General features: G+C 42.6%; 54 protein-coding genes, 3 pseudogenes and 1 other annotated feature (1 of these 58 running past the window's edge). Of the genes and pseudogenes, 17 read left to right on the forward strand and 40 right to left on the reverse strand.

All coding sequences use genetic code 11. The features are described 5' to 3' along the window. Window positions 1–532: 532 nt before the first annotated feature. Both AC2JF7_RS05720 and AC2JF7_RS05725 read left to right on the forward strand, forming a co-directional pair. Window positions 533–1,015 carry a hypothetical protein gene (locus AC2JF7_RS05720; protein ID WP_500727736.1) on the forward strand — a complete coding sequence of 161 codons (483 nt, stop codon included), beginning with the start codon at window positions 533–535 and terminating at the stop codon, window positions 1,013–1,015. Further along, window positions 1,012–2,272 (forward strand): annotated as a pseudogene (locus tag AC2JF7_RS05725) (glycosyltransferase family 2 protein). The gene AC2JF7_RS05720 and the pseudogene AC2JF7_RS05725 overlap by 4 nt, the downstream one beginning before the upstream one ends. A 615-nt stretch (window positions 2,273–2,887) precedes the next feature. Here the strand turns inward: AC2JF7_RS05725 and AC2JF7_RS05730 are convergent. The 10 genes from AC2JF7_RS05730 to helD all read right to left on the reverse strand — a co-directional run bounded on the left by AC2JF7_RS05730 (window position 2,888) and on the right by helD (window position 11,817). Continuing rightward, window positions 2,888–3,199: a DUF2178 domain-containing protein gene (locus AC2JF7_RS05730; protein ID WP_500727737.1), complete on the reverse strand. Its 312-nt coding sequence runs from the start codon at window positions 3,197–3,199 to the stop codon at window positions 2,888–2,890. A gap of 32 nt (window positions 3,200–3,231) precedes the next feature. Then, window positions 3,232–3,429, reverse strand: coding sequence for a helix-turn-helix transcriptional regulator (locus tag AC2JF7_RS05735; RefSeq protein WP_500727738.1), 198 nt, complete (start codon window positions 3,427–3,429; stop codon window positions 3,232–3,234). 181 nt (window positions 3,430–3,610) lie between these two features. Then, the gene (locus AC2JF7_RS05740; RefSeq protein ID WP_500727739.1) at window positions 3,611–4,375 is read right to left on the reverse strand and encodes a ChbG/HpnK family deacetylase; all 765 of its coding nucleotides are present in this window, start codon (window positions 4,373–4,375) and stop codon (window positions 3,611–3,613) included. Beyond that, window positions 4,368–5,813, reverse strand: coding sequence for a PTS transporter subunit EIIC (locus AC2JF7_RS05745; RefSeq protein WP_500727740.1), 1,446 nt, complete (start codon window positions 5,811–5,813; stop codon window positions 4,368–4,370). The genes AC2JF7_RS05740 and AC2JF7_RS05745 overlap by 8 nt, the downstream gene beginning before the upstream one ends. Then, the gene (locus AC2JF7_RS05750) at window positions 5,806–6,660 is read right to left on the reverse strand and encodes a PRD domain-containing protein (protein ID WP_500727741.1); all 855 of its coding nucleotides are present in this window, start codon (window positions 6,658–6,660) and stop codon (window positions 5,806–5,808) included. Before AC2JF7_RS05750 ends, AC2JF7_RS05745 begins: the two co-directional genes overlap by 8 nt. A 20-nt stretch (window positions 6,661–6,680) precedes the next feature. Continuing rightward, complete coding sequence (locus AC2JF7_RS05755) at window positions 6,681–7,181, reverse strand: PTS sugar transporter subunit IIA (protein WP_500727742.1); 501 nt, start codon at window positions 7,179–7,181, stop codon at window positions 6,681–6,683. Between the two features lie 159 nt (window positions 7,182–7,340). Continuing rightward, window positions 7,341–7,913, reverse strand: coding sequence for an elongation factor P (gene efp / locus AC2JF7_RS05760; protein ID WP_500727743.1), 573 nt, complete (start codon window positions 7,911–7,913; stop codon window positions 7,341–7,343). 120 nt (window positions 7,914–8,033) lie between these two features. Further along, window positions 8,034–8,948: a type I pantothenate kinase gene (coaA, locus tag AC2JF7_RS05765; RefSeq protein WP_500727744.1), complete on the reverse strand. Its 915-nt coding sequence runs from the start codon at window positions 8,946–8,948 to the stop codon at window positions 8,034–8,036. A 105-nt stretch (window positions 8,949–9,053) separates the two neighbouring features. Beyond that, entirely contained in the window at window positions 9,054–9,467 is a 414-nt protein-coding gene (locus AC2JF7_RS05770) for a GNAT family N-acetyltransferase (RefSeq protein ID WP_500727840.1), read from the reverse strand. A 55-nt stretch (window positions 9,468–9,522) separates the two neighbouring features. Continuing rightward, window positions 9,523–11,817 carry an RNA polymerase recycling motor HelD gene (helD, locus tag AC2JF7_RS05775; protein WP_500727745.1) on the reverse strand — a complete coding sequence of 765 codons (2,295 nt, stop codon included), beginning with the start codon at window positions 11,815–11,817 and terminating at the stop codon, window positions 9,523–9,525. 183 nt (window positions 11,818–12,000) lie between these two features. On the opposite strand from helD, the gene AC2JF7_RS05780 reads away from it, so the two are divergent. Both AC2JF7_RS05780 and AC2JF7_RS05785 read left to right on the forward strand, forming a co-directional pair. Beyond that, window positions 12,001–12,612, forward strand: coding sequence for a matrixin family metalloprotease (locus AC2JF7_RS05780; RefSeq protein ID WP_500727746.1), 612 nt, complete (start codon window positions 12,001–12,003; stop codon window positions 12,610–12,612). 38 nt (window positions 12,613–12,650) lie between these two features. Beyond that, window positions 12,651–13,295: a histidine phosphatase family protein gene (locus tag AC2JF7_RS05785; protein ID WP_500727747.1), complete on the forward strand. Its 645-nt coding sequence runs from the start codon at window positions 12,651–12,653 to the stop codon at window positions 13,293–13,295. 480 nt (window positions 13,296–13,775) lie between these two features. Here the strand turns inward: AC2JF7_RS05785 and AC2JF7_RS05790 are convergent, their stop codons facing one another. The 5 genes from AC2JF7_RS05790 to AC2JF7_RS05810 are packed head-to-tail and all read right to left on the reverse strand — an operon-like array spanning window position 13,776 to window position 18,338. Then, window positions 13,776–14,486: an ABC transporter ATP-binding protein gene (locus tag AC2JF7_RS05790; protein ID WP_500727748.1), complete on the reverse strand. Its 711-nt coding sequence runs from the start codon at window positions 14,484–14,486 to the stop codon at window positions 13,776–13,778. Continuing rightward, a complete protein-coding gene (locus tag AC2JF7_RS05795; RefSeq protein ID WP_500727749.1) occupies window positions 14,486–15,271 on the reverse strand; it encodes an ABC transporter ATP-binding protein in 786 nt (261 codons plus the stop codon). Before AC2JF7_RS05795 ends, AC2JF7_RS05790 begins: the two co-directional genes overlap by 1 nt. A 3-nt stretch (window positions 15,272–15,274) precedes the next feature. Beyond that, entirely contained in the window at window positions 15,275–16,228 is a 954-nt protein-coding gene (locus AC2JF7_RS05800) for a branched-chain amino acid ABC transporter permease (RefSeq protein WP_500727750.1), read from the reverse strand. A gap of 8 nt (window positions 16,229–16,236) precedes the next feature. After that, the gene (locus tag AC2JF7_RS05805; protein ID WP_500727751.1) at window positions 16,237–17,115 is read right to left on the reverse strand and encodes a branched-chain amino acid ABC transporter permease; all 879 of its coding nucleotides are present in this window, start codon (window positions 17,113–17,115) and stop codon (window positions 16,237–16,239) included. A gap of 32 nt (window positions 17,116–17,147) precedes the next feature. Continuing rightward, window positions 17,148–18,338: an ABC transporter substrate-binding protein gene (locus AC2JF7_RS05810; protein WP_500727752.1), complete on the reverse strand. Its 1,191-nt coding sequence runs from the start codon at window positions 18,336–18,338 to the stop codon at window positions 17,148–17,150. 515 nt (window positions 18,339–18,853) lie between these two features. On the opposite strand from AC2JF7_RS05810, the gene AC2JF7_RS05815 reads away from it, so the two are divergent. Continuing rightward, window positions 18,854–19,168 (forward strand): hypothetical protein, encoded by a 315-nt coding sequence (locus AC2JF7_RS05815; protein WP_500727753.1) that lies wholly within the window; start codon window positions 18,854–18,856, stop codon window positions 19,166–19,168. A gap of 91 nt (window positions 19,169–19,259) precedes the next feature. Here AC2JF7_RS05815 and AC2JF7_RS05820 read toward each other — a convergent pair whose 3' ends face one another. The 4 genes from AC2JF7_RS05820 to AC2JF7_RS05835 all read right to left on the reverse strand — a co-directional run bounded on the left by AC2JF7_RS05820 (window position 19,260) and on the right by AC2JF7_RS05835 (window position 23,134). Continuing rightward, complete coding sequence (locus AC2JF7_RS05820; RefSeq protein ID WP_500727754.1) at window positions 19,260–20,219, reverse strand: polyprenyl synthetase family protein; 960 nt, start codon at window positions 20,217–20,219, stop codon at window positions 19,260–19,262. Window position 20,220: 1 nt separating this feature from the next. Beyond that, entirely contained in the window at window positions 20,221–20,766 is a 546-nt protein-coding gene (locus AC2JF7_RS05825; RefSeq protein WP_500727755.1) for a Gx transporter family protein, read from the reverse strand. A gap of 14 nt (window positions 20,767–20,780) precedes the next feature. Continuing rightward, window positions 20,781–21,161, reverse strand: coding sequence for a NusG domain II-containing protein (locus tag AC2JF7_RS05830; protein WP_500727756.1), 381 nt, complete (start codon window positions 21,159–21,161; stop codon window positions 20,781–20,783). A 77-nt stretch (window positions 21,162–21,238) separates the two neighbouring features. Beyond that, window positions 21,239–23,134, reverse strand: coding sequence for an FAD-dependent oxidoreductase (locus AC2JF7_RS05835; RefSeq protein ID WP_500727757.1), 1,896 nt, complete (start codon window positions 23,132–23,134; stop codon window positions 21,239–21,241). A 256-nt stretch (window positions 23,135–23,390) separates the two neighbouring features. Here AC2JF7_RS05835 and pplA point away from each other — a divergent pair, with 256 nt between their 5' ends. The 3 genes from pplA (at window position 23,391) to AC2JF7_RS05850 (ending at window position 26,537) form a co-directional block, all read left to right on the forward strand. After that, the gene (pplA, locus tag AC2JF7_RS05840) at window positions 23,391–24,311 is read left to right on the forward strand and encodes an extracellular electron transfer flavoprotein PplA (protein ID WP_500727758.1); all 921 of its coding nucleotides are present in this window, start codon (window positions 23,391–23,393) and stop codon (window positions 24,309–24,311) included. 67 nt (window positions 24,312–24,378) lie between these two features. Beyond that, window positions 24,379–25,470, forward strand: a complete 1,092-nt coding sequence (locus tag AC2JF7_RS05845; RefSeq protein WP_500727759.1) for an FAD:protein FMN transferase — start codon at window positions 24,379–24,381, stop codon at window positions 25,468–25,470. 23 nt (window positions 25,471–25,493) lie between these two features. Beyond that, window positions 25,494–26,537, forward strand: coding sequence for a UbiA family prenyltransferase (locus AC2JF7_RS05850; RefSeq protein ID WP_500727760.1), 1,044 nt, complete (start codon window positions 25,494–25,496; stop codon window positions 26,535–26,537). Window positions 26,538–26,604: 67 nt separating this feature from the next. On the opposite strand, the pseudogene AC2JF7_RS05855 reads toward AC2JF7_RS05850, so the two are convergent. The 5 genes and pseudogenes from AC2JF7_RS05855 to AC2JF7_RS05875 form a co-directional block, all read right to left on the reverse strand. After that, window positions 26,605–28,422: pseudogene (locus AC2JF7_RS05855) on the reverse strand (FtsX-like permease family protein). 43 nt (window positions 28,423–28,465) lie between these two features. Continuing rightward, window positions 28,466–30,268, reverse strand: coding sequence for an FtsX-like permease family protein (locus tag AC2JF7_RS05860; protein WP_500727761.1), 1,803 nt, complete (start codon window positions 30,266–30,268; stop codon window positions 28,466–28,468). 11 nt (window positions 30,269–30,279) lie between these two features. Further along, a complete protein-coding gene (locus tag AC2JF7_RS05865) occupies window positions 30,280–31,029 on the reverse strand; it encodes an ABC transporter ATP-binding protein (RefSeq protein WP_500727762.1) in 750 nt (249 codons plus the stop codon). Between the two features lie 182 nt (window positions 31,030–31,211). Further along, the gene (locus tag AC2JF7_RS05870) at window positions 31,212–31,826 is read right to left on the reverse strand and encodes an ECF transporter S component (RefSeq protein WP_500727763.1); all 615 of its coding nucleotides are present in this window, start codon (window positions 31,824–31,826) and stop codon (window positions 31,212–31,214) included. Window positions 31,827–31,960: 134 nt separating this feature from the next. Next, on the reverse strand, window positions 31,961–32,749 hold the full coding sequence (locus AC2JF7_RS05875; protein ID WP_500727841.1) for a DUF4931 domain-containing protein: 789 nt from the start codon (window positions 32,747–32,749) through the stop codon (window positions 31,961–31,963). Window positions 32,750–32,859: 110 nt separating this feature from the next. Between AC2JF7_RS05875 and AC2JF7_RS05880 the strand changes: the two genes are divergently transcribed. Next, window positions 32,860–34,071 (forward strand): L,D-transpeptidase family protein, encoded by a 1,212-nt coding sequence (locus AC2JF7_RS05880; RefSeq protein ID WP_500727764.1) that lies wholly within the window; start codon window positions 32,860–32,862, stop codon window positions 34,069–34,071. Between the two features lie 72 nt (window positions 34,072–34,143). Here AC2JF7_RS05880 and AC2JF7_RS05885 read toward each other — a convergent pair whose 3' ends face one another. Further along, complete coding sequence (locus tag AC2JF7_RS05885; protein ID WP_500727765.1) at window positions 34,144–36,681, reverse strand: M1 family metallopeptidase; 2,538 nt, start codon at window positions 36,679–36,681, stop codon at window positions 34,144–34,146. A 167-nt stretch (window positions 36,682–36,848) separates the two neighbouring features. Between AC2JF7_RS05885 and AC2JF7_RS05890 the strand changes: the two genes are divergently transcribed. Next, window positions 36,849–37,202 (forward strand): aggregation-promoting factor C-terminal-like domain-containing protein, encoded by a 354-nt coding sequence (locus AC2JF7_RS05890; protein WP_500727766.1) that lies wholly within the window; start codon window positions 36,849–36,851, stop codon window positions 37,200–37,202. A gap of 255 nt (window positions 37,203–37,457) precedes the next feature. Here the strand turns inward: AC2JF7_RS05890 and AC2JF7_RS05895 are convergent, their stop codons facing one another. Then, window positions 37,458–37,982, reverse strand: coding sequence for a DJ-1/PfpI family protein (locus AC2JF7_RS05895; RefSeq protein WP_500727767.1), 525 nt, complete (start codon window positions 37,980–37,982; stop codon window positions 37,458–37,460). A 262-nt stretch (window positions 37,983–38,244) separates the two neighbouring features. Continuing rightward, complete coding sequence (locus AC2JF7_RS05900; protein WP_500727768.1) at window positions 38,245–38,502, reverse strand: hypothetical protein; 258 nt, start codon at window positions 38,500–38,502, stop codon at window positions 38,245–38,247. 362 nt (window positions 38,503–38,864) lie between these two features. After that, window positions 38,865–39,094: a binding site (T-box leader), on the forward strand. Between the two features lie 43 nt (window positions 39,095–39,137). On the opposite strand from AC2JF7_RS05900, the gene AC2JF7_RS05905 reads away from it, so the two are divergent. From AC2JF7_RS05905 to AC2JF7_RS05915, 3 genes are read left to right on the forward strand one after another with little or no spacing between them, the layout of a single operon-like run. Continuing rightward, on the forward strand, window positions 39,138–39,779 hold the full coding sequence (locus AC2JF7_RS05905) for an amino acid ABC transporter permease (protein WP_500727769.1): 642 nt from the start codon (window positions 39,138–39,140) through the stop codon (window positions 39,777–39,779). 10 nt (window positions 39,780–39,789) lie between these two features. After that, window positions 39,790–40,422 (forward strand): amino acid ABC transporter ATP-binding protein, encoded by a 633-nt coding sequence (locus tag AC2JF7_RS05910; protein WP_500727770.1) that lies wholly within the window; start codon window positions 39,790–39,792, stop codon window positions 40,420–40,422. Window positions 40,423–40,433: 11 nt separating this feature from the next. Beyond that, window positions 40,434–41,249, forward strand: a complete 816-nt coding sequence (locus tag AC2JF7_RS05915; RefSeq protein ID WP_500727771.1) for an amino acid ABC transporter substrate-binding protein — start codon at window positions 40,434–40,436, stop codon at window positions 41,247–41,249. Window positions 41,250–41,353: 104 nt separating this feature from the next. On the opposite strand, the gene AC2JF7_RS05920 is transcribed toward AC2JF7_RS05915, so the two are convergent. The 5 genes from AC2JF7_RS05920 to AC2JF7_RS05940 form a co-directional block, all read right to left on the reverse strand. Next, window positions 41,354–42,172: an alpha/beta hydrolase gene (locus AC2JF7_RS05920; RefSeq protein ID WP_500727772.1), complete on the reverse strand. Its 819-nt coding sequence runs from the start codon at window positions 42,170–42,172 to the stop codon at window positions 41,354–41,356. Further along, complete coding sequence (locus AC2JF7_RS05925) at window positions 42,169–42,930, reverse strand: YibE/F family protein (protein ID WP_500727773.1); 762 nt, start codon at window positions 42,928–42,930, stop codon at window positions 42,169–42,171. The genes AC2JF7_RS05920 and AC2JF7_RS05925 overlap by 4 nt, the downstream gene beginning before the upstream one ends. Before the next feature lie 2 nt (window positions 42,931–42,932). After that, complete coding sequence (locus AC2JF7_RS05930; protein ID WP_500727774.1) at window positions 42,933–44,042, reverse strand: YibE/F family protein; 1,110 nt, start codon at window positions 44,040–44,042, stop codon at window positions 42,933–42,935. Window positions 44,043–44,168: 126 nt separating this feature from the next. Next, window positions 44,169–44,942: a transcriptional regulator gene (locus AC2JF7_RS05935; protein ID WP_500727775.1), complete on the reverse strand. Its 774-nt coding sequence runs from the start codon at window positions 44,940–44,942 to the stop codon at window positions 44,169–44,171. A 27-nt stretch (window positions 44,943–44,969) separates the two neighbouring features. Continuing rightward, the gene (locus tag AC2JF7_RS05940) at window positions 44,970–46,055 is read right to left on the reverse strand and encodes a D-alanine--D-alanine ligase family protein (RefSeq protein WP_500727776.1); all 1,086 of its coding nucleotides are present in this window, start codon (window positions 46,053–46,055) and stop codon (window positions 44,970–44,972) included. 369 nt (window positions 46,056–46,424) lie between these two features. On the opposite strand from AC2JF7_RS05940, the gene AC2JF7_RS05945 reads away from it, so the two are divergent. Both AC2JF7_RS05945 and AC2JF7_RS05950 read left to right on the forward strand, forming a co-directional pair. Then, window positions 46,425–48,305, forward strand: coding sequence for a flavocytochrome c (locus AC2JF7_RS05945; protein WP_500727842.1), 1,881 nt, complete (start codon window positions 46,425–46,427; stop codon window positions 48,303–48,305). A 119-nt stretch (window positions 48,306–48,424) separates the two neighbouring features. Next, window positions 48,425–49,350: pseudogene (locus tag AC2JF7_RS05950) on the forward strand (LysR family transcriptional regulator). Between the two features lie 75 nt (window positions 49,351–49,425). On the opposite strand, the gene AC2JF7_RS05955 reads toward AC2JF7_RS05950, so the two are convergent. The 7 genes from AC2JF7_RS05955 to AC2JF7_RS05985 all read right to left on the reverse strand — a co-directional run bounded on the left by AC2JF7_RS05955 (window position 49,426) and on the right by AC2JF7_RS05985 (window position 55,410). Beyond that, on the reverse strand, window positions 49,426–50,451 hold the full coding sequence (locus tag AC2JF7_RS05955; RefSeq protein WP_500727777.1) for a helveticin J family class III bacteriocin: 1,026 nt from the start codon (window positions 50,449–50,451) through the stop codon (window positions 49,426–49,428). A gap of 140 nt (window positions 50,452–50,591) precedes the next feature. Next, window positions 50,592–51,071, reverse strand: a complete 480-nt coding sequence (locus AC2JF7_RS05960) for a nucleoside 2-deoxyribosyltransferase (RefSeq protein WP_500727843.1) — start codon at window positions 51,069–51,071, stop codon at window positions 50,592–50,594. Between the two features lie 40 nt (window positions 51,072–51,111). After that, window positions 51,112–51,939 (reverse strand): hypothetical protein, encoded by an 828-nt coding sequence (locus AC2JF7_RS05965; protein WP_500727778.1) that lies wholly within the window; start codon window positions 51,937–51,939, stop codon window positions 51,112–51,114. Window positions 51,940–51,950: 11 nt separating this feature from the next. Further along, window positions 51,951–52,634, reverse strand: coding sequence for a TetR/AcrR family transcriptional regulator (locus tag AC2JF7_RS05970; protein WP_500727779.1), 684 nt, complete (start codon window positions 52,632–52,634; stop codon window positions 51,951–51,953). Window positions 52,635–52,770: 136 nt separating this feature from the next. Further along, the gene (locus tag AC2JF7_RS05975) at window positions 52,771–53,751 is read right to left on the reverse strand and encodes a ribose-phosphate diphosphokinase (RefSeq protein ID WP_500727780.1); all 981 of its coding nucleotides are present in this window, start codon (window positions 53,749–53,751) and stop codon (window positions 52,771–52,773) included. A gap of 161 nt (window positions 53,752–53,912) precedes the next feature. After that, window positions 53,913–54,569 (reverse strand): alpha/beta fold hydrolase, encoded by a 657-nt coding sequence (locus AC2JF7_RS05980; RefSeq protein ID WP_500727781.1) that lies wholly within the window; start codon window positions 54,567–54,569, stop codon window positions 53,913–53,915. Continuing rightward, on the reverse strand, window positions 54,553–55,410 hold the full coding sequence (locus tag AC2JF7_RS05985; protein ID WP_500727782.1) for a glycosyltransferase family A protein: 858 nt from the start codon (window positions 55,408–55,410) through the stop codon (window positions 54,553–54,555). Before AC2JF7_RS05985 ends, AC2JF7_RS05980 begins: the two co-directional genes overlap by 17 nt. A 140-nt stretch (window positions 55,411–55,550) precedes the next feature. Here AC2JF7_RS05985 and AC2JF7_RS05990 point away from each other — a divergent pair, with 140 nt between their 5' ends. Beyond that, on the forward strand, window positions 55,551–56,519 hold the full coding sequence (locus AC2JF7_RS05990) for a DUF1002 domain-containing protein (protein ID WP_500727783.1): 969 nt from the start codon (window positions 55,551–55,553) through the stop codon (window positions 56,517–56,519). Here AC2JF7_RS05990 and AC2JF7_RS05995 read toward each other — a convergent pair whose 3' ends face one another. After that, on the reverse strand, window positions 56,520–57,305 hold the full coding sequence (locus AC2JF7_RS05995; RefSeq protein ID WP_500727784.1) for a ribonuclease H family protein: 786 nt from the start codon (window positions 57,303–57,305) through the stop codon (window positions 56,520–56,522). Window positions 57,306–57,375: 70 nt separating this feature from the next. Between AC2JF7_RS05995 and AC2JF7_RS06000 the strand changes: the two genes are divergently transcribed. Beyond that, window positions 57,376–57,671, forward strand: partial view of an alpha/beta hydrolase gene (locus AC2JF7_RS06000; RefSeq protein WP_500727844.1) — the beginning only. Its footprint extends 637 nt past the window's final position; 296 of the gene's 933 nt are visible here — the first part of the coding sequence; it begins with the start codon at window positions 57,376–57,378; its stop codon lies beyond the right edge, outside the window.

A 57,671-nucleotide genomic window follows, 5' to 3' on the forward strand; every position in this document is an offset into this window, starting at 1 on the left:
TAAGCGAGTTCATTGGAGACTTCTTTCTAGAATTAGGTTGGTAATTACATTCTATCAGAGAAGTCCAATGGACTTTTTTCATTTTCTAATCAGCGCAAGTGTTCAACTTCATTTTACAATTTACCTTCTTATTTTTTTGCAGATTTTTCCCAAATATGCCCTGGCCTTTTTCAAATAACCAGCAATTTGAACAAGCACCAAGTAAGGAATAAAAAATTAAGATCATACTGGCATTACCCTAAATTAAATAATTTCATTAGTGCAACTTGCCAAAGCTACAGCCCTAATTTAAAATATTTTTACAATAATTAAATAACATTAATAGAATAATGGTAGAATTGCCTTTGTCTTAACGTAATTGCAATTGTTTATTTAGATTAGTCGGCGTTTTTGGTTCTTACGATGACAAAATTGCCAGCACTAACATTTTTTATGTTAAAAAGGCCTAGCAAGCAATCTTGCTTGAGCCATTATATATTGAAGAAGCTTCTTTAAAAGACCGTTTATCTAAAGGAGAAAAACGAAACAAAACATGCATACACAATTAACTTCAGATAAATATTTTCAAAAGGGGCATTGGCCACTGAAAATTTGGCAAACCGCTCTTGCTTTAATTGCTTGGGCCATTATTCTCTTTCCCCTTTGTTGGATCCTGTTGCCTTTATGCGCCCCTCAAGCAGCAACTGCTATCGGCATTCCTCACTACCAAGACGAACTAGATTTATTAAAATTTTTAGGAAAATTCTTTGGCGGCGGAATCATTCTTATTACTGTTTGCAACATTGCCATGACTCTTTGGAATAACCGTCATTTTCCACGCAACTTGTCTACTAGCAATGACACTAAAACCGCATTGCGCCGGGCTCATGCGCAGATAATTGAGCGTGACTGGGAGGAACGATTCGGATCTTGTGATCACCGCCAGCAAGTTCGCTTTTATCAAGTAAGCACACAACAAAATCTTGATAATAGCCTTATCAAAAAGTTATTTAAAGAAGACGAGGGCAGAAAATGAATACACTAGCGCAAATAGGGGTCACCATTTTAACCACTCTTTATTGGATACTGGTTTCCTACCCGATTATAGGAGCAATTGCTTGGCTGGGTGGCGTACTATGCTACCAGTTCCTTTTTAAGCACCGCCTGCATGATTTTGCTGATATTCCAGTAGAAGAAGAGCCACTTATTTCCATTTTGATACCTGCCCATAATGAAGAAGTCAGCATCCAAAATACCATTTCCTATAATGACCCAACTCAATTACCACAATTATGAAGTTATGGTAATTGATGATTGCTCAACAGATAAGACACCCGAAATTTTACAGTCTATGCAGAAGCAATACGCTAGTTTACGGGTTATTAGGATCGGAAACAATCAAGGCAAAGCGCATGCATTGAATACAGGATTAGCCTTTGCACGAGGAGAGTTGATTTTGTGCAACGATGCCGATACAGTCCCTGAAAAAGATGCTTTAAATAAATACGTTAATTACTTTATTCAGCAAGATGCTGACAATCTTGCTGCCGTTACAGCCAACTTAAATGTACAAAATCGGACTAAGTTGATTGCCAAGTCCCAAACAGTTGAATTTTCAAGTATTGTTGGCGTTATCAGACGGGCAGAAATTGGAGTTTTAGGTGGCGTTTACGCATACAGCGGGGCTAACACTATGTACCGCAAAAGTGCAATATTAGATATTGGCTTATTTCGGCAAAATAGAACTACTGAAGACATTAGTGCTGCTTGGGACCAACAACTAAACGGCTGGGTGGCTGAATTCGCTCCTGATATTAACTTCTATGCATCTGTTCCTGGAAATACCGGTGGTCTTTATGCTCAGCGCAAGCGTTGGGCTAAAGGTGGCAACGAGGTATGGCTAACCAATTTTAGTCATCCTCTGGCTAATTATGGACAAACAATGATGTTTCTTGACCAAACCTTGAGCATTTTGTGGTCATTCTTCTTCTGGTTTTCATTAATCAGCGCCCTTGTTTTACTAACAATGAACTTTCCAGCTGCTACGTTGATTCATTTTATAACGAAATCTATGGTCTTATTGCTCTTTGGCATAGTGGCGGCAATAATCCAATTGTCCATTGCTCTAATTATCGACAGTCATGCAAGCAAGTTGCACTACCTACTATTTGCACCCTTTTATATTATTTGGTGGTGGTTTATATCTTCTCTAACAATTATTACTTTTGTTCCGGCGATTTATGCAATTAAACGCGAACGTACGGTAACCTGGACCAGTCCTCAGCGTAAGTGATTCTAACCAATAAATGTTGAACAAGATAAAAATATTGATCCCTATTATTTAAATATTAGCCCACTGCTTTGTCTATAATGATATATTTTTCTATACAGAATATTAAAATTGTAGTAGAAGTTGTTTACAATTGCATATAAATATAGGAAGGAATATCATAATGCATACTAAAAAAACACAATTTCAAAAATGGCTGCTGGGCTTAATTACTCTAATTATTCTTACAGTTAGTGGGCAAGCCATACCCCTTGCAGGAGGCAATCCAACAAACAATTCACACATCACAAGCGTGGTACAAGGTGCCGTTATCAGACGTCACAGCAAAAAACATGCTAGTCATCGACGTTACAGCCAAATCGTTTATATTGCACCCAGGTCTAGGAAAAAATATCATTTCAGCAGAACTTGTCGCGGCCTTCGTAGAGCACGGGGCAGAATCACTAAAATGACTCGTCAAATTGCCATTAGCAGAGGCTATAAACTTTGCAAATGGGAAGATTAATTCAGGCAATAAGTCAAAAGAGTAGTATTTGTTTTAAAACAAATACTACTCTTTTGAAATTCTTTAGTACATTCAACTTTAGCTAATAATCGTTTTTAATTCATGCTTCAAAGTTAAACCAAATGTTCATAAACTTTTAGTGCAATAATCTTAATCAGGCAGATGCTTAATGGCAAGGCAAGGCAGAAGGCAACAATTTGACTGCTCAAGCTTTGCTTTGTGAGTTGAAAGTTTAAGGCAAGAAAGGCTAGTACAACCGCAACGGGTAAAGTCAATTTCAATGTGATGCTGTCGGACTTGGCATCAATCAACTGCCAGCGTTCGTCGTTTTTCTCCTTTCTGCCCTTTCTTGCCACGTAAGCCCAGTAGCAAACAAAAATCAGGTAGAAGCTAAATAGCAAGGCATTCTTAATCATTAAATTCATTTTCTTTTCTCCTTGATAAACACCGCGGCAGGTCATTCCTCCTGGTAGAATACATCGGTAACGGTCAATCCAAAGGCCTTGGCTAAGTTAAAAGCTAACTCTAAAGATGGCATATACTTATACCGTTCAATCGAAATGACCGCCTGACGGGAAATTCCCACTCGGTCCGCCAACTGCTCCTGGGTCCAATTATTCTGTGTGCGCAGCACTTTGAGTTTATTCTTGATCAAAGTAATAACTCCTCAATAAAATGTAATCACATGATTACATTTTATTTTAGCTTATTTTATTTAAATGTCAATAAGTGATTACATTTATTAAAAACAAAAATCGCAGCTTTGTAATATGCACCATATAGTTATCAGTAATTTTGAGGTTCACATTATTGTTCTGCGATTTTTAAGTTTTTAATTAAACTAATTCAGAATAACGGACTAGATGAATTCTATTGTCGGCAATTTTGGTGCGGATTTGAGGATCACACAAAAAATCAACTTCTTGTGTACGTGGGATTGTCAGACTAGACTGTTTCATAATACTTTGATCCAAAAAGCCTGGATGACATACCATCATTGGCACATTGTCATTTGAATGATTAATAGCAAAATTCACAGTATCATCAAAAGTCTTATACGGATTATAATGCTCTCCCATGCTGTCCATAAAGGTGGTAATCGTTATATTGGTTTTAAATTGTACCGGGCTCAACGCCAAGTCAAATGGCAATAAAGGTAAATCATACTTATCTGCAACAATTTCCAAGCCTTTAAGGAGATTATCACTGTATACAGCATGTGCTTCAAAGTAATCTGGCTTTTTGCCTACAATTTTTAAAAAATAATGATACTGCGCTTCAATTTCTGTTACTACTTCATCTAATTTAACTAAATCGTGACTTGCCTGACGGTATTCTTTCGATGACTTAAAGTGGCCATCTTTGGTTACTAAACTAGGAATTAACTCTGGATCTGTTATCGGTTTACCAGCACAAATTGCTGTATGCATCCCAAGATCAATATCCAATTTCTTAACCAAATCAAGACCGTGCTCGGTATCCTTCATATTAACCATTAAACCAACGTTATTAATTATCCCATTTTTAATACTTTCGTAGATTCCATAGTTTACCCCTTTAGAATAGCCGAGATCATCAGCTCGAATAATCAGATTATGCATTTTCCACAATTTCCTTTCCAGTCATTTTTGAGGTTGGTTCCACACCAATCACATAGGTTGCAATTGCAGCGACCACTAGGGCTATAACCCCGCTAATAATGCCATTAATCAAGTTAACAGTTGAACCGCCAAGATAGCCAGTTAGACACATAAAATTAGCTACTGGTACCAGTGCATATGCTGTTACATGAGTAATGGCACCATAAACACCACCAGCAAAGCCACCAATCATCATGCCTAAAAATGGCCTGCGATATTTGATAGCTAAGCCATACAGACCTGGTTCAGTTACTCCTCCAATGATATTTGCAATAAAAAAGCTAAACGCTAATGACTTCTCCTTTTTATCTCTCAGACGCAGAGCTGCACCTAGACTCATTCCAGCAACTGACAGGCTGGCCGCAATTGAACCCACCATTATAAAATTATCCTGGCCAGTTTGTGCCAAGATCGTAATCATGGCACTAATCATTACTAAATGCATACCCGTCATGACTAAAAGTTCCCATAAGGCGCCAATCAGACCAACTCCAATAATAGCAGCAAAAACACCTAAGTGGCCAAATGAAATAATTCCTTGCGAAACATATTCACCCAGGAATCCACCCAAAGGTCCTAGAATGCATAAAGATAGCGGCAACATGACAGCAATAGTTAAGGTTGGGGCAAAAATTGTACGCAGAGAAGCCGTAATATGCTTAGTAAAAAAACGCTCAATATAAGACATGATCCAAACTGATAACAAAATCGGAATTACAGTGCTTCCGTAATTAGTTAAGTGCATTGGAATTCCGTAGACCGTAAATGGCTTACCTGCAGCAACTATCTTTACCAATCCGGGATCAAGCATAATCGCGCCTAAAAAGATTCCCAAAATTGGTGAAGTATTAAATTGTTTAGCAGCCGTATATCCTATGGCAATTGGGAAGAAGTAAAAACCGGCATCACCCACAAAACTAAATAATTGGTATAAATCGCTATGAACTGAAATCATGTTTAACATTGATGGACCAAAAACGGCAACTAACATTTTAAACATTGATGCTGCAATTAGCATTGGAATTAATGGTGTTAAACTTCCGGCAACCTTGTTTAAAATAGTATTACCAATAGATTCCCAGGTCTCTTTTTCAGCTTTTTTACTGTGGTCTTGGTCAATATTTTCATTAATTGGTGCTGCTTCAGTTAAATTCCCTGAACTAACAACCGCATCATAAACTTCATTAACTGTTTGACCAATAACAATTTGATATTGGCCCCCTGACCGAGTGACGCCTAAAACGCCACTAATATCCTTTATATTCTTATCTTGAGGAATACTCATATCCTTTAAATTAAACCGTAATCTGGTCATACAATGGGTGACACTTACTATGTTTTTTTCACCCCCAACGGAACTAATGATTTGTCCAGCCATTTCATGGTAATCTTTACTCATCTTTTTCTCCTTCATTCTGTGTTGTTTGTGCAATTATTCGTTGCACATAAATCATCAAATAAAAAACTTCATCATCTGAACTAATCGTATTCAGCTTTTCATCAATTTGGCTAACTATATCCACTGTGCACTGATAAACAACAGGATAGTTTTTCTTAAAACTAGATCTAATCAAATTGCTTGACCCATCATCAATTTGTTGATCACTCTCTAAACGTTTTAAGTAGTATCTCAAATGGGTCACAAAACGGTTAAAAATGAATGCATCACGATCAATTAATAGATTAAATTGTTTCTCAATTTCTTTGGTTGCTAAGTCTGCAATTGAATTAAAGTTTTCTTCACTGATTTGTAGAGTAGTAGTTACTTGAGAATCAATAAAGTGCATTGCAATTGCAGTCGTTTCTTCTGGTGGCAACTGCACGTTCAATCGTTTTTTAATCATTTTTACAGCTATTTCTCCCACATGATATTCCTTAGGATAAAAGGAATGGATATCATATGAAAATGGGTAATTAAAGCGCACACCCTTATTTACGCGCTTAATTGCAAAGTTAACATGATCTGCCAAACTGAATAATATATTTTGGTTAAACTCATGATCAAGAATAGTTTGTGCTTTTTCAACAATATCAGCACTCACTTCCAAAACATTTTCAGGAATCTCCTTGATCAACTGAAACATTCTTGTATTAACCCGATAGAAAGTCATTCTTATCTTGCTTAAATCAGATAACTCATATGGCGTCTTAGGGAACCCGATACCCTTACCAAATGCGATCAATTCATCGTGATTTTGATCCAAACAAATTGCTACGTTATTATTAATTTTTTTAATAACTTGCATTTAGCTTCTCCTACTTTTAATCAAGTGCTTTTTTGTTTAACCAATACATCTGGAATATCTACCTGATCGCCATACTTCTTTAGTATCTGCCAATTTTGATGGTCAGATGATAGTTTAGTGAAAACAACCATTGTCGTTAGATCAATATTCTTCGCTGTGAACGTGTTGCGATCAAGTTTGATCATTTCCTGCCCCTGCTTAACAAAATCACTTTGATGAATAAGCGCAGTAAATCCCTTACCATTTAAATTAACCGTGTCAATACCAATATGGATCAAAACTTCATCACCATCTTCTGTAATTATACCTACAGCGTGCCTAGTATTAGAAAGCGAAACAATTCGACCAGCAACGGGTGCACAGACAACTTTTGCAGCTACTGCAGGCATGATTGCAAAACCGTCACCCATCATTTTTTGTGAAAATACCGGATCATTCACATCTTCAAGCTTTATCAATTTGCCTTTAATTGGTGCAAGAACACTGAATTGACGCTCTTTCTTTTTTAAAAAACCAAACATTTTTCCTCCAAACAAAAAACTCTTTGAAACACCACTACTAGCAGGCACAAATTGTGCTTTTGCTAATGGTAATGCCTCAAAGAGTAACAAACCATTTTTATTTATACTTTTATTATACGTATTACTGTATTTCTATGCAAGCGCTTTTTGGCAAACTTTTTACTTTCCGCCTTCGGCCCTTGACTTGTAGGCGCCCTCGGCAGTGTTAATAACTAGCTCTTCACCGTCTTTGACAAAGTCGGGTACTTGAACGACCAGACCAGTTTCCATAGTTGCCGGCTTGCCTGAACCGGTAACGGTTGACCCTTTAATGCCAGGTTCTGTGTGAACCACCTTCATTGTGACAGTTGATGGCAGTTCTACGCCTAACAACTTACTGCCATTGGCAAATTCAAGCTGTACCTCAATATTAGGCATGAGATAAAGCTTGTCATCACCCAATTGATCACTGGAAACTTCGTATTGCTCATAGCTTTCTGTGTCCATGAAGGTATATGTGTCGCCTTCACTATAGAGGAACTGGGCGTTCTTCTTGGCAATATCAACCAAGTCAACCTTTTCCGTTGGCCGCATCGTTTTGTGCACAACGGCTCCACTTTCAATATTGCGCAGGTCCATCTGCATCACAGTATTGCCCTTGCCTGGCTTGTGGTGGTTGGCCTTGAGCACTTTAATCATCTTGCCATCCTGGCTGAAAACCATGCCCTTTTTTAAGTTAATTGCTTGTACCATTTGTATGTACTCCTTTAGATCTATCTTAAATAATCAGAACAAAAAAGAGTCACGCGGGTGGCAAAGCAAACTTTTTGATTAATAATAAATAAATCGTCTTCATGACCTAATTATAACAAATTAAAATTGCCGCAGGTAGACCCGATCGATAAGATGACCGTTTGTTTTATGTAAAATCAAGCTGGCGCGCTGCTTGGTCGGAGCAATATACTCGCGCAGGTTGACCAGGTTGACCATCTGCCAGGTGTCTTGGGCGAGCTGCAGGGCATCTTGTCTTGGCTCGTTGGCCATTTCATAGTAAAAATTATCTGGATTATTTTTATTCAATTCCAACACGCGGACGAAGCGCTGCATGAACCACTTTTCAATCAAGTCTTCTGCAGCATCAATATAAATTGAAAAGTCGAAAAAGTCGCTGGTAACTATTTGACCGTTAGTTGGCAATTGCAGAGTATTGATGCCCTCAATGATCAAAATATCTGGTCGGCGCACGTGGCCGTATTGCCCGGGGACAATATCGCTCAATTCTTGCGAGTATAAGGGGTATGCTACTTCCTCTTTGCCGCTAAGCACATCCTTTAAGAAGTCACTAAGCAAGTTCATGTTGTAGCTTTCAGGGAAGCCCTTGCGGTCAAAAAGCCCCCGTCGCTTCAACTCTTGGTTAGGGTAAATAAAGCCATCCGTTGTCATCAGGTGGACTTTGAGCTCGGCATATGTCCGACTTAAGAGCACCTGCAGCAGCCTGGCTGTCGTCGACTTGCCTACAGCAACCGACCCGGAAATGCCGATAATAAAGGGCGCACCGGTTACGTTCTGCCCCAAAAATGCGCTCTGCTTTTCTTGCAAGTCACATTTTTCCTGGTAGACCAAGTAAAGATAGGCAATTAAACTGGCATAAATTTCTTGCACGTCAGTCAGGTCGACCACGTCGCCCAGCGACTTGATCTTGACCAATTCCGCTGGCGTAATTTTGACTTGTTGGTCAGATGCAAGCTGGGCACACTGATCCCGGTTAAATTCTAAATAATTCTTCATTGCGCACCAATCCCTACTCTTTTTCTATATTATAAGTAAAATAAACCTGATAAGCAAAAAGCAGAGCAACTTCCTAATTCGAAATTGCTCTGCTTCACACCTAATTCAATCTTTTAAGTCATAGCACATCATGACGTGCTCAACGCCGGCCTCGGTGAAGACATCGCCGGTCACCTGGTAGCCCAGAAAATCATAAAAGGGCTGGGCTTGCAGCTGGGCGTGGCAGTATAGACGCTTGACGCCGCGGCGGCGCAAATACTTGTGCACCGCCATCATCATCTTGCTGCCTAGGTACTGCTTGCGCTCACTTCTGGCGACCGCTACCCTTCCCAGCATCCACCTGCCATCTTCTTCAAACAGACGGCAGACTGCCCGGGCCCTGGTCTGCTCTTTATTCAGCAAGAAAACCTGAATTGCATCCAGATCCTGGTCATCAAGTTCAGGATCAGTAATCTTTTGCTCACTGACAAAGGTATCAATACGCAGGCAGGCTAGGCAGAAGACTTCGCGGCCTGACATTTCATTGATTTTCTTAAAACTGAAGGTATCTTGGGTTGTAGCCACAAAGATTCACCTACTTTTCTTCATAAGTCTGCTTGTCAACATCAATTAAAGGGCTCTTGTCACCCATATAAAGCACGTCTAACTTGTACATTGCGCGCGACGTGATCGTATAGACCAGCTGGGTCTCATCAAGGCGCTGGTAGTTTTCTCTAGAAGCAGCCCACATGATGACGGCATCAAACTCCAGTCCCTTGGCCAGGTATGATGGAATGACCAGGGTGCCTTCTGCTAGGCGCTGGTTGGCCGTGGCAATCAAGGTGGCCTTGACCTGATTTTCTTTTAGCTTTTGGGCTACTATTTTCGCACTAGCTAGGTCCTTGGTGATAATAGCTGTTGTCAACTTGTCGTGGTCGTTGGCCTTAAGCACTTGCTCCAAAATGTCCAGGGCCTCTTTTGATGTTTTTCGACCCCAAAGGGCTGGCTTTGGCCCTTGCCGGTTAAAGGATTCAATCTTTTCACCTTGGCGCAAGATTTGCTTAGTAAAGTCAGTGAGCTGCTTAGTCGAGCGGTACGACTTGGTTAGCTGGACTACTTCTGTCTTTTCTGGGTCAAAGAGGCCGCTAATCTGCTTGAGCAGACTTCGACTTTCATCCTTGGTAAAAATGGCCTGGTTCAAGTCCCCCAGCATCGTGAACTTAGCCCGAGGGAAGTTGTACTTGAGGTAGCACAATTGGAATGGCGTGTAATCCTGGATTTCATCAATAAAGGCATAACGCATATCATAGTCAACGTGGCGCCCCGTGATGAGGTCGTATAAGTAAAGGTAGGCTGAAACATCATTCATGTACATGTAGTGTTTCTTAAAGCTCCCTTTAACTTCCTCAACGTGCTGGGCCCAGTCTTCAGCACTGATTTGCCGCTTAGTTAAGTCAGTCATCTTCGGGACTGCCCGCAAAAAGCTTAAATATTGGGCCCGCATGTTAACAAAAGTATTGTGCCTAATCTGCTGGAAAACCTTGTCAAGGGCCTTAACGACAATCTTACGGCTCAGAAACTTCTCTTCTTTTTCTTCTGAATCAAACTCCTGGTCCGGTCGGTCGTATAACTCATTCAGTTGTTCTTTACTTAAGTTTTGAACACGGTCGACTACCCAGGCTTTTTTGGTTTCGGCATTAATCTTGCGGTTGAGCGAGTTGATCAGTTCCTCACGCGTTGCATCAATGCGGTTGCTCAAGTTGTAGTTCGAATTGAATGAATAGTATAATTCGCTGATTTTTTCCTTGGGGAAAAATGGTCTCTTTTGGTCACGGAAGTATATGTTCTTAAATACTAGTCCGCGTTTGCCTAAGTGTTTGGCATAGCGATTCATCAACTTAAAGAACATGGTAGAGTCCTTGAATTGCCCAATGACTGAATTGGCTCCTGCATCCTCAAACTGATCAAAGAGATTCTCGACCTGCATCCCAGGCAAGCGGCGGGCAACAAACTGCCAGTACGTCATCTGTACCATGTTTTGTTCACCCATTTCAGGCAAAACATTTTTGATGTAGTCATTAAACAACTGATTAGGACTAAACATGATCACATTGCTGCTTCTCAAGTTGCCGCGATAGCGGTAAAGCAAATAAGCAATCCGCTGCAGAATCGCTGAGGTCTTGCCTGAACCAGCCGCCCCTTGAACAAAGAGTAAGTCAGCACCGGTATTTCTGATAATCTTATTTTGTTCACGCTGAATCGTAGTCACAATAGACTTCATCTGCGTGCTGGACTTTTCACCTAAAACTTCCAATAGCATTTGATCACCAATTGACTCATTGGTGTCAAACATGTTGACAATCTGACCGTCTTCAATCATAAACTGGCGCTTCTTGGTCATTTCAACGGTAATTTCACCTTCAGGCGACATATAGGAAACCTTGCCCAACTTGCCATCATAGTATATCGAAGATATCGGTGCCCGCCAGTCGTATATCAAAAAGTGGTTGTCATCATCAGCAAAAGAGCCCAGACCAATATAGATGGTCTCAGGCTTTTCGCTGCCTTCTTTAAAGTCCACACGGGCAAAATAAGGCTTCTGCTCTAGCTTTTGCACCGTTTCCAACTGTCTAGTCGCATGTTGCCATGCATTCTCCCGTTCATCAAGCAGCTGTTGCTGCTGGTGAATGGACAAGGCTGTTTCCATTGACGTCGAATAACCATCATAATCCAATTTGACGTCATCAAAAAAATGGGAATTAAGATTTTTGGCTTCTCCTTCAGCAGACTTAATTGATGAAGACAATTCTGCCTTCTTAGCCCTAATCATTTTTAAGATTTGGTCGAGATGCTGCTGCTCAAATTGCTGATTGTCCATCGCTTTTGTCATAAAGTCACCTAATTTCAAAACTTGCCTATTATTCTAACATGAAATCGGATTAATATATAATACTTGATATTATTTATAAAGATCGCTGGGGGAAGCAATGAACGAGCATGACTTTTTTGCTATAATATGTCTTAACTGATGTTAACCCTTCCCCATACTATGTAATATTGGAGTTAATAATTTATGAATAAATTTCGCCACTTTTTAACCAAACTAACTTACGCCCTGCTTGCAACTCTTGTACTTGGCGGAGTTTTGCCACCAAGTACAAATAGCATCATGTCTAGCCAAGTTGTGTCTGCTAAAAAGGCCAAAAAAAGGCATCAGGTGCGCTCATACCGCAGCCTTCGCTGGAGAAAACCTAAGGCTACTGTCTACATTAATTTAGGAGATAACCAGGACCTAATCTCTGCTACTAATGATGCCATCAAAGCATGGAATGACACTGGCGCTTTTAAATTTACTAAGACTAAGAATTTGAAAAAAGCCAATATTACAATCGAGCAAGCATACCGGCCCAACTTTAACTATGCGGGCTATACTTGGTATAACTTCTATCTCAAAAGCAATATTTTGTTCAAAGCTCGAACGCAACTGAATACCTATTACTTAGAAAATTTTGCCGGCTATGACTACAGTTACGACCGGGTAGTCAACACAGTTGAACATGAATTGGGGCATGCCATAGGTCTTAAGCATAGAAATGGGAAGACAGTAATGATTCCAGCCGGTTCTTATTACCCAATCCAGCCTGGCGACATAGCCCGGCTTAAAAAGCTATACCGCGAAAAATAAATTGATCATTACTAGCAAAAAAGGCTATGAGGTGAAATATGAAAAGAATATATCTTGTTCGCCACGGACAAACTTACATCAACCGCTACAATAAGATGCAGGGATGGTGTGACACGCCGCTCACCGATGAAGGAATCGCAGGAGCCAAGCAGGCAGGCACCGCACTTAAAGACGTGCCCTTTGACATCGCTTTGTCCAGTGACCTAAAAAGGGCTAGCGACACCTGCAATCAGATCATCAAAGACAACACAAACCGCGACGAGATCCAGCATATTGCCACGCCTTTTTTCCGTGAACACTTTTACGGCTACTTTGAGGGGATGGACACCGACATGGCCTGGCAAATGATTGGCGGCCCGCACGGCTACAAGAACCATTATGACTTATTTAAAAATGAGCCAATTGAAACGGTCAAGGACTGGATTAAGGAAGCCGATCCCTTCCATGATGCCGAAAATGCTCAAGAATACTGGCACCGGCTCGACCAGGGCTTTAACCTAATCAGCCAACTTGACGGGGCTGAGAACATCCTGCTGGTCACCCACGGTTTCACAATTCGCAGCATTGCCGCGCGCTTTGGCGACTTCGACATTAGTGAGGGACCGCGCAACGCTTCCATTACCATCATGAACATGACTGCTAAGAACAAGCAGGTCGTTTCATACAACAAGATGCACCTTTAATTCCCCTGCTATATAGGAGAAGGCACATGACTAAAGAACAAGACATTATAGCGGCCGTTAGCCGACTGGCAAGCATTGCCCATGCTAGTTTACAATCAAGCAGTAGCAGGCTGGAAGCTGCCTAGCAGTGCGCCCCAGATTGCCTTAACCTTTTCAATTGTTGCTCAAAAGTAAGAATAAATAAGACAAGAGCCAGGCTTATGATTTCCATCAGGCCTGGCTCTTATTTGCTTGTGTTAGTTCAACAAAAGTCATCTTAAGATTATATATTATCATTATTGATACTTATTATTGCATTTGTAAAATGATAGATTGACTGCTAATTTTGTACTTATTTATGTCTACATCAAATTGTCAATTAGATGTTATATTTTATATTAAGCGCTTTTTAGTATACACATATTATGATAATATATCAGGAATTGGAGTTGAATATCTATGAAAGCAAAACATCAGTTTTTACCTAAAGCAATATGTGCTTTAACCGCCAAAGTATACTTGCTGCACTTGTGGATTGGCAAGTAATTCTTGGCCCGTACCAGTTAATTGCACACTGCCAGTTGCTAAAACATAGCCGCGATCAGCAATTGCAAGAGCTTGCTTGGCGTTCTGCTCAATCAAGAGAATCGTTGTGCCATGCTCATTTAATTCCTTGATAATGGCAAAGATTTCTTTGATAAAGAGAGGAGACAAGCCCATCGAAGGCTCATCGAGCAAAAGCAGCTTCGGTTTTGCCATCAAAGCACGACCAATCGCCAGCATCTGCTGTTCACCGCCAGACAAAGTAGCTGCATCTTGATTTTTACGCTTCTTTAAAATCGGAAACCGATTATAGATTTCAGCATAAAGTTTGGCTGTCTCATCATGGTTATTTTGGATAAAGGCACCTAATTGCAAATTTTCTTTGGCCGTCATTCCGGCAAAGATGTGTCTTCCTTCTGCCACTTGAGAAATACCATTACGCACAATTTGCGGGGCCTTCTGCGTTGTGATGTTCATACCTTGATAGTCTATTTGGCCTGCCACAGGTTTTAGCAAGCCTGAAATGGTTTTAACGATAGTCGACTTGCCAGCACCATTTGCTCCAATTAAGGTAACAATCTCACCCTCATTAATATTAAAGCTGACGCCCTTCACAGCCTGAATGACACCATAATTGACCGATAAATTTTCTACTTTTAGCATAGTCATCAGTCTTCTTCCCCTTCGCCGAGATAGGCTTCAATTACTTTTACATTGGATTTAACTTCTTGCGGGCTACCCACAGTCAGAATTTGTCCTTGATCAAGCACGTAAATCCTCTCCGCTAAATTCATCACCAAGGACATATCATGTTCAATCAGTAACACTGTAATTTGAAATTTCTTTTGGATATGCTTAATTAAGTTAGTTAGGTCAGCGGTCTCTTCCGGATTCATCCCAGCTGCTGGTTCGTCTAAAAATAAAATTTTAGGTTGCGTAGCCAAGGCACGGACAATTTCTAACCGTCTCTGCGTTCCGTATGGCAGCTTATTAGCTGGCGTATTAGCAAAATCAGTCAAGTCAAAGATTGCCAGTAATTCTTGAGCTGCTTCGTACATGTCTGCTTCTGTGCGATAAAAACCCGGCAACCGAAAAATTGTCGTTAAGAACCCTTCTTGGTATTCGTTTGTCATTGCTGCTAAAACATTATCGATAACGGACAAATTCTTAAACAGCCGAATATTTTGAAAAGTCCTTGACAGACCTAGGTCAGCAATCTGAACGGCGCTTTTACGTGTCAAATCATAGCTGGAATTATCTTCATTCAAATTAATTTTCCCGCTAGTTACAGGCACCATTCCAGTTAATAAGTTGAATAAGGTGGTCTTCCCAGCACCGTTAGGCCCAATCAGAGCAACCAATTCATGTTTATCTAAATGCAACGATACATCATTAACTGCAGTGAGTCCCCCAAACTTGCGCACCACGTGTTCAACTTGCAATAAGTGTTCCATGCTCTACCCTCTTTTCCGTTTGCCGAAGCGACCAATATTTTTTAATGAAAACTCCCAGTTTCCTAATAATCCGGCCGGTTTGAAGATCATCATCACAATTAGCATAATTGCATATATGACCATCCGTAAGGAACCGAAATTCTGCAAAACAGTGTCTAAAACACCCAAAACTACTGCGGCCATAATGGTACCAGTCATACTTCCAACTCCACCTAAAACCACAATGACCAGAATAGAAATCGATTCCATAATGCCAAAATTTGACGGTGCAATCGTCTGCACGTAGGAAGCTGATAAACTGCCCGCAATGGCAGCAGTAGCCCCTCCTAAAACAAAGGCGGCTAATTTCCACTTGGTTGTGTTAATACCCATTGCTTCCGCAGCCAGTTCGTCCTCTCTTACCGCCTTAATTGCTCGGCCATTACGGGACCGAATAAAGTTGGTCAGAACAATCGTCGTTAAGCAGACCAAAACGTAAACTGTCGGCCACGAACACAGTTGTGGAATATTAAACATACCAGCTGATCCACCTGTGATTTTTAAATTATTGATTACATTACGAATAATTTCTGCTGCTCCAAGAGTTGCAATTGCAAGGTAGTCGCCCTTTAGCCTAGTAAAGGTGGCCAGTCCAATTACTGCAGCAATGACGCTGGCCAAGATCATACCAGCAAGTACTGAGACAATAAAGCCCAGTTCACTTGTCATGTATTGGGTTATAATCGCTGTCGCATATGACCCAATTGCCATAAAACCAGCTTGCCCTAGGGAAAATTGCCCACTAAAGCCAATAATTAGGTTCAGACCCGTTGCTAAAATGATATTAATACCAATCGTGACCAGCATATTTTCTATAAAGTCATCGATTACGCCCACCATGATCAACGTATTAATCAGATAAAATCCAGCTACCATTAAGATTAACCAGGTCAAGATGTACTTCCAATTGTTTTTCATTTTGCCACCTAAACCTTTTCTTTAGTATTTTTGCCAAAAATACCGGCTGGTAAAAAGAGCAAAATAATAATTAATACAAGGTAAACAACGGCATCCTTGTAAGCTGATAGGCCGATTGATTGGAAAAATGTTTCTAAGGATCCAATTAAGAACCCACCTAAAGCTGCACCCGGAACAGAGCCTATTCCCCCTAAGACTGCTGCCACAAAAGCTTTAATGCCAGGTGTCATGCCCATTAGCGGGTCAATCTGGTTATAGTACAATCCAATCAAAACGCCGGCTGCTCCAGCCAAAGCCGAGCCCAGTGCAAAAGTAAAGGAAATCGTATGGTTAACATTTACTCCCACAAGCTCAGCCGCTTCTGGATCAACTGATACTGCCCGCATTGCTCGGCCCATCTTGGTTTTTTTAATAATCACTTGCAGCATAATCATTAAGGCTACGGCTGTTACTAAAATCAAGATTTGAATATTAGAAATCTGGACGCCAGCAAATTCATAGTTAACCTGTTCAAGAACTTGGGGAAAACTACGGGCGTTAGAACCGACAAAATAAGACATCCCATTTTCTAATAGGAAGGAAACGCCAATTGCTGTTATTAATACGGCAATTCGCGGTGACTTGCGCAGGGGCCGGTAGGCAAAATATTCAATTGCAACGCCGCTAATAGCACTGATAACCATGGCTGACAATAAGGCCAGCCAAAAGTTAAAGTGCCAGGCATTAATCACGAAGTAGGCAAAAAATGCACCAAGCATATAGATGTCACCATGAGCAAAATTAATCAACTTGATAATTCCATATACCATACTGTACCCAAGGGCTAACAAGGCATAAATTGAACCTAATGAGAGGGCATTAATGATTTGCTGTAAAACTGTTTGCAAATTAATCGCTCCTTTAATATAAAACGACTCGCTTACTCAATACTAAATGAGTTGCTTATTTTTCCGTTAGTCATTTCTTCAACCGCAATGGGTTTTTCTGGATCATGTTTCTTGTTGATAATGATTCTACCAGTAACACCATCAAAATCTTTAATCTTAGCCAGCCCTGCCGTAATCTTAGTGGAATCATCTGATTTTTCACTTTCAATTGCGGCTTTAACCATGTAAACAGCATCGTAAGCTAGTGCAGAAAAAGTTGGAGCTTCAACCTTGTAGCGTGCCTTAAAGGCCTTCATAAATTTAGCTGCTTTTTCATCTTTGGCTGCTACTTGCCTTGAAAACGGGGTAGTGTAATAAATATTAGTTGCATTTTGTGCACCTGCAATTTGCGCAAATTTAGGATCTGCTAACCCGTCACCGCCAACAATTGGAATTTTGATGCCCATTTGACGAGCTTGTTTAGCAATTAAGCCAACTTCTGTGTAGTAGCCCGGAACATAGATAGCATCAAGCTTCTTAGCCTTAAATGAAGTTAAAACGGCATTGAAGTCTTTGTCACCAGCAGAATATGTTTGGCTATCAACAACCTTGCCCTTATATACATCTTTAAAAGCCTTGGCAAGTCCTGTACCATAGTCGCTTGAGTTATCTGCATAAATAGCTACCCGCTTGGCCTTTAACTTATTAGTAACAAACTTGGCTGCACTTTCTCCTTGAAAGTTATTTTGGAAGCAAGCCCGAAAAACATATTTGTGCACCTGACCATTTTTTTGCTGCGTAAATTTAGGGTCAGTAGCAGATGGACTAACAAAAGGAACAGCTGCCTTAGTAATATTAGGGATTTCAGCAGTGCCCATGTTAGTAGTTGCTGGGCCCACGACTGCTGCTACCTTATCTTTAGTTGTAAGTTGCGCAGCAACCGAGGACGAGGTCGCTAGCGAACTTTTATTATCACGAATAATTAGTTTGATTTTCTTTTTGTGGCCGTTAACATTGATTCCACCATTTTTATTAATTTCATCAGCAGCAAGTTGAATCCCCTGCTTCTCGGCGTTACCATAACCAGCAACCGTCCCAGACAGCTCCATGTTGACCCCAATCTTGACAAAATCCTTATCTTGCTGGGTCCCACTGCTCGTATTCTTGGCAACGCTGCAGCCAGTCATCATCATGACTGCCGCTCCCGCCACAATACTTAGCGCTCTTTTCATTATCTTTTTCATTTTTCTCTCCTTTGGCCAATCTTGGCTATTAAAAAACCTCATCCACTTAATGAATGAGGTTTAATTTCATCATTAGTTAAGCCCCAATCATTAAGACGCAAACAAGGGCTTAACATGTTCAAAACCACAATCAAGCGGTCTTGCACGCTAAGTCCTGCGCTGCAACAACAAGGCAAATATTCTAATGTCAGTTTGTTTATGTGAATGTTCTGCCTTCATTAAAATATCCTCTCAAAAATTTAATTTAACGCTTAGAATTATATCCATACTAGCTAATTGTGTCAAGCTTAATTTAAAATAATTTTCAATAAGTTTTATTAATTATTGTACATTAATTCACACGAATGCCTGACTTTATTTTATGCAAGCAGACCGTTTTAAGCGAGGATATTGCTTTTACTGCCTTCAGGTACTACTTTTATCTGGTACAGCATAAAAGCGATACAATCTTCAATATCCATGTGATTTTATTAACTTTGTGGTAAAATATAAGAGAGATAATAAGGAGGTATAGCATGTTTGCAACAATTTTTTATTGGATTATCGTTGCTGTCACTGGGCTTTGGGCACTGTGGTCAGCTGCTTGGTCGCTTATTTACCTAGCTAAACGTGAAAATGGCAATTTATGGATCTTTGCTATTATAAACGTTCTAGTATTGAGTTTGCTGGGATTGGCATACTTGATCTACAGCTCTGAAGGAAATCAATGGTACTGGTTTGCATCTAGCAGATCCGACATCAGCCTGTTGGTTTATATGATTATGGGCTATGCCGCTTTGGTTGTTTTCCAAGCCATCTTGGGCATTACGCGCAAGCCTAAGGCTGCATGATATGCACTAGATTGAGACTAATTCTTCACTAGAGTTGAATTTTATTCCATCAAAAAAGCTGACCCTATTTGGGGCAGCTTTTTAATGTCTTTTAGTATGCGCGCATCAGCATTGCTTGGATCAAGTGTGCCAATTCAGAATAACCCGAATAAGTGACAAAGTACTTCTCTAAAGTCTCCATAGCCTGCTGCGTCAGTTTATTTGCCAGATCTTGCGCATGGTCTATCCCGCCTAATTCACTAACCATGCGATCAATCTGTGCTAGTTGACTAGCCGTCAGCTCCTTGCCTTTCTTGACCAAATTCACCAGTTCACCACTTGTATCCCTCTTCAGTGCAAAAATTAAAGGGCCAGTGTAGACACCATTGACTACATCCAGCAGCACGGGCTTTTTTAGTTCCTGGGCTGTGGCGGTGTAATCCAAAATGTCATCGCGTAATTGGAAGGCCTGACCGAATAATAAACCCACTTGTTGGGCCTTGCGGGCCAACGATCGCTTCAACCCACCTTCAATTGCCCCAATATAACAAGCATATGCAAACAAGTTAGCCGTTTTGCCTTGGATCTGTTCAAGGTAGTCTTCTTCAGTGATTGCCGTATTATACTCATTGCTATACTGTAAAGTCTCCCCTGCCAGAATCTTCTGCATGGTTCCACCGTTAAGACGCAAGTTAGTAATTCGAGCCGTATTTTTGCTGAGTAGTTGGAGCGAAAGCGCAAACAGATAGTCTCCTGCATAGAGTGCAATTGTTTTGCCAAACTTAGCCTGAACGGATTCTTGTCCCCTTCTTGTAGCAGAATTATCGACAATATCATCATGAATTAAGGTAGCGTTATGCAAGATCTCAACCGAGCTGGCAATGCTGCACAGCTTGTGCTCATCTTGCTTGCCACCCATCCCGCCAAAAAGCAGTACAAAGCGCGGGCGGAGCTGCTTGCCCGAGCTGGCAAAGGCATACCTGAGTGCTTCGCCTAATTTTCCAGTGGGTGTGGCCACATTCTTGTGGATGATTTTTTGAACTTGAGCTAATTGTTTTTCGAGTCTCACCATGTTAATTTCCTTTGCCAATTGTACTCTTGATAAAGTTGAACGCATCAACATAATGCACTAACAAACTACTCACCAGACCGACTACCACGCCCGCTAAAATGCCAAAAATTGTTAATAGTGGCAAGTATAATAAGAGGTACTTGCTTTGGGCAAGCAGCACTGCAACCAGCAGCTGGCCAAAATTATGACTGACCCCACCAATAATTGACACGCCCAGCAAACTGACAAAACGTGGTGTCAGCAGCAAAAAGAGTCTCATCAAAAATAAGCTGAGAAAGGCCCCGGCTGCGGCATATAAGAATGTACCCGTCCCGCCTGTCATTAAAGCCGTTAAGACCAGCCTGAGAAAGGTAAGCAAAATACAGTCTCTAAAGGGCAGGATCATCAGGGCAATCAGAGTAATTATATTAGTCAAACCCAACCGTGCCCCTGGGGCAAAGAAAAACGGCGATGGCAGCATCTGTTCGACAACACTAAGAATAATGCCTTGAGCACACAAGATTCCCGTGAATACGTAATTATATAGGCTTTTATTTGCTTTAGTCATAATGCAGTCAATTTTTACTCATCAATTTCATTGGATTTGCTTTCATCTTTCAGCTCAACTAAAAACTTGTGGGGCAAGCATACTATCGTGTCTTCACTTTTGCTTTTCCAGCCTTCCTTAACGCACACTTGATCCTTGCAGTTTGCGTCAATCATGCGAATTTTATGCTTTTTCACTTGCACAATATTAAGCTTTCCGCCTTGCCGATATGTCCAAGTTGTATCTTGATCTAGACTCAGCTTCTTCACCTGGCGGTTGTTTACTTTAATTATGGCAACGAGATTGCTGCCTTCTTTTTGAGCAGACAGAAGTACGCTCCAAGGCAGAAAACTAATAATCACTACTGCCACAATGATGAATAAATCACCCAGTTTTAGCCGCTTCAATATTTTCACAATCAGAAAACCTCACGCTGATTAAACTAAAAAAGTCTTATAGATAAGACTATAGGACTTTTAAAGAATTATCGCTACTAGTTTTTTATTCCATTTTTGTCCACATGATAAATCGATTTCAGTATGCCATACCGCCACTTAGTGGCCTTCTTTTCTAGCCATGGCACAAACCACATATCAAGACCAAACGCCCGGCCCGAACCGTTCATGATTGCAATAGCTGCAAAGATCATCCATACGTTCACCCAGTAATTCATCCCAGACAGGCAGAAAGTGGCTACCAGCACGGCACTCAAGCCCCCTGCTAGCCAGGTGCACAACCCCAGCACTAGCAAGATGCCTATAGCTATCTCCATACAAGTCATCACCTTTTGAGCAGCCAGCGCTGCTTCTTTATTAGGGATTAAAACTTTTGTGATTGCCTGCACCCAGCTTGGCATTTTATCAAATACCGGCATCGGTGAGTGACCAAAGTCATAGTTCAAAGAAAAGATTGTCGGTGCAGCGCTAGTTGCTGCCTTGCCGGTGGCAGCAGTTGTTGCAGCGGCTTTTTGCGAAGCTCCGCTAGTAGCAGCTTGCACTAACCAAGGGAAGTGCAGCTGCAATTTGTTGGTAAACCAGGAACCACTGCCCTGGACCTTATACCAGCAGTCAATTAACCACATCATGCCCAAATAAATACGCAATGGAACTGTCCATAAGACATTGCCGTAACGGTTAAGGTTGCCGCGCCACATCGTCTGTCTCTTAGTCCGGAACCACTTGTCCATAACAAATTGGAAGAGGTAGTAACCTGAATAAATTTCCATGAAATAGATCATGTCAACCAGATCTTTGATCAAGACGGCAAAGAACCCACTAAGGTGGAAAATATTGGCTAAGGAGGCCACGCCCCATTTAGGCCCAAGCGAGATCATGAAGCCGGCATAACTGGCACTGAACTTCACTGGTTCCCCACCATCAATCTGGCTGAGGATGTTCTTCATTGCACACTTGCCCGCAGCTTCTGCACACTGCACTATTTGTGGTTCACCGCGACCAGTGCCGTCTGCATCATACATAGCAACGTCACCAATGACATAAACATGAGGATCAGTCGGGATTTGTGAATATTCATTAACCACGATCCGACCGGCACGGGCAGTCTCAAAGCCAAAGTCCTTAGCGGCATCATTAGCCTTCACGCCTGCAGTCCAGATTAAGGTCCTGGTTGGAAATGAAGTTCCTCCCTTAATATCGATGTGGTCCTCATGAACGCCAACCACACCCGTATTAGTTCTGATATCAACGCCATGTTTGATAAGGTATTCTTTAGCCTTGTCAGCATTAGGTCGGTCAAGCATATTCATGACGGTTGGCGCCATTTCCATCATTGTGACTTTCATTTCGTCTTTTTCAATGTGGTATTTTTGGGCAAGTGTTTGACGCCAGGCATTCAATTCACCAGCCGTCTCCGTTCCGGAAAAGCCGGTACCAACGATTGTAAAGGTGAGATATTGGGCTCGTTTTTCAGGGTCGCGTTCTTTTGCTCCAAGACGGACCATTTCATCAATATGGTCGCGCAGCTTAGTAGCATCATCCATGCTAGCCAGGGTATAGCCATACTCTTTAACGCCTGGCGTGCCAAAGTCATTGGGTTGTGAACCGATTGCTAACACAACATAGTCATAAGGGTAAACGCCATTGTCGCCTACGACCTGCTTGGCAGTTTGATCAATCTTAGTCACGTTATCAGTCACAACATCAACATTTTTCCGCCGTGAAAACAAGCGCTGCAAGTCAAATTGCAAAGTCTTGGGTTCCGTTCTGTCAACTGCCACCTCGTGCAGCAGCGTTACCATCGTCATGTAGGGTTCCTTGTCAATGAGCGTAATCTTGATATCCTTACGCCTTTTTAGTTTTTTAGCGAGATGCTTGGTAGTATAGAGCCCCGCAAAGCCTCCGCCAATCACGACAATATTTGTTTCAGCCACTTTTTAACACCCTTTCAATAATAATCGCTTTCTATAACGTACATTATACTAGATTTTTGACACATGGTAAAGTAGCAACTTTCACAATATGATAAGATGTTCGTCCTGTAATTCGCTTTCTATGCTATTAATAAAAGGATTATCAATTTGACCCTAGCTGTTGCATAAAGCTTACAGGTATTTTATAATCTAATTAAGTGAATGTTTACACAATTGTTTTGCTGTTAATTCTATTAATCAAGGAGATAGTGACATTATGAAAAATAACAAATTTATTTACCATGCCGGTATGCTTGCTCTTTCTGCTTTATTGCTCAGTGCATGCTCCACAACTGCTAGCAAGAACTCTTCAAGCAGTTCTTCCAAGTCCAAGGTAAGCACGGTGACTAAGAAAAAGACTGGCAAGCAAGTTGCAGGTGCCAAGTTGCAAGATGGCACTTACAAGCTCGCAGAAGACAACTATTTTAATGGTTACCGGGTTAAGATGGCAATGACTGTCAAGAATGGCAAGGTGACTAACACAAGTTATGACTACGTCAATAAAGACGGTAAGTCCAAGGCTAAAGACGCCAAGTACGAATCACAGATGAAGAAGTATTCTAAAGAAAAAATTGGACCAAAAGAATACATTCCTGCATTGCAAAAGTCTTTTGCTGCAAATGGTGCCAACGCAAGTGCCATTCAAGTTGTTTCTGGTGCTACTAGTTCAAGTATGACAATGAAAAACTATGTCAACCAGTTAACTCAAGCTGCCCAAAAAGGTGACACGTCAACTATTCATATCAATAATGACAAGAAGATGAAGGACGGCACATACAAGCTGGAAGAACAAAATTACAGTCACGGCTACCGGCAAACTTACACAATGGTAGTCAAAAATGGCAAGATTAGCGACTTTAAGTACGACCAAGTAAACAAGAAGGGCGTTTCCAAGACTAAGAACGCTGGCTACGAAAAACAAATGAAGAAGATTACCAAGACCGGTCCTAAGGAATACATTCCAAAACTAGAAAAAGAATTCCTCAAGTCTAATGGCAACATGGAAAAGGTCCAGGTAGTCTCAGGTGCCACTGAATCCTCCCACTCATTTATTGCTTATGCAGAACAACTAATCAATGCTGCTCAAAAGGGTGACACTTCAACCATTAAGGTTGACAATATTGTATATCAAGAATAAAAATAACAATAAGTAACCAAAAAAAGAGTGACATAATCGCCGCTCCTTTTTTATTAGGAGATTTAGCATGATTAAGCGAATTCATAAGCCCTTGTTACTAATTGAACTGCTATTAGCAGAACTAGCCCTTGCAGCTTGTTCCATTCAAAGTCAGCACTCTGCAAGACCCAAGACCGAACTCACCACAACGCCAACTTCAGATACCAGGTTCATGATGGGAACAGTCTGCACGATCAAGATTTATAACAAGCACAAGAAGTCCGCACTTGAAGCTGGCTTTAACCGACTCAAAGTGCTTGCCCACGAAACCACAGTCAACCAAAAGGGCAGTGAAATTGATAAGATCAACAAGTATGCCGGAGTTCACCCGGTTAAGGTTAGCCCCACCATCTACCGCATGTGCAAAGATGCCCACTACTATAGCAAGATTTCCGCTGGCACATTTGACTTAACCATTGGGCCTATCACCAGCCTGTGGCGCATTGGCTTTCCTGATGCCCACAAGCCTAAAGACAGCACTATTAAGAAGCGCTTACCCCTAGTTAATTACCATAATGTAGTCTTTAACAAGCACAAGCAAACGGTCTTTCTTAAAAAGCGGGGCATGATGCTTGACCTTGGGGGTATGGCCAAGGGGTTTATCTCTGATGAAATTATGAAGGTGCTTAAAGCCCATGGCGTAGCCAATGCAATCATTGACTTAGGTGGCAACGTTTATGTACTGGGTGTTTCGCCAACCAACAAGGGAGACTGGTCAGTTGGCATCCAGGATCCCAAGGCAGGTCGCGGCACCGCAATTGGAGAACTTCCCGAGCGCAATGCCACTGCAGTTACATCTGGCATCTACGAGCGTTACCTAAAAGTTGGCAACAAGGTGTACAGTCACTTAATGGATCCCAAGACTGGTTATCCCTGCCAAAACAACTTATTAAGCGTCACAATCATTGCCAGGCTTTCAACTACTGGAGACGGCATTTCTACAGCCGTTTTCAACCGTGGTCTAGACAAAGGCTACCGGTATGTTGAGAACAAGCCTGGTACAGAAGCAATCTTTATCACTAATGATAAAAAAGTTTATCTTACCTCTGGTTTGAAAAATAAGTTTAAATTATTTTCAGATAGTGGCTACAAGCTGGCAAAGCTAACGACTGCAAAATAGCTTCAACCTACTTTGTTTGATCAATGAAAAGAGGAAATATAATGGAAGCCAAAAAGAAATATAATCGGTTAACAATGACTGATTTCTTAGAATTAGTGCGACTCAATGCTAAGTTAGCTAGTCTGATGCCGTATTTATTTGGGGTGCTATTTGCCTATTTTTATTTTCATACCTTTAACTGGCAAAATTCGCTAATTTACTTGATTGCCCAAAGTGCGATTGCCCTCTTTGTTACTGGCTTTAATAATGTGCAAGATTACCGCTTGGCCAAAAGCAAAAACTTCCAAGAAGAACACAATTTAATCGGTAAGCGCAACTTGTCTCCAGCCCTAGTCATGAACCTGATGCTTGGTCTCCTGCTCCTGGCTTCAGCTCTTGGCATTTGGTTAACTGCCCGGACCAACCTCTTCATCCTACTAATTGGTGGACCTGGAATCTTGGTCACAATCTTTTATACTTATGGTCCCGTCCCCTTTTCCCGCACCCCGATTGGTGAGGTCTTGGCGGGTCTAGTTGAAGGCTTTGGTGTCACCTTTTTAGCCATTTACGTCAATTCGCCGGCCAGCCAACTAGCTAGTTTGACTTTGAACTGGCCCCACTTTGCCCTTGGTGGCAATCTGGCCAACCTACTGCTGGTCTTCTGGGTGGCCCTGCCCCAAATTTTTTTCAACTCAGCTATTATGCTAGCCGACAACACTAGCGACCTTGAGCAGGACTTAGTTAATGGGCGCCATACCCTGCCTTCATACATTGGTGTGCCCGCAGCCTTGAAATTGTTCAAATTTTTGGCCCTGACCCCATATGCTGTCGTTGCGTTAAGCGTCGTCTTCAAACTGCTGCCAATCTGGCAACTACTCGTCTTCATCACCCTGCCCAAGGTTTACCATAATGTGCAAAGATTCCTTAAAAAGCAGACTAAGGATATGACTTTTTGGGTGGACAAAGACAATATCGAACACCGCGAGCCCAACACCTTTGACCTAGTGCCGCAAAATCTACTACTGTTCCAAGGCATGCAAATAATTTGCCTGTTACTCGGAATTTTGTTGCCGCAAATCAAGTTTTAGCTAGCAATATTTATAATAGGCAAAAAGGTTGTGACGATGTAGTCACAACCTTTTTATATGGCAATATTTAGTAATCTAAAACGATTTTTTGATAAAGTTTAACCGTCAAGAAGTAGTAAAACAGGTATAAAACTAGAAAGAGCGTGAAGGGAATCCAGATATTGTGGTAGGGATCAGGGAGAAAATATTGAAACAACTTGAGACCAAAGAGCACGTCAATTATGCCTAAAAATGCAGGCAAGATAAACAAGGTGCCAATTTCCCGATTGATTGACCGGCGCAGCATCTTAGTGCGTGTGCCCATCTGGTAGAGCATTTTGTAGCGGCCCCGGTCCTGGAGAGCACCGCTTAGCACCTTGAACATGAGCGTTGAAGCCAACATGGTTAAAAAGGCTAGCCCCAAGAAGAAGCCCATGAATTCAAATCCGCTGCTATAGCCGTTCATTTCTGAATAAGCATGGGCCTTGTTCAATGGACTATTGTAGAGCAGATTAAAGGATGTGTCTGCCTTTAGCTGCAGTTTTTGAATCTTCAGTAATGTAGGATAGTCGCGCTTAAAGTCTTGTACGTTTATAAAGGAAACAAACTTGATTTGGCCCTTGAACTGCTGCCACTTTGCCTGCGGCAGCATGCGGATTGTCTTTTCAATACCATTGGGGACCATGTTACTAAAGACGTTATTGGCATCAGACCGCGGCACGTCCAGCTTATTTGTGGACAAGTTGACCTCCCTATATACGGGAGTGGTGGCTTGACTTTTTGGGATAACATATTCTTTATACTTGACTGGCTTACCTGCAAATTCAGTGCGGTTAAAATAGAGATGCTTGCCAGTTTCTTTGTAATGATAAGTTTGCTGGCGTTTAATAGATAACTTGGCCATCTCTTTTTTAATTGGTCGCGCGTCACTAACAATGGTAGCGTCATAATAAGTTCCCGCAATTGCCTGATCCTTAAGTGTTGAAAAGTTGAGCCCAACGGTGATGGCACCTAAAGCCAAGGCAAAGAGCAGTGAGATCATCGTTAATACTCAGGTATAGTCCTGCATCCGAAACTTCAACTGGCCGAGGGTAAATATGCGGATGCCACGGTAAGAAAAACTTTTTCTTTTAAGCAGGAAACTGATGAGCAAGTTGACTAAGGCGTTGAAGGTAAAGTATGTACCAGCAACAATGGTCACCAAGGCAATCCGGATTAAAGCAAGGATTTCTCTAACCTCCATTCCCATACAGCTGTAGCCCATTGCCAGCAAGACAATTCCTAATACTGCTTCGATTGCGCATACTAGCGGATGGCGGCTAGACTTAACCGGCACCTGATCCTCATGCAGTAAAGCAATTACTGGAGTATGTACCAGTTTATAGACATTGGCCAAGGCACCCAGGAAGAAGATTGCGATAAAAAAGAGAATGGTCCCCAAAACAGCTGTTGGCAGCAATACCTGAAAGTGTCCTATATCAAGACCCATCTGGCCAAGCAAGACTTGGGCAACAACAGCAGTTAGGCCTAACCCCAAGACAATGCCCAAGATAACGGCGACCAGACCAGTAATCAGCGTTTCACAAAAGATCAAAAAACCAATGCGCGAACCTTTGGCGCCTAACATCATGAACATGCCGTAGTCATGTTCGCGCATGCTTAGCAAGAAGGAGTTGGCATAGAGCAGGTAGACAAAGGTAATGATAACCAAAAGGACAATGCCAAAAATGAAGATATAGTTGACATAGCTTGTTCGGGCATTGATATCGTTAGTAATGAAAGCGGGATTGATGGCTATCGTCAAGAACATATAAAAAATCATGCTAGCGACTACTAGACCTGAAAATAAGACTGCATAGTCCTTACGCCGGCTCTTAACCCCGGTTAATGATAGTTTCCAAAGCATTGCTTTCTCCTTATTGCGCATTTCTTTAGCTGGTAGTACTTAATTACCTCTTTAAAACGATTCTTTCATAGAGTTTGACTGTCAACAGGTAATAGAACAAGTACAAGATGGCAAAGACTGTAAAGGGAATCCAAATATTGTTGTAAGGCTGAGGTAGCAGCGCCCGAAATAGCTTCAATCCGAACAAGACGTCGATCACGCCTAGCAATGCAGGCAAAAGAAACAATGTGCCGATTTCATGCTTAATGGAAGACCGCAGCATCTTTTCCCGGGTGCCCATTTGGTAGAGCATCTTGTAGCGGATTTTATCACTAGCAGCACCACTTAGCACCTTAAACATAAGCGTCGAAGCCAACATGGTTAAAAAGGCAAAACCGAGGAAGAAGCCCATAAATTCAAAGCCGCTGCTAAAGTCGCCAATAAACTTGTAGCTACATGGCTTACTAGAATTATAGAGGTCTTCATAATTCGAATTTTCTTTCAGCTGCTGGCGCTGAATCTTCAATAAGGTAGGATAATCCTTTTTAAAGTCTTTTACCTTCAAAAAGGAGACAAACTTCACGCGCCCGCTTAAAGTTGGCCACTTGTTATCTGCTACTAGGCGGATTGTCTTGGGCACGCCATTAGGTACCAGGGCGCCAAAGGCATTATTGGCATCAGACTTGGGCTTGTCTATTTTATTGCTTGGCAAGGTTTCAACCTGGTAACTCGGCTGGCCTTTCTTAAGGGTAAACTTGACATTTTTGACCGGTTGATGCTTAAACTCTTCCCGCTTGAAGTAAAGGTGATGTTTAGTTTCTTTGTAGGTATAGCTTTGCTTGCTATTAAGCGTCAGCTTGCCTACTTCTTTTTTAACAGCTGGCGACTTGGAGACCAAGATTGTATCATAATAGGTATTATCCTTTACCTGGTCTTTAAGGCCGTCAAAGTTCAAGCCGACCGTAATGGCCCCCAAGGCCAGAGCAAAGAGCAGTGAGATCATCGTTAACATCCGGGTATACTCACGCAGGCGAAACTTTAACTGGCCTAGTGTAAACATGCGTATGCCATGGTAAGAAAAACTGCTTCGCTTGATTAAGTAGCCAACTATCGCACTAAAGAAGGCATTAAAGGTGAAGTAGGAGCCAGCCACAATCGTCAATAAGGCAGCTGGAATAATGATCATGAACCGCATTGGTGGCAAATTCAGAATATAGTAGCCAGCTGCTAGCAAGACAACTCCAAGCAATGCTTCTACAGCCCGCAGCAAGTGATGCCCCTTGACCAGGGCTGGCTTTTGGTCTTCACCAAGCAGGCTAATCACCGGCGTATGCGTCAACTTGCGAACATTGCGCAGCGCCCCTAAAAAGAACATGGCAACAAAGAAGATGATCGTCCAAATAATCGCCTTCGGTAACACCACTTGAAAGTGCGTGATGGTCAAGCCAAGTTTAACAATTAACAGCTTGGAGACCACAGCAGTCAAAGCAAAACCCACTATGATTCCCAAAACTGTTGCCAGAATGCCAGTAATCAGCGTTTCACAAAAGATCAAGAGGCCAATGCGCGAGCTCTTGGCACCTAGCATCATGAACATGCCGTAGTCGTGCTTGCGCATGCTCAGCAAGAAGGAGTTGGCATAGAGCAAGTAGACAAAGGTAATAATGACTAATAAAACAATTCCAAAGGCAAAGGTAAAGTTTAAATAATCAGTTGGTACACGTACATCCTTAGCAATGAAGGCGGGATTAATGGCAATCGTCAAGAACATGTAGAAGATGGCACTTGCAACTGCCAAACCCGAAAAGAGTACCAGATAGTCCTTAAAGCGGCTTTTAATTCCAGTTAAAGATAGCTTCCAAATCATGACCCTGCCCCCTATTCCTCAGTTCCTAGGTGGTCAATTAGGAGGTGATAGAATTGCTGGCGGGGCAAGTCGCTTTTGAGCAATTGCTCGCCAATTTGACCGTCTTTGATAAACAGAATACGGTTGGCAAAGCTAGCTGCAAAGGGGTCATGGGTCACCATTAAAGTAGTGACGCCATCATTTTGGTTGAGGTCAGCCATGGTATCAAGCAGTTTACGTGCACTCTTTGAATCAAGGGCACCGGTTGGCTCGTCCGCTAGCAAAATAGCTGGTTCATGTACTAGTGCCCGCGCTGCAGCGACCCGCTGCTTCTGCCCGCCTGACACTTCAGCTGGGTACTTGGATAAAATATGGTCAATCCTCAGTCTTGTAGCAATCTTGCCTACTAAGGGGTCAATTCGGCTCGCTCCAATGCCCCTTAAGGTCAGCGGAAGGGCGATGTTTTCCCGGTTGGTCAGGTTCTCTAGCAAATTAAAGTCTTGAAAGATAAAGCCAATTTGCTTGCTCCTAAAGTCTGCCAACTGGTTGGCATTCAAGGTACTGTTGTCTTCATGGTTGATAAAGACATGACCAGTTGTTGGCTTGTCTAAGGTTGACATAATATTGAGCAGAGTCGTCTTACCAGAACCGGAGGCACCCATGATGGCCACAAACTCACCCGCATTAACACCAAAGTTGATTCCCTTCAGTGCTTGGTATTGCTTTTCGCCGCGCTTGCCATAAGTCTTGGTAACTTGATCTACCCGCAAAATCTCAGTCATAGTTGGTCCTTTCTGTATCACTTTGTATTATATATCTAATACACTAATTCAATTAGGACAACTTGTCAATTAAATTATGAAAAAAAGATAAGTCTTCCTTCTTTCCCAGAAGACTTATCTTTTGTACAAGCCGTCATAATGCGACAACAGCATATATTAAATTTTTAATAAGGAAGCGCTCACTAGCGTACCCGCTTGAGCACCTTCTTTACAGGTGTGACGATAATTGGCGTGACAATTGCCGTGAAGATGGCTTCAATCAGTCCGTTCATCCCAAGTGCAATGATCAGCACTAGAATCAAAGGCGTATCCTTGGCAAAATTGCCCATATAGCCGCTTAACAGCGTCGACTTATTCATAAAGATAATACTTGTCAACAAAATAACCATGGCTGTGTTAGTCAAGGAGGTGACGGCACCGGCAACAATGTAACCAATTTCTTGAACCCGACTGGACTTTTGCGCAAGCCACTTGCCGATCAAACCTGGAAACAGGCCAGCCAGAATACTTGGCACCAGCGAAATAAAAATATTTTGAAACAGCATTAAGCTGACCATATCGCCCGGCTGAGTATATGCTTGGAATAAGCGAACGAAACCCCAAAACAGACCAAAAAACGTACCAGCAAGTGGGCCCATGATCAAAGAATACACTGAAACCGTTAGGGGAATCGTTGTAATTGCAGGCAGGTTCGGCAAAATTCGAATGTAGCCAATGTTTGGTACAAATGTTTGTAACAAAAAAATGGCAACGAATAAGGCAGTAATTGCCATCTTTTTGGTTTGTTCTCTGTGCATTTATTTCTCCTTTAAAAATCTTTGCTTATTATATTGCTAAATGCATGTGCTCGCAAATTTTGCTAGTACCTCTTATTAGTTGTACTAGCAGGTTGATTAATAAAAACTATTGCGTGCGTTTTTGACTGTTGACCTCATTTTGAACCATTATCAAAAAACTGGCGCAAGCATGCTGCCTCTTCCAGCAGCTTTTCCTTATTGTCAACTTGCGAAAGCTTGTAACCCACAAAGTAAGGCGACGCCAAAAACCGAGCCACTAGTTTGGCACAAATTCCGCCACCCGAAAGTGGGTAAAAGAATAAGTTGTAAGAGTCACAGCGGCCTCCTGATAGCACAGTCAGCATGTACTTGGCACTGCTTTGAATCCAATCTGCCCACAAGTCAAGACCAGCTGTGTCAAGCAGGTTGATGTTCAATTCAACGTAGCCCTGGACTGGGTGGGTTGCCACGTTTACTTCTACTCCTGCTTGATCAAATAAGGTAATTCCACTAAAGTTATCTGGATGAATGTACTGGTAGCCATCCTGCTCTTTTAGGCCTACGATCTGCATGTGGGGATGCACCAGCGAGCCTCCTGAGTGTGGCCCATAATTCTTGTACCACAAAACTGACTTGAACTGCTTACTATCATTCATTTCATTAAAGCAGCCCAGCGCAAAGCGCAATAATTTACGGTTGTATTCTGCTGTATAATTTACAATATCACCGCTATGGTCGCTTGATTCCACCAGCACGGTCTGGGTCGTTTGGCGGAGGGTGGGAAACTTATTGTGCAGCCAAATCATGTCCCCCTCTTGCTTGTAAATATCGCTCAGTCCTGCAACCGCGCAGAAGGGACACTCCGAATTGCCTCTTGCCTTACGGTAAGAATTAGGCTTGCCTTTAGCAGTCTTAACATCAAAAATTAGCGGCTCATTTTCCATCATAATTCCCTCCCTGATCTTTTGCTGACCCTTGTATTTTACTAGCTCTGCAATAGATGATAAACTTAAAACGCAATAATTTTACAATTACATTATTTGGTAGGTAACTTATGCAATCTAGAAAAAATTTGAAAAAATACAATAACCGCAATAATTTGTACTTAATTATTGCTGGAGTCATTTTAATTCTTGCGGTTGTTTTTGGTGTTGTTTTATACAATAACCATGTTGAATCCCAAAAACAAGCCAGAGCATTTGCCACTAGCCACTTTAACCCAAATGTACGCGTCTACGGCGTCAATGTTGGCAAGCTTACAGTTGCCAAGGCCACTAAAAAAATCAACGACCGGGCCAACAACATTGTTGTGCTTGAAAACGGCAAGGTAACAATCGAACAAGATCCTGATCTTGCTACAATTGACCAGCAGACCGTCACTAGCTATTTTAAAAAGCAACACACAACAATGCCGGATAAACGAGACTACGAGTACCGCAATAGTGAACTTGATGCTGCCAATAAGAAATTAGAAGCCGTTAGCCGCGCCACTGTCAATTACAAGGTTGCAGGCAAGACTTATCAACTAAAGGCCAAGTCCCTCATCAACAAAGCGGTGTTTAAACAGGGCAAGTATGACTTTCTCAACGTTGAAGATCTCACAGCCCAGCTGAATAAGATCGACCAGGACGTTACGACCCTGCACAAGACATACAAGTTTGCAGTGCCAGCAGGCAAAAAGCTGGCGGGCAAAAAAATTACCGTTAAAAATGAAAGCTATGGTTGGGGCGTTAATGTGAAAAAGGCACAAGCTGCAGTTGAGCAAGCCTTTCTCAATGGAACCAAAAGCATTGATGGACAAGATTACATTTATGGCTTGGGCTACAGCACATATGGTCTGGGCTATGGCTTAAACAATCATGGCATTGGCAACAACTACATTGTCATTTCTCTTAAAAGACAAGAACTCTGGATAGTGCGTAAAGGCAAGCTGGCTGTGCATTTAACCGATGTTGTTACCGGTACTAAGGATGGCGGCAAGGGTAACCGGACTCCACAAGGCGTTTGGTACATCCACTACAAGGAATCGCCTGCTGTCTTACGCGGGTTCAACAATGATGGTTCTAAGTACGCCTCCAGAGTCAAGTATTGGATGCCCTTCACTCTAAGTGGCTGCGGCTTGCATGACGCTTCCTGGCGGGGCGACTGGTCAAAAACAGCATACCTGCGGGGCGGTTCACACGGCTGCATCAACATTAAGCCACATGAAATCAAACATGTTTGGCACAATGTTATCAAGCATGAAGCTGTTATTGTATACGATTAATTGAATAACAAAAAAGTCTGAGGAAATTATTCCTCAGACTTTTTACTTGGTCTGCATCAAACAAAGCAATTTTTAATCCTGCAGTGCAGCTGCAACAGCTTGATTGACAGCACCCTGTTCGCTTTCAACCAAGTCTACCTTGGTGGCAATCACATTGGTGTCCATCTTGATCTCGCGCCCTAAGCCTGGTTGATCAATCTTGGGACCAAAGAATTCTTGAAATTCGCTTAAGCGATTAGCGGTATGGAAAGCCCGGGCAGTGACTGTGATATAGGTGGTGAATTCCATATCGCCGCCAATTGTCTTTTCTAGCCATGACCACTGGCTACGCAGCCAGTCCCAAGCAGCCTGCTCACCCTTGTTATTGGCCAAGATGCCGAAGTACCAACTTCTTAAGTCCTGTGGCTTGATGACATCGGCGTCCTGAAAGTCGACCACAATTTTGGCAATATCGCTGGCATCCTTGGTTGACCGCACAGCAGACATCAAATCATTCTTGTAGTATGGGTCAACTGCAGCTTGGTATTGCATCAGCAAACGGTCCACTAAACCTGACTTATTGTAGTTTTTGACCTCGTTGATCAAAACATACGGCCGAATTGCGGCATTAATACCGGCCAAGTTATGGTCATTGGACGTAAAAATCTCATGGCCTGCTTCAATCGTTTCCCGGTCTTCAGCATACAACTCAGCTGATAAGACCATCGGTCGCATGATCCGATCATCATCGCTGTCTGTATCCTGTGGCTGCCAGCCTAAACGGGTCATCTGCTGGTGGGCCAACTTATGAGTGAAGGCCTTCAGATTCTTTTCTTCCGGTGAATCTGGCTTGGTGAACATGCGCAGTTTTTCAGCTACACCAAGCATTGCAGCAATGACAATATTAGAGCGTGAATCCGCAAATTTAGGCAAGAGCGGTACCAATTTAGCAAAGGAAACTTGCTTGCCTTCAGCTAGAAGTCCCAAGTCTTGGAGCAATTGCAGCTGGTCTACCGGCTTGAGGGCAGTCAAGTCGGCCATAATATCGGCCATCAATGTCTCATCGTAGTTAACAATAAAGTGAGAGCTATTGCCCACATTGAGGCGCAGGGCATGACCTGTTGCAGCGCGCAAGTCCTGGTAGTTGCCTAGGTCAAGTTCGCGCTCAGCCATAATCTGCGGTGCAGTGAAGTTAGCGTTCAAAGGAATTGCCCACTTGCGACCAACATCCTTGCCATCACCGGTAAAGAATTGCTTCTGCGTCAAGAGCAGGTGGCCTTTTTCATCAACTTTAGCACTAACCACAGGGTAACCAGGCTGGTCGAGCCAAGTATGCATAATCTTGCCAATGTCAAGGTCAGTAGTAGTAGACAAGGCATTCCAGAGGTCATCTCCCGTTGCATTGCCAAAGCTATGCTGGTTGAAGTAGTATTTCAGTCCCTTGCGCAAAGCATCGTCGCCTAAAAGTGCCCGGACCATGACCAGCATCCGTGACCCCTTAGCATAGACAATCGCACTGTCAAAGAGTGCGTCAATATCAGCTGGATGCTCTACTTCAACGTGGACTGACTGAACACCATCTGTAGCATCCCGTCTAAGGGCTGCTGGTACTTCAGAAACCTGGTAGGTGTTGTCCCAGACGTGCCACTCTGGCTCCAAGGCATCGACTGATACGTATTCCATCATGTTGGCAAAACTTTCGTTTAACCACAGGTCATCCCACCACTTCATCGTCACCAGGTCACCAAACCACTGGTGGGCCAGTTCATGTGCAATTACCGTGGCCACGTAAGCCTTTTGCTCATCCGTTGCGTTGTCTGGGTCAAGCAAGATAGCAGCTTCACGATAAGTAATTAAGCCCCAGTTTTCCATTGCACCAGCTGAAAAGTCTGGCAAAGCAAGTTGCCAAGAGTGCGGCAATGGGTATTTGGTCTCATAGAAGTCTTCGTAAAATTCGATGGCACGCTTGGCAATATCCAGGGCAAAGTCTAGTTCTTTGGCCTTGTGCGCCTTCGTCGCAAAGACGCCAACCTTGACACCATCTTTGGTCTCAGTCATCTTGGATTGCAAGTCGCCAAAGGCAAAGGCAATCAAGTAGCTAGACATTCTAACTGTCTGGTCAAAGTAGTGCACACCATTTTCAACCTTGATTTCAGGCATGTTAGCAATAGTGGTCTCACCGGCCTGCTCATCATACTTCAATGCAAGGGAAAAAGTCGCCTTGGCTTCTGGCTCGTCGACACAAGGAAAAGCTTGGCGTGCCGCAGTAGTTTCAAACTGCGTTCCAATAACCTGCTTTTTGATGCCGTCAACCTTATAGTAAGATGGATAAATCCCCATCATTGTATCAGTCAAAGGTGCAGAATAGGCAATTTCAACCGTTACCTTGCCCGTCTTGCCCAAGTCAATCTTGATGCCTTCACCGTCGTTATCTACAGTGAATGGTACGCTTTGTCCTCCACACTTAACTGAATTGATTTCCATATACTTCTGGTTGACCAAGATGCTGTCTTCCATGGCTTGACCTGTGATTGTGGAAGTGCCCTTAATCGTTTTTTTCTTGCGATCGATATCAATGAATAAGTCATAATGATCGGGATGAAAAGTTTCATAAAAATGTTTTTCTGACATAGCTTGCCTCCTAAATATAGCTGTTAACTTAAATTTTACCAAACTTACCTGAAAATACCATTAAATCTTGTTTGTAAGCGATGCGTGTTCGTTCTGTAACAACAATGAAACATTGGCTGTGTATCATTATTTATAGTTAAATAGCGTGTTACGGGGAATGAAGCAAATTGAATAAAAGTAAAAGTTTTATATATAAACTAGTCGCAGCACTGGCATTAGCCTTTGGCTTTGTGGCAGTAATTGAAACAACTAACACCAATCCGTGTACACAAACAGTGCAGGCGGCTAAATTATCTAAAGCTGAACGTGCAGCCAAGAAGTGGATTGCTATGCATGAATCAGGCGGTAACTACCACGCTAGAAATGGCGTTTGTTATGGCAAGTACCAACTGAACATTTCATATCTGCACGGAAACTTCTCCAAGAAGAACCAGGATAAGACAGCTGACAACTATGTATATGGTCGATACGGCTCATGGGTTAACGCCAAGCGCTTTTGGTTGACTCATCATTGGTATTAAAGCAATCCACAATTATTAAATTCCCTTTTAATAAAAAACGTCTAGCAATAAGCTAGGCGTTTTTATTTGTTTTCAACTCTTTTGCAGCATGTGCGGAACCTGGTCAAAGCGCTCTTTTCAAGAATTTACCCTCTTTTTAGAATGATTTTGCTCTAAGAGAAAATCGAGCAAGGCCTTATTTTGGGCCGTTCCAAAAATAAGTAGCTTTGCAAAATGGCAAGGTCTGCCACCGTCTTGCGTAGCCACATTAATTATTCAAGAAAATGGATTGCCATACTTAGAACTATATTGGTAAAAGCCCATTTGATATAGCTTGATATCTTGGTCAATTTCCTTATCATCTTTAAAATTAATCATTTTTAGTACTGCTTGAGTAAATTCTAGCGGTGCTGTCCCATTGGCAGTAACGAGATTTTGATCTCGCACAACCTGCTGTTCAACAAAATCATTTTTATTCTGATATTGGTCAAAATCTTTCCATAAAAATTGAGCATTCCCAGTATGACGAAAACGGCTCAGCAAACCATTTTGGGCAAGGTAATCAACAGCTCCACATATTGCTCCAACTGGTCGATTATTTACCAGTCGTTCAGTAATTATTTGCTTTAATAGTTCATTTTCAATTGTCCATGAATTTCCACCAATTAACACTAATAACTCATTATCAAGTGGAATTTGCTTTAATTTATAGTCTACTATCGTTTTAAATCCACCTAGCGATGAAACCTCCTTTTCTACAGAAGCTGTTTTAACTTCCCAATTTTGATTTGAATTTATCATACTTGCAAGATATGCACCTTCCCAGTCAGAATATTCATTAATAATATAAAAATTGCCTGTTTCATAAATCCTGCCTACTAACTCATTTTCTTCATTTCAGATCGTTTTCTTTTAGAACACTAGTTCAATATGAATATTATATCCTAGTTTAAGCAAAATGAATTACCCGCTTTTGAATAAATTGAGCTGGTTAGCACATTTTTCACCATACTAGGGGAAGCAAAAAACTGTGCTTCAAAATGAAGCACAGTTTTCTTGGTCATTAATGGTGTGATAAGTGGGCTTTAACGCGGCCGCATCTAAACCAAGTGGCAAAAAATGCTAAGCCGAAGATGGTCAATGCGACCACCGCGCCCATAATAATCATGCTGTTACTATCAAGAACAAGCGCTTGCTTGTTGCCTAATAGGCGGGTTGACGCATTAACCTTCTGGCATAATCCAAAGAACAACATGATTAGACTACTCAAAGTCAGTAGGCCATTAATCACTGTCCAGACTCTTATCTTTGTTAACTTCAAAACCATGTCCCTTCTTTCGATATAAATATGCGTATTATATACCCTCATAAAATAAATGCAAGAGCCTTGCTTAAAAAATTATCTTTTTTATTGAGATTAAAATAAATTAATAATTTGTTTTTCTGCTTATCTGCTAAAAGGCTACACATCAGCCTTACTACTTTATCTATTAAGCAATTGTTAAATTTATTATGCAAAGCCGTACTCACTCTTGTCTGCAGCCCAAATTAAAGATTACATTTTATGCGTAGTCCAAATGACTTATTATGTGCACAAAAAGAGGCTTGGTGTTCATGCCGAGTCTTCTGCTGCAAAAATAAGGTCTTTCCAAATAAGGCATAATCGGTTAAGATAGAGAGCAATTATTAACTTCGAACAGAAGAGTAGCTTTATTTTATTCTAAGCAGAGAGCCTTTGGTTGATGGAAAAAGGCAGAAGAATAAAGCGAACCACATCTGGGAGTATCCCTTTTGAAAGTCAGTAGAAAGGGACGGGAATGCCCGTTAGCGCATCAGAAGTTGTTAGACTTCTTGAGGTTATTGTCGTGAGGCAATAATGAAAAAAGGTGGAACCACGTTTATTCGTCCTTTAGCTCGTTGAGCTAGAGGGCTTTTTTGTTTTTAAGGAGGAGTTAGATGAATTATGCTTTAGAAATTTTTCCAGCTTTATTAAATGGTGCCGGAATGACTTTGAAGGTTTTCTTCTTTACCTTGCTGGGTTCAATTCCATTAGGAATAGTATTGTCCTTTGCCTTGCAGACTCGGCTCAAGCCATTGCGCTGGCTGCTTAATTTTTACATCTGGCTAATGCGGGGCACGCCCTTACTATTGCAACTAATCTTTGTCTTTTACGGTTTGCCGCTACTGGGCATCGTCTTTGAGCGCTATGATGCAGCCCTGTTTGCCTTCATTTTGAACTATGCGGCCTACTTTGCCGAAATCTTTCGCGGAGGCATTCAATCAATCCCCGATGGTCAATATGAAGCAGCCAAGGTCCTGCGGTTAACCCAAAAGCAGACAATTACTAAGATTGTTCTTCCTCAGGTGATCAAAATTGTCCTGCCATCAATTGGCAACGAAGTGATTAACCTGGTTAAGGATACCTCACTGATTTATGTTTTAGGCCTGGGCGACTTATTGCGGGCCGGCAAGATCGCCATGAGCCGCGATGTTAGCCTAATTCCACTATTTTTAGTTGGCTTAATTTACTTGCTCTTAACTGCTTTTTTGACCATCTTAGCCAAAAAACTAGAAAAGCACTACCAGTACTATAAATAGGGGGCATAAAATGCTTGAAATCAAAAACCTAGTCAAAAGCTTTGCCGGACGCAAGATTATTGACCACTTAAACTTAGAAATCAAAGATGGCGAAATCCTCACTATTGTTGGACCCTCTGGCGCAGGCAAAACGACGCTTTTGCGGTGCCTAGCTGGTCTAGAAACAGTCGATGCGGGCAAACTAAGCATGGACGGAGTTGCCTTTGACCCCGCTCAGATGGCCAACGCCGACCAGATTGTTGGCATCGTCTTTCAGGACTTTCAGTTGTTTCCTCACCTGTCGGTTTTAGAAAACATCACGCTAGCACCTCGCCTAGTCTTGCACAAGACTAAGGCAGAAAGCGTACGCCACGCCCAAAAGTTACTGGCCCAACTAGGCCTGGCTGGTAAAGAACAACTCTTCCCCTACCAGTTATCGGGCGGGCAAAAACAGCGCGTTGCCTTGGCCCGGGCTCTGGCCATGCGGCCCAAAGTTATTGGCTATGATGAACCAACCAGTGCACTTGACCCCGAATTACGCGAGCAAGTGGAACAGGTCATCCTGACTTTGAAAGACCAGGGCATTACGCAAATTGTCGTAACCCATGATCTAGACTTTGCTAGGCATATTGCCGATGACATGCTAAAAGTAGAACCACTATAAAGGAGGCTGTCATGACCAAGAAAAGAAATTGGCTAGTTCTGTTCATACTCATGCTTTCCCCGCTCTTAAGTGCTTGTGGCCGGGCCAAGACCAATACCGACCAATGGCCGCGGATTAAGGCTGAAAAGCGGGTAATCGTTGGCCTTGATGATACCTTTGTACCGATGGGTTTTCAAAACAAGGCAGGTCACATTGTAGGCTTTGACGTTGACTTAGCCAGAGCTGTCTTTGCCCTCTATGGAATTAAAGTCGACTTTCAACCGATCGATTGGTCAATGAAAGAAAATGAATTGCAAAATCAAACGATCGACTTAATCTGGAATGGCTATTCCAAGACTGCACAAAGAGCTAAAAAAGTACGCTTCAGTAGCAGCTACCTGAAGAATGACCAGGTAGTCGTTTCGCTAAAGCAGAAGCATATTCGCAGATTCCAAGACATGCAGGGCAAGGTACTAGGAATGCAGAACGGTTCTTCCGGCCAAGAAAGTTTTAACCAACAACCTAAAATTCTGAAAAACCTGATCAAAAAGCGCACGCCTGTTTTGTATGATGGCTTTAGCGAAGCCTTTATGGACCTCAATGCTGGACGAATTGACGGCCTGCTAATTGATCGCGGCTATGCAGGCTACTACTTATCGCATGAGAGCAATCCAGCTGATTATAGTGTGGTGGCTGGCGGCTTTCATAGTGAGAGTTTTGTCGTGGGCATCAGAAAGTCTGACCAGGAGTTGGCGCGTAAAATCAATGCCGGATTCAAGAAGGTAAGGCAGTCTGGCAAAATGGCACAAATCACACGCAAGTGGTTCGGCATTATTGGGGCCAATTAATACCAAAAAAACCGGTTAATAGTTACCAAAGAAATTGCACCATGGTATCCTATTCAACCGGATAAATTAACAAGCTCATAAGTCTTATGCGATGTGCTGACTTTTTATGACCACTCACTCTTTAACCATTCCTGGGCCAAGTCAAACCAGTGGGCAGCATGCGGGTTGTCCTGCCATTCACGCTCCTTAACCACCATGTCAGGGCGGGCTAAGGAAAAGCCGTGGCCACCACGGTTGAAAATATGGATTTCACACGGCACCTTGCTTTCCTGCAAGGCACTGGCATATTCCAGGGTATTGGTTGCCAGCACCACCGGGTCGTCCCAGGCATGAAAGATAAAGGTGTCTGGAGTTTGGTCTGTGACCCCCAAAGCACTGTTTTTAACAAATTCATCCTCAGGCACCATGTCTGCTTCATCCTCAGGAACATCAAAGCCCAACTTGTCTAGGTTAATCAGAGGATAACCCAAGATAGTCTTATTGGGCAAAACAGCATTGGCCTTAAAGCTAAATTGACTTTGATACTGCGCAGCCGTTGCCATGCTATTGGCCATGCTGGCCACGTGACCGCCAGCTGAAAAACCAACAGTCACAATCTTGGCAGGATCAATCTGATATTCTTCAGCATGATCGCGGAAGTACTTGACCGTGGTCAAAACATCTAAGCCAGCATCCGGATAAATGTCGCCTTCGTCCTGCACCAGGTTGTATTCCATCACCACGCTGTTGAAGCCGCAATTATTAAAGGCCAAGGCGACGGGTTCACCTTCACGCAGTGACAAATGGTCAAAGCTGCCTCCTGGAATCACAATCGCTAAGGGACGCTTGGGCATTATCAAGTCACCAATTGAAGCCAGCGTGTATGTGTGCACCTTGAACTTGCGTCCGTTGAAATTAGTTAGCGTTAAATCATTTACCTTCATTTTCTTACCCCACGTTTTGTCATACTCTTTACCAAAAAGGCTGTTGTCAGCGGTACCGTTAATAATACACCAATCAACGAATATATAATAATTAGTGCCTCATTAACAAACATCTTTTCATTTAGAACTTCGCCCAAGGTATAATTCAAGCGAATATACCATAAGAACAAGGACAAAAAACTGCCAAACATCCCAAATAAGATTGTATTCATCGCTGTCCCTAACACATCATTGCCAATCTTAACGCCGCTAGCCTGCAAGTTTGCTTGCGTAATTTCCGGATTGTGCTTTTTTATTTCTAGCAGTCCAGAACTCATTGCCACCGCTGCTTCAGCTATTGCACCCAAGGTTGAAAAGATAGCAACGGCAACAGCTATTAAAGGGTAGCTCAAGCCCGGCATTTGCGATAATCCAACCAAGATCTCTCCTGCTTCTGGCCCTAAGCCCGCAGCTTGGGCCAAGTACCCAATTCCCAAGATCATGGCACTAATGAGCAAGCACACCCAAAGCGCAGAATAAAAGGAATTCTTGGCCACCTGGTAGTCGTGCGTGCCCAAAAAGATAATGGTTACCAATTTTAACGGAATAAAGATCAAGATCAGCAGCGGAATGTTGATGCCCCATGAAATTAAAATTGCCAGCAAAATCAGTAACAAGGTATTGATTAGCACGCTAAAAAAACTGCGAATACCCGTTTCACCACCAACAATGGTCATTAAAATTGCTAAAACAATGATGAGGGCCATTAATGTGCTCACCTTTACTCACCTGCTTCCCATTTTCTGTTTTCCAAAAACAACAAACTGCAGCCAGTTGCAAAAACAACAGTCAAAACAATGCCAATTGCCGAAATTACGCTCTGCGTTACTCCCAGCGACAAGGTAAAGCCAAAGGTTGACCGCAGGCTGTTATTATCACGCAAGTAGATAATAGTCAGCGGCAAGGACTCTGACATAAAGATCAACACGAGAACATTAATCAAGGGGCCCATAATTTCTTGGCCCATTGTCCGCCCGCTATCAACCAACTGCCTGACGGTCAAGTCCTTCTTGGTCTGGATCAGCTCATACAGGCTGGAAATAATATCAGTTGCTTCATCCATCACGGCACCCAGAATTCCGAGTAAAGTTTGAGCCAAGAAGATGCCACGTGGATCTTGCGTAGCGTAGTCGCCGGTCTCATACTTGATTTCTGATTCACCTGTCAGGTGCATAATGAGGTAGCATATTCCAAAGGAGACGAAAACGCCAAGCAGTGTCGCCAGCCAGGTCACCAGCATTTTTCGATTGAAGCCCTGAACTACTAGCAGGCTGAAGAAAGAAAAGACTATATCAGCTAGACCAAACAGCAAAATAATGTAAGAACCATTCAACTTAATGTTTAACATGATCACAAGGTAAAAGAGCAACCAGCTCAATATCATTGACCCGACCAGTCCCAGTGCCTTTTTACCTGCTACTGCCACCATCAAGGTTGCCATGATAGTCAAAGTCAAGACTAAAACCCAGTCACGCTTGGGATACTGAATAGCAGGCTCGTTTTTTTTAATACTGACAAAGACGCGCTCGCCGGCCCGGTATTTCTGTGTCACCAGTTGGGAGGGGTAATAAATATTGGTTGTTGTATAGCGCTCTCCCTGGTGCTTACCTGACAATATTTGCAGGTGCAGAACCTGCTTTCTGGTTTCATCCTTGTTGTTGTATACATCCGTACTCTTTTCCATCAAGGTGTCCTTAATAGTAGAATCCGTGATGACGGCAACATCATTTTTAGAATATATGCTAGTCGCAAAGTAGGTGCAGGCTGTTAAAGCCAGCCCGATGATTGCTACAAGTGCTGCCACCCAGTAGCGCCGCTTGTTTTTGTTCACTGCTATCCCTCCATTTCTATATTGTTCTACTGTATACCAAAATAATCTTGCTTCTTCATAAATTCTGCTTAAATTGGCAAAATTTAAGATTATAAAAAACGGCTTTGCTCCCAAAGTCGTTTTTGTTTACATGTCAATAAAGCGCTGCCACCAGTGCTTTTTTTCTGGTTCTACCTGCATATCGTTAAGTGTCCGGCGAGCATTTTCAGCGGCTTGTTTTTGTGCATTTTCTTTGGCCTTAGCTAAAATCTCCTCATGCACCTGCTTACTGGACTTTTGCTCATACTGCAGAACTTGGGCCCGCTTCTCATCGGCTGTCAAAGGATGGTCCTCTTCTACTGCCACATCTTGAACATCATCAAGTGCGCTGTCCGTGTCCGTGACAATTCCTGAAATATCTGGCAAGGCCGCAAAGTCTTCCTCTTTGCCACCCTTTTTTTCAAGTTGGGCTTGTTTTTCCAGCAGCATCTTGTTTTGCTCTTCGATGCGGTTCAACTGCTTTTGCAGCTTTTCTAATGCTGTGTTCTGCTGACCAATTGTTTGCTGCAGGGCGTTAAGCAATTTCATTGCTTGCGGCGCAGGCAATACCTCCTGCTTCTTTTTGCTGCTCTTAGCCTTTACCTGGTCTTTCTCTTGGCTTACGGCAAAGACTTGCTGGGCCGCTTCTTGCAGGGTCAGGCCATTGTCTTGAGCCAATTGGTGAAAGTCCTTCAAGTCCTGCACATCTTGCTTGCTGTACAAGCGGGCTTTTTGCTTGGTTCGGGCATAATAATCGGCCTTGCCCGTGACCCGTTCAACAATGAGCGAGTACTTGCGCAAGGTTGCAACACTGATTTGCAGTTCTTTAGCCGTCGCAGCCGGCGCGGTCAGTTCTTCAAAGTTATGGTTGTCACTAGTCATAAAGTATTACTCCCAAATACAATGCTATCAGCCTAGTTTGTGCAATAGGGTCTGCTTATGCTCATAGCGCTTTTGAGCAAGCTCAATAAGGCGCGTAATTAGATCAGTATAGGAAATGCCTGCTTCCTCAAATAGTTTAGGGTACATGCTGATGTTGGTAAAGCCTGGCAGGGCGTTTACTTCGGTTAAGATTACCTTTTGGTCGCTTTCCCGCAGAGTCGAGTCAATCCGAGCTAGACCACTGCATTCAGTTGCCTGGTATACTTTGCGGGCATTTTTTTGAACCTTTTCAACTATTTCTGCTGGTAGGTCTGCTGGAATCTGCAAAGTTGTAGTTGAATTATCATTATATTTATTGTCATAGCTATAAAAGGTTCCAGCAGCGTTAATAATCTGGCCAACGCCAGAAACAAGTGGCTGGTCATTGCCTAACACTGCCGTTTCAACTTCTGTCCCATGAATGGTCTCTTCTACTAGAACCTTGTCGTCATACTTAAAGGCATCAGCTAGCGCTTCTTGATATTCTTGTGCATTAGTAACATGGTGAACGCCAACAGATGACCCCTGATTAGACGGCTTTACGAACAAGTCATCGCCCAGCTTGGCACTAACGTAAGCATAGTCACGCTTATCGCTATGCTTGTCTTCATATTCAAAACGCTTGATGGCAATCCAGTCGGCTACTGGAACGCCGGCCCGCTGAGCTAAAATTTTAGTAAATTCCTTGTCCATCGTGACTGCTGCAGCCAAAACATCATCACCAACAAAGGCCTTGTCTAGGATTCGGAATAATCCCTGCAAACTGCCATCTTCGCCTAAATTGCCATGCACAATGGGGAAGAAAACATCAATTTCTGGCAGGTCAGTCAGCTCGATTAAGTTGGCGAGGTTAGCCACCTTGTGTGGGTTTTCAACCGTATAATGGGGATCAGCAAGTACCTTGAAGGCGTCTTTTTCACTAGCAATGTAGCCTGAATTGGTAATCCAGATCGGGTGAACGTCAAACTTATCCTTGTCAATTGCACTATAAATATTGTGGCCCGACATAATTGAAACTTCATATTCAGATGAATTTCCACCGAAAATAAGGCCAACCTGTGTTTTCTTCGTCATTGCTTTTACCTCTTAAATATTATTTCTAGCTTTTTTCATTATACGGCAATAAATGGCGAAATAAGCAGAAATTAGGCGATTTTTAGGAAATATTTTTGCCAAAGACATTTTAATGTTTAGCTACCTCTAAATTTGTTATCTTATTTGGCCAAATCAGCAATAGCGAATCAGTTATACTCTTCAAGCAAGATAGCAATAAAATGTTGGCAAGCAGGCCTCTTCTTACCATGAATGAGCACTTCCCTAAGAAATTATAGCAAATTTGTTATAACAGAATTGCAAAAAAACTATTTGCTGTAGGGCACTTGTAAACGTTATTATGAACTCAAATTAAAGTAAGTAATGCAAGAGAGGTTTGTTGATATGACAATGAAAAATGGCAAATACAAAGTTAAGGCAATGGGACATGGTTCTGAGGCGATGCCAATGACGATTGAAATCGCTGCTGACAAGATTGCAAGTATTAAAGTAGACTCATCCGGTGAAACCAAGGGTGTTGCCGATGAAGTCTTCAACCGCCTTCCGCAAGAAATTGTTGAAAATCAAACGCTTAACGTTGATGCTGTTAGTGGCGCTACAATTTCTAGCCATGGCTTGGTCCAAGGTGTCGCTGAGGCCATTACTATGGCTGGGGGTGACGCTGCAGAATGGCAAAACAGAAGCAAGCCCGCTCTTGCCACACAGGAAGATAAGGAAATCACAGTAGATGTAGCTATTGTTGGTGCTGGTGGTGCTGGTTTAGCAGCGGCAGTTCGATCCATTCAAGAAGGCAAGCAAGTAGCTATTCTAGAAAAGTTCCCCCAAATCGGCGGCAATACCAGTCGTGCAGGTGGTCCCCTAAATGCTGCCCAACCAGAATGGCAGAACAAGTTTGACGCTTTATCAGGTGAAAAAGAAACTCTGGAAGAGCTTGCTGCTATCCCACTTGACCAGATCGATTCCGAGTATCAAGAAGACTTTCAAGAGTTGCAGGCACAAATCAAGGAGTACGTTGCTAGTGGGGCCTCCTACTTATTTGATTCCACGCTCCTGCATGAAATTCAAACTTACTTAGGCGGCAAACGGACTGACCTTAAAGGCAATGAAATTCACGGCAAGTATGAGTTAGTGCGCGAATTAGTAACTAACGCCCTCAACTCCGTCAACTGGCTGAGTGATTTGGGTGTTAAATTTGATAACAGCGAAGTGACCGAACCGGTTGGAGGACTTTGGCGCCGAGGCCACAAACCGGTCGAGCCAATGGGCTACGCCTATATTCATATTTTAGGCGACTGGGTAAAAAAGCATGGTGTTGAACCTTATCTGCAAACGCGTGCTGAACACTTGCTTATTCAAAATGGTAAGGTTTGTGGTGTCGTTGCCAAACGCGTAGATGGCAGCACGTTGACTGTTAATGCCCAAGCGGTTATTTTGACTGCTGGTGGCTTTGGCGCCAATACCAAGATGGTCCAAAAATATAATACTTACTGGGCAAGTATTGATGACGACATTGCCACCACCAACTCACCTGCAATTACCGGCGATGGCATTAACTTGGGACTTGAAGCCAAGGCAGATCTATTTGGCATGGGCTTTATTCAATTGATGCCTGTGTCTGACCCCAAGACTGGCGAATTGTTCACTGGGATCCAAACACCACCGGCCAACTTCATTATGGTCAACCAAAAGGGCAAACGCTTTGTCAATGAATTTGCTGAGCGTGACACTTTAGCCAAGGCTGCAATTGATAATGGCGGTTTGTTCTATTTGATTGCAGATGACAAGATCAAAGAAACAGCATATAACACTACCCAGGAATCACTTGATGCACAAGTCAAGGCTGGTACCTTGTTTAAGGCAGATACTCTGGAAGAACTGGCCTCAAAAATAGGCATGGATCCAGATACTTTGGTCCAAACCATCAAAAACTACAATCAAGCTGTCGACCAAAAGAACGATCCCGAATTCCACAAGAATGTCTTCGGTCTTAAGTGTGAAGTGGCACCGTTTTATGCCACTCCCCGCAAGCCAGCCATCCACCACACAATGGGCGGACTTGTAATTGACACCAAGGCACATGTTTTGAACAAGGATGGTAGAGTTATTGGCGGTTTGTACTCTGCCGGTGAAAATGCTGGGGGTCTGCATGCTGGCAACCGACTAGGTGGCAACTCTTTGGCTGACATCTTTACTTTCGGGCGTATTGCTGCCAACACTGCCTGTGCAGAAATGCAGTCAACAGACACGATCAGTGGAGCTTCAAAGAATTAAAGCAGTTTAACCAAAAATGGTAATTCGCATTAGCAGAATTACCATTATTTTACTTTTGAAAGCAGTAAAATAGAATTGATTTATTATTCATAACAGTTGATTTTCCAATGGAGCGCTATATGAACAACCCAGAAGAACTACAGCACTTGTTAGACATGCTTTTAAAACAAAGCAGCTTTACTAAAGCCGCCAAAGAGCTATACATCTCACAGCCATACTTGACCCAGCTAATTGGCCGCATTGAAGCGTCCCTGGGCGTTAAAATAATTGAACGCAGCAAACAGCCATATACCTTAACCCCAGCTGGCCTGATTTATTATCACTACCTTGAAAGCATTTCATACGACAAGCAACAGTTAACCCGGCGACTTGCTTCTTATACTAATCCCGACCAGGAGATCATCCGAATTGGCATTTTAGAAAGTCTAGGAACCTACCTTTTGCCAGAGATTCTGCCACAATTTTTAGATGCTAATCCAAAGGTTAGCATTCAACTAGTTGAAGACTTCCCCCGCGAAAGTGAGAAACGACTACTAAATGGGGAAATTGATTGTTATATTGGCCAAACGCCCGAAGCAATCAATGCCAATCTTGATGTTGTCATCAATGGGGTGAACGTTATTATGTGGTAATTTCGCCTTCTTCGCCTTATTATTGCAAAGGCAGATTTATCCTTCAAGCTAATGAAATTAAACTCAAGGACCTCTTGCAAGAGCCACTAGTTCTGAGTACATCCGGATCTGCAATCAGGCACCAGATTAATGGCATGTTTCAGCGCTTGCGCCTTGAACCAAATATTGTAATGGAATCTAAAAGCGTTATTACGGCTACCAACTTAGCAATTCATGGCCTTGGCATCACAATTTCGTCAGCCAGCATCATCAAGCGTATTGCTCAGACCCCAATTAATCTTTTGCCTTTAGATAGTAATCTGATTAACTTGGTCTTTTTCATTGCCACCAAGCATGGCCCCAAAATGACTCCAGCCTTGAAAAATTTACTCGCAATCTTTAAAAATAAAAATCTGCAGCCACAGATTCACTAAAACTATTTTTTAATAACATAAAAGGCTAGAGCTTAGAAGTTCTAGCCTTTTAGTGCTGGTTGTATTCTTTGCTGACTAATGCCAGCTCACCTCATAAACCTTATTCATGTATGTTTTTCTGCTCTTTGCATCATGATAAGCAACCGTCAAATAAAGGTCATTAGGAGCAAGCAGCTGGATTCCTTCCAATTCGGTATAATAGCCCGGAAAATCAAGGGCTGCACCAGACAAGTCAACCAGCTCCCATTGGCTGGGATCAGTTTCTCCCCAAGGAATCTTGATGATTTTGCGGTCAATGCCTGCTGTATCCGTAGCAAATTGGCTAGAAATATACAAGTCAAGCCGGTCTTCCCCTCCTGCAGCAATGCTCTTGCCAATAGCAAAGCCTTGAAGTGAGCCTACCGTACCACCCTTTCCTGATAAGCGAGGAAGGACAAAGGCTCCCAGACACTTGACTGAATTGATGTCCACATGCCTAGTTGGTGCAGGTGCATTGTCTAGTGCAGCATTAATATCATGCAAGTAATAGAGGGCAAAATAACCGTTGCAGTCACTGTCCCCATAAGCCAAAAGAAAGTACTTGCAATCTGGTGAAACTGCAGCTTCAACGCGGGCAAATTGGTCCTTTGCACATCCAATACCGTATTCAGCACCAGCATGATTAAGACCAGACAGACGCGGGCGCATTTTGGTATTGCAGGCAACTTTACGGTATTGTGGAACTCTTATTCGGGCAATCTGCTTAGACCATGTGGACCAGTCATCATTCAGATTATTGGGCTTGATCCCGATAAACCAGTGGTCCAAACGACCAGCATATTCAAAAGTCTGGGTATGACCAGCAGCAGAATCAGTCAGGTGCAAGACCGGTAGCACTTTATTGAAAGCCGCATTGGAGCCACTTTTTCCGCGGTAGACGAAAGTGTCTCCTGCTACATGCTGCAAGGCATAAGTATAACGACCTGCTATGTAGCACTTTTGGACAACCACCTGGCGCAAGTCCTTGTCTACTGGTCCTGTTGCTCCCTGCCAATCGTCTAAGTCACTAATCAGACTAGCTTGGATATTGCCTGCTCGTGGTATCTTTTTCTTGACGACCACTTTTGGTCATCCCCTCTCTAATATCAGCACCTAATTACGCCAAAAAGACATTTCCCTGTTTTTTTCTTACCTGCTTCTCAATTGAGAATAATAAAAAACCACAAAAGCAAATGACTTTTGCGGTGTAGTTATAGCGACTTTTACTTTTTTAAATAAGCAGCAACAGCTGTTAATAAATCAGCCTCATTGTTGACAATAGTGCCATTCAGCTTGATTAAACCGGTAGTATACAAGTTTAAGTAGTGGAACTGATTTTCAGCAACTTGCCCTAAGGCTTGCAGCTTTTCTTGATTATCACTGCCTTGTTGGCGCGTATCCGTATATAAACCCACGATTGGAATATGCTTGGCATAAGCCACGCCAATTTCGCTTGCAACTCCATTATCTATACTGTTGCCATCAAGAATTGCCACTATTAAGTCACTTGCAAGCAACTTAGCCGTATCGGCTTGGGCAATCATCTTGGAATCAGCATAAGCTGCCTTATCATTAATTGCAGCATTTTCCTGGGGCAAATACAAGTCAATGGAAGCATCTAGCTGCCGGATTTGATCTGCTAACTGGGCATTATAATTAATCTCTGCTTGTGAAAATAACGCATTGGCAAAATAAATTTTCATCATTGACTCCCTTAGTATTTTTAAATATCAACCCTTTAACCTAGTTGTCGGGCGAACTGATTTCCCATGGAATTGCACATAAAACATAGAGGATGACACCTGCAATGACAAAATCCAAAAAGATGCCACTGCCAATCTCCAGCAAGTAGCCAAAGACGGCAACGCCTTCAACATTGAAAACAATTGGAAGCACGGCCAGTACCCCAGCAATCAGCATCACCCAGGAGCCAGCCCACATACCTGCTGCTGTGACCTCATGCAGCATTTTCTTGCTAGATAGGACTGCCTTCATATCACTAAGCAGTGACCGCAAGCAAATGACCGCCATGACCAGGACTGCAATATTCACTAGTAAAAGGACAAAAGCAATATTGCCCCCAATAGTGATGGTTTTCAGGCTGAAGGTATCAATCACCTCATAAGGTGCATTGCCACCCTGTTCTTTCAGCTTGGCCTGCACTAGTTGTGCATCGCTTGAAGAACCCTGATCAATATTCAAGTCAATATCGTGCAGTATCTGCTTGGCCAAGTTCATGCTGCTAAACTTAACCCACGGAAACAGTGTGTAATCAATGATATGGTCAGCAATCGGCTGCGTTTGCTTAGTTGTCAACAGGTTCGGAGTGCCGTTTTGACTAGCACCAATTGTTTCAGCAAGCGCGTTAAAGTGCTTATTGACTTGCCTGACAACAACAGCTTCATTGTTGCTGCTCCTAATCTGTCCCTTCATAAAAAAAGGATTAAGAAAGGTCACAGTACTTATGGTTAGGGTCACAAGCAGAAAAATAATAAAGGCTAGTACTTCCTTGTATTGACTATTCTGTTCTTGACTCACCGTGTGTGAGTTGCCCCGTACGCCATTTGCCATATGCATCCTTTCTAACAGACGATGTCATTGCCTTCATCAAACATCGTATCAATTGCGTGATGAATTGACTCAATATCAGCAGACGCAATAATATTGTGTCCTATTTTGAGCGCTTCTTCTACTTGTTTAGGAGTACAGTGCAAGAAGCTAAACATCAAAGAACTAGTAGCATAATCAGCCAGTTGTTCTGCAGATAGGTCAAAGTCCTTGCTGTCATAGTATAAACGACCGACACCAGTAACTACAAAGGCAATCCCATACCGTACTTCTTTAGGGTTAAAGGTTTCAGGGTCAAAGATCTCGTTTTCTTTTACCCAATCATTGAGCATCGTACCCCAGTTATCAAGAGTTTCATTGCTGCTGAAGACTTCATTAATAATGCGCTTAAGGCCGCGGTCATAAATCCCCAACATTGCAATTGTGTAGATAAAAGCCTTGGCACGTGCGCACACATTTTCATCATTGGAATCATTAAACTTCTTAACTTGTCGATCCAGCGTATTGAGAATATTGCGGACCACATCGTCAATTAACTTAGCCTTATGTGGATAATATGACTGAAGAAGAGATTTTGAAATACCAGATTTTTCAGCAATCATTTGAAAAGAAACATTGTCTATTCCATTTTCCCGGATTAGGCGAAAAGTGTTGCTTAAAATGATTCTTCTTCTTTTGTAGTTTTTCCGTCGTGCCATAGAAGTTTCTCCATTTTCTATACTTTCTGTTTATTTATTATACCAATAATACATAACAAATAAATAATAAGTTGCTTAAATGCCCCATGCGGGTATGCTGTATCTTGCTTAGAACTGAAACTGAGGCCCTTTAACTTTATATTAAGTTGCTTTCACTCAACAAGTGCATAGACCGGTCATCATATACGTAATTAATTCCACGGGCCAAAAGCAGATCAACTGAAATCCGCACCATTCTGTCTGGATAATGGCTATGCTTGATTGTATCAGTGACTACAATTTGTTCAATTGGCAACTCATTGAGAACTTCAGTTGCGTTTTGAGATAAGAGTGCATGTGTTGAGGCAACATAAACCTTCTTGGCACCTGCTGCTAAGACCGACTTGGTTGAAGAGGAGATCCGTGATCCCGTATCAATTAAGTCGTCAACAATGATGCAGATCTTATCCTTCACGTCGCCAATCATGTCGTGGACATCAGCATCATAGCGTGCCCGACGCTGGTCAACGATTGCAATTGGAGCGTTGAAATACTGGCCAAAGTCGCGGGCTAGCTTAGCACCAGAATGGTCTGGTGAAACAACGACAACATTGTCATCTTCCTTGGTTGCAATCCCATTATCCAGGAAATATTTTGCCAAGAGTGGCATTGCATGCAGGTGGTCGACCGGCACATTGTAGAAGCCCTGGATTTGGGCCGCATGCAGGTCAAGCACAATCAGATGGTCCATCCCAGTAATTTGCAGCAGGTTGGCTACTAGCTTAGCAGTAATTGGCTCACGCGAGCGCGTCTTAGTATCAGAGCGTGAATATGCCAAGTAGGGAACAACGACATTAATCCTATGGGCCGAAGCGCGGTGCAGTGCATCCAGCACAATTTCTAGCTCCATGAAGTTTTCATTCACTGGATCTTGGATTGATTGGATAACGAAAACATCGCATCCCCTAACGCTTTCTCCAATATTGACCTGAATTTCACCATCGCTGAAGTGCTGAACCGCAGTCTCAATCAACGGCTTTTTCAAAATATTAGCGATCTTTTCATTCAACGCGGGATTCCCGCTCAACCCAATCAATTTCATTGGGTGCAATAACTGCAGAATCTCTTCCTTGTTCATAGCTACCTCTTTATCAAAAATACTATTCTTTCCTGTTCATTATAAACAAAAAATTGCCCTAATGCGTAGAAAAGGGCAAAAACAACGAAAAAAACACGGATATTTCTCCGTGTACGATCATAATCTTCAATTTAAAATTTTAAAGCAGCTTAATCCAAGCCTCACTTAAAAAATTCTTCCATTAAATTTAGCAGCTTAAAACTGTTAACAGCATAACTATCATGCTTTTGCCTTGGCATTACTAATAATTGGCCATGGGGAATGATTTGGCTGTACCACCGCACATGTTCCACCTTCACCCAGTCTTTTTCGCCAACAACGCAATAAGTGGGTACTTCTATTGCCTTCAGGCTGTCAACGGACATGTAGCTTTCAGTTAACTCTACCTGCGAGTCGCGGTTCATCTGCAAAAAGCGCAAGAAGCCTTCGGTTAAGTAGTGGTATGGTCTAATTCCATTGCCATTGACAAAGACACCGGCCACCATCAACTTTTTAAATATATGCTGGTCCTGGCTCGCCAGCATCATAGCAACTAATCCACCAGCATCAAAGCCAAAGCAGTAGCAGCCCTTAATGTCAACCTGTCTGATAAAGGCCGCTAGGTCTTCAACTTCTGTCTGGTAGTGTTGGGCGCTTTCCCCATCGCTTAGGCCGTGACCACGCATATCAAGCACGTAAACTGTATAGTAGAGGGTCAGAGGTGAGAGGATCTTGTCAAACATCCCCCCATCTAGATGGTGCCCATGCAGGAGTAGCAGGGGCGCCCCCTTGCCTAACTTACTATAATACAGTTCATTTCCATTAACTTTTTCTTTCATTCCTGGTTCCTCTCAGTAGCTTCACCAACTTCTGCTCAGATGAACGCTCCTTTTTGTGTTCCTGCCATAAATCCTGCACGATAACCTTAAGGACAATATAGTTAGCCTTGAAGTTATCCGGGATCATCTTAAAATTGAAATTGTGAACCATGCTATCCTTGCGCTGCCAATAATGGTACAGAGGCTGACTGTCACAATAAAGGCCTGCCGTGGCTGTCAAATACTGTACATTAAAAATCTGGTCTTCCATAAAAGCCAGATTTTCCATAAAGTGCAGGTGCTTGTGCCGAACAATAGTGGTTTTATAACCCTTATTCCAGGTGTAGCCCTTAACGGGCGTAGCTAAAATGTGGTTGTCAAATAAGGAACCAAACGGGTTGCTGATAAGCTGATAACTTCTCAGCTTGCCCTTCATCCCGCGCACTGTCTTTTTGGTGGCCGGAGCTGAACCTTCCTTATTTTCATAATCTAGCCAAAAGCCACAAGATACCATGGAAGCATCTGGGTGTTTATGGAAGGCCTGCACGAAGAAGTTCGTGTATCCAGGATCAACCCAATCATCGCCATCATGAAAGGTAAAGTAAGGCGTATCGACATTGTCGATGCCAACGTTACGCGCATCAGACAAGCCCCCATTCGACTTGTTAATAATTTTAAAGTAGCGGAAATGACTACGATAGCTTTCTGCTATCTTTTTTGTGTTATCCGTTGAGCCATCATTGACAATCAATAACTTGAAATTAGGATTATCTTGCTTAGCCAGGTGCTCTAATGCACGCACCAAGTACTTTTCAACGTTATAGATTGGCATGATAACAGTCAATTCAGGTTGCTGAATCATGGCACCCCTCCTTTATTGTCTTTCATTATACCATCTTAATTCTTAAAAATATTGTAAACTGGGCGACCATAACCATTAATTTAAGCTTTTATAAATGGCTTTTAGTATAATAGATTCATCAAAAAAGGAGTTAATCATTTATGAAAAAAACAAATTTGGTTTTAGTTACTATTATCGCCTTATTATCAAGTCTGATGGGAATGAGTGCCTCCGTGCAGATCACTCACGCCGATGATCTTCCCATTGTCTGCTTGGGCACGTCACTGACCCCAACGCAAAAAGAAGGTACGCTCAAGACGCTAAGTGCTCCCTTAAATGGGGCTGGCTACCAGACTATCACCATTAATGGTGACGACTTGGTTAAGTACCTCAACCCCTCTGGCGCCAACTTTACCACCGCCTCTGGTGTCTGGTCCAGCGCAATGATTCAAAAAACGGCAGCAAGCAGTGGCATCAACGTCCAAATTTTAGACTACCAGGGCCGCGACAATATCACTACAATTACTGCCAATCAATATAAGAACGCGGCCTTGACCGCCGGAATTGCTGATGCCAACATTTACGTGACCAGTGCAGTTCCAATTGACGGTTCTGGTGCATTAGCCGGCGTCTATGCTGCATATAGCAAAACAGGCACCAACTTGGACCAAAAGCAGGTTAATGCTGCCCAGAATGAGATGGGCACGCTCAGCAAGATTACCAAGGAAAACAAGAACAAGGACGGCTATAGCGACGCCCAACTAAACAACGCTGTGGCCGGGGCCAAACAAGAGATGGGCAAGATCGGCAACAACGTTTCCGACAGCCAAATTCATGATATTGTTAATAATCAAATTAACATTAACCACCTCGACGATGTCATCAACAACAACCAAAAGCAGCAAATTATCAACGTGATGATTGAAATCCGCGATTCTGGCGCTTTGAAAAACGACCGCTTCAAAGATCAAGCTGCGGCTTTATCTAAAAATATTAAGAAGAATGCCAAGGGCATTTTCAACAAGATTAACACGCCGGAAAATCGCAATTGGTTTGAACAGGTTTGGCACAGCATCACTGACTTCTTCAGCCAGCTCTTTGGTGGGGTCGCTATTATCCGAATCAGTTAATCACATCTGGTCCATAAACTTATTCAAAGTATGGTCAACAAATTCATTGCCGCGGTTATTAGCATGACCCTTGGTCCATTCAAAACTTGGGTTTGAGAATTGGCCGAGCAGTTGGTCTAATTCTTGCCAGCACTCCAGGTTAGCAATTTCACCTGGGGTGCTTTTTTGCCAGCCCCGCTTTTTCCAACCCTTGAGCCAGCCCTTGGTAATAGGGTTCAAGACATACTGAGAGTCGAGCACAAATAACAAGGGACGGTGGTTAAAGCCCAGGTCGAGCAGCTTTTTGAGTGCTTCAATCAAGGCCGTTAGTTCCATCTTATTGTTGGTGGCACCTAATTCACCATTTGCATCATGAGCAGATTGCCTGTGGCCATCTTCTTGCCACTCAATCAGGTACGCCCAAGCAGCCTTGTCAGTTGCACGCACGTGTCCACCCTTGTAGTTGCCTGTATTACGGGTACCGCCATCGGTATAGATGGTAGCAAAGTAGTCTGCGGCCGGTTCTGCAGACTTTGAACCAGACTTCAATTCCTTGCCCCTGGGTGCCTGCTTGATTGACCGGCTTGTCTGCTTGATCTTAGCAATCGCTTGGCTCAAGGAATCCTCGTCTTTTTGCAAGACTTGACTATTTTGCTTTTGGTCCCAGTTAAGGTAGTCTGTGGCATCCGTCACCTGGGCAAAAGACTTGTACTCGGCACCAGGAAAGCCATCGACTTGTTCTTTGGCTGCTTCCCACGTGCGATAAACGCCAGGTTGACGGCCTTTTTTTACTGCATAAAATTTCATATGAGCCTCCATCACTAAAATGTCTTTGTCAATGTTAAAATAGATGTAGTTTTGATTTCAAGGTGGCATGATGTTTTTCAATACCAAAAAATATAAAGAAGAAGCGGAAAAGAACCGCAAACACAATTTAGCAAAAGAACCCAGCCGGTTCAACATGCTTTTTCTGGCTGCTCTTGCTACGGTTGCACCAGCGCGGATTTTTTTGCACCTTCATAAGAAAAAAATCGAAGATACAGCCACTGTTGAAGCCAAAAAGGGAAACTTCGAGCAAGTACCGATAATCTACTTCCACGGCTTTCGCGGCGGCGACTACACGACTAATGCAATGGTGGGACAAGCACTCCAAGACAAGGACACTGACCGCTT

This window comes from Lactobacillus sp. XV31L (genome assembly GCF_059900865.1).

Bases quoted from the DNA above. Each gene is read 5' to 3' on its own strand.
- AC2JF7_RS05720 (WP_500727736.1), top strand. From the start codon at position 533: ATGCATACACAATTAACTTCAGATAAATATTTTCAAAAGGGGCATTGG.
- AC2JF7_RS05730 (WP_500727737.1), bottom strand. From the start codon at position 3,199: ATGAATTTAATGATTAAGAATGCCTTGCTATTTAGCTTCTACCTGATT.
- AC2JF7_RS05740 (WP_500727739.1), bottom strand. From the start codon at position 4,375: ATGCATAATCTGATTATTCGAGCTGATGATCTCGGCTATTCTAAAGGG.
- AC2JF7_RS05745 (WP_500727740.1), bottom strand. From the start codon at position 5,813: ATGAGTAAAGATTACCATGAAATGGCTGGACAAATCATTAGTTCCGTT.
- AC2JF7_RS05750 (WP_500727741.1), bottom strand. From the start codon at position 6,660: ATGCAAGTTATTAAAAAAATTAATAATAACGTAGCAATTTGTTTGGAT.
- AC2JF7_RS05755 (WP_500727742.1), bottom strand. From the start codon at position 7,181: ATGTTTGGTTTTTTAAAAAAGAAAGAGCGTCAATTCAGTGTTCTTGCA.
- efp (WP_500727743.1), bottom strand. From the start codon at position 7,913: ATGGTACAAGCAATTAACTTAAAAAAGGGCATGGTTTTCAGCCAGGAT.
- coaA (WP_500727744.1), bottom strand. From the start codon at position 8,948: ATGAAGAATTATTTAGAATTTAACCGGGATCAGTGTGCCCAGCTTGCA.
- AC2JF7_RS05770 (WP_500727840.1), bottom strand. From the start codon at position 9,467: ATGTCAGGCCGCGAAGTCTTCTGCCTAGCCTGCCTGCGTATTGATACC.
- helD (WP_500727745.1), bottom strand. From the start codon at position 11,817: ATGACAAAAGCGATGGACAATCAGCAATTTGAGCAGCAGCATCTCGAC.
- AC2JF7_RS05780 (WP_500727746.1), top strand. From the start codon at position 12,001: ATGAATAAATTTCGCCACTTTTTAACCAAACTAACTTACGCCCTGCTT.
- AC2JF7_RS05785 (WP_500727747.1), top strand. From the start codon at position 12,651: ATGAAAAGAATATATCTTGTTCGCCACGGACAAACTTACATCAACCGC.
- AC2JF7_RS05790 (WP_500727748.1), bottom strand. From the start codon at position 14,486: ATGACTATGCTAAAAGTAGAAAATTTATCGGTCAATTATGGTGTCATT.
- AC2JF7_RS05795 (WP_500727749.1), bottom strand. From the start codon at position 15,271: ATGGAACACTTATTGCAAGTTGAACACGTGGTGCGCAAGTTTGGGGGA.
- AC2JF7_RS05800 (WP_500727750.1), bottom strand. From the start codon at position 16,228: ATGAAAAACAATTGGAAGTACATCTTGACCTGGTTAATCTTAATGGTA.
- AC2JF7_RS05810 (WP_500727752.1), bottom strand. From the start codon at position 18,338: ATGAAAAAGATAATGAAAAGAGCGCTAAGTATTGTGGCGGGAGCGGCA.
- AC2JF7_RS05815 (WP_500727753.1), top strand. From the start codon at position 18,854: ATGTTTGCAACAATTTTTTATTGGATTATCGTTGCTGTCACTGGGCTT.
- AC2JF7_RS05820 (WP_500727754.1), bottom strand. From the start codon at position 20,219: ATGGTGAGACTCGAAAAACAATTAGCTCAAGTTCAAAAAATCATCCAC.
- AC2JF7_RS05825 (WP_500727755.1), bottom strand. From the start codon at position 20,766: ATGACTAAAGCAAATAAAAGCCTATATAATTACGTATTCACGGGAATC.
- pplA (WP_500727758.1), top strand. From the start codon at position 23,391: ATGAAAAATAACAAATTTATTTACCATGCCGGTATGCTTGCTCTTTCT.
- AC2JF7_RS05845 (WP_500727759.1), top strand. From the start codon at position 24,379: ATGATTAAGCGAATTCATAAGCCCTTGTTACTAATTGAACTGCTATTA.
- AC2JF7_RS05850 (WP_500727760.1), top strand. From the start codon at position 25,494: ATGAAAAGAGGAAATATAATGGAAGCCAAAAAGAAATATAATCGGTTA.
- AC2JF7_RS05860 (WP_500727761.1), bottom strand. From the start codon at position 30,268: ATGATTTGGAAGCTATCTTTAACTGGAATTAAAAGCCGCTTTAAGGAC.
- AC2JF7_RS05865 (WP_500727762.1), bottom strand. From the start codon at position 31,029: ATGACTGAGATTTTGCGGGTAGATCAAGTTACCAAGACTTATGGCAAG.
- AC2JF7_RS05870 (WP_500727763.1), bottom strand. From the start codon at position 31,826: ATGCACAGAGAACAAACCAAAAAGATGGCAATTACTGCCTTATTCGTT.
- AC2JF7_RS05875 (WP_500727841.1), bottom strand. From the start codon at position 32,749: ATGGAAAATGAGCCGCTAATTTTTGATGTTAAGACTGCTAAAGGCAAG.
- AC2JF7_RS05880 (WP_500727764.1), top strand. From the start codon at position 32,860: ATGCAATCTAGAAAAAATTTGAAAAAATACAATAACCGCAATAATTTG.
- AC2JF7_RS05885 (WP_500727765.1), bottom strand. From the start codon at position 36,681: ATGTCAGAAAAACATTTTTATGAAACTTTTCATCCCGATCATTATGAC.
- AC2JF7_RS05895 (WP_500727767.1), bottom strand. From the start codon at position 37,982: ATGATAAATTCAAATCAAAATTGGGAAGTTAAAACAGCTTCTGTAGAA.
- AC2JF7_RS05905 (WP_500727769.1), top strand. From the start codon at position 39,138: ATGAATTATGCTTTAGAAATTTTTCCAGCTTTATTAAATGGTGCCGGA.
- AC2JF7_RS05910 (WP_500727770.1), top strand. From the start codon at position 39,790: ATGCTTGAAATCAAAAACCTAGTCAAAAGCTTTGCCGGACGCAAGATT.
- AC2JF7_RS05915 (WP_500727771.1), top strand. From the start codon at position 40,434: ATGACCAAGAAAAGAAATTGGCTAGTTCTGTTCATACTCATGCTTTCC.
- AC2JF7_RS05920 (WP_500727772.1), bottom strand. From the start codon at position 42,172: ATGAAGGTAAATGATTTAACGCTAACTAATTTCAACGGACGCAAGTTC.
- AC2JF7_RS05935 (WP_500727775.1), bottom strand. From the start codon at position 44,942: ATGACTAGTGACAACCATAACTTTGAAGAACTGACCGCGCCGGCTGCG.
- AC2JF7_RS05940 (WP_500727776.1), bottom strand. From the start codon at position 46,055: ATGACGAAGAAAACACAGGTTGGCCTTATTTTCGGTGGAAATTCATCT.
- AC2JF7_RS05945 (WP_500727842.1), top strand. From the start codon at position 46,425: ATGAAAAATGGCAAATACAAAGTTAAGGCAATGGGACATGGTTCTGAG.
- AC2JF7_RS05960 (WP_500727843.1), bottom strand. From the start codon at position 51,071: ATGAAAATTTATTTTGCCAATGCGTTATTTTCACAAGCAGAGATTAAT.
- AC2JF7_RS05965 (WP_500727778.1), bottom strand. From the start codon at position 51,939: ATGGCAAATGGCGTACGGGGCAACTCACACACGGTGAGTCAAGAACAG.
- AC2JF7_RS05970 (WP_500727779.1), bottom strand. From the start codon at position 52,634: ATGGCACGACGGAAAAACTACAAAAGAAGAAGAATCATTTTAAGCAAC.
- AC2JF7_RS05975 (WP_500727780.1), bottom strand. From the start codon at position 53,751: ATGAACAAGGAAGAGATTCTGCAGTTATTGCACCCAATGAAATTGATT.
- AC2JF7_RS05980 (WP_500727781.1), bottom strand. From the start codon at position 54,569: ATGAAAGAAAAAGTTAATGGAAATGAACTGTATTATAGTAAGTTAGGC.
- AC2JF7_RS05985 (WP_500727782.1), bottom strand. From the start codon at position 55,410: ATGATTCAGCAACCTGAATTGACTGTTATCATGCCAATCTATAACGTT.
- AC2JF7_RS05990 (WP_500727783.1), top strand. From the start codon at position 55,551: ATGAAAAAAACAAATTTGGTTTTAGTTACTATTATCGCCTTATTATCA.
- AC2JF7_RS05995 (WP_500727784.1), bottom strand. From the start codon at position 57,305: ATGAAATTTTATGCAGTAAAAAAAGGCCGTCAACCTGGCGTTTATCGC.